Source organism: Embleya sp. NPDC025285 (assembly GCF_055558835.1).
Map to the genome: position 1 here is coordinate 1 of NZ_JBVHLU010000053.1, position 56,903 is coordinate 56,903.

Below are 56,903 nucleotides of genomic sequence, written 5' to 3' on the forward strand. Positions count from 1 at the left end.
CCCTTGCACTCCCAGAAACCACTCCCCCCCCCCCCCCTCACAAGGGGGGGCGGCGGGCGCGATCGTCGGTCCACGGGTCGGCCGGATCAGCCCAGGATCGGGAGCATGATGCGTTCGACGTCGGCGTCGTGGCGGCGGGCCACTTCCTGGCGCTCGGGGCTCACCTCGCCGTAGGTGGTGGTGCGCTGGCGGGCTCGGCGGCCCAGGGAGGCGGCCATCGCCTCGAGTTCGGCGATGGACTTCTTGGAGCCGTTGTCGGCGCCCGCCATCCGGGAGATGGTCTCCTCCATGAGCGTGCCGCCCATGTCGTTCGCGCCGCCTTCGAGCATCAGGTTGGTGCCCTCGACGCCGAGCTTGACCCAGCTCGTCTGGATGTTGTCGATCTTGCCGTGCAGCAGGATCCGGGCCATCGCGTGCACGGCGCGGTTGTCCCGCAGGGTCGGGCCCGGGCGGGCGATGCCGGCCAGGTAGACCGGCGCGTTGGTGTGCACGAACGGCAGCGTGACGAACTCGGTGAAGCCGCCCGTCTCGTCCTGGATCCGGCCGAGCAGGCGCAAGTGGCCCAGCCAGTGCGAGGGGGTGTCCACGTGGCCGTACATCATCGTCGACGAGCTGCGGATACCCAGCTCGTGTGCGGTCTTGACCACCTCGACCCAGGTCGCGGCGGGCAGCTTGCCCTTGGTCAGGATCCAGCGCACGTCGTCGTCGAGGATCTCGGCGGCGGTGCCGGGGATGGTGTCCAGGCCCGCCTCCTTGGCGGCGGTCAGCCAGTCCCGGATGGACATCCCGGTGCGGGTCGCGCCGTTGGCCACCTCCATCGGCGAGAACGCGTGCACGTGCATGTCCGGCACCCGCTTCTTGACCTCGCGCGCGATGTCGAAGTAGGCGGTGCCGGGCAGGTCCGGGTGGATGCCGCCCTGCATGCAGACCTCGGTCGCGCCGACCGCCCACGCCTGTTCGGCCCGCTCGCCCACCTGGTCCAGGGAGAGGGTGTACGCGTCCGCGTCGGTGCGTCGCTGGGCGAACGCGCAGAATCGGCAGCCGGTGTAGCACACGTTGGTGAAGTTGATGTTCCGGTTGACGATGTAGGTGATCTCGTCACCGTTCACCTCGCGACGCAAGTCGTCCGCGATCCGGCCGAGTTCGTCCATCGCGACGCCGTCGCAGTGGAACAGCGCGAGGGCCTGGTCGTCGGTCAGCCGGGTCGGGTCGGCGGCGGCCTGGGAGAGCGCCGCCCGGACCTCCGCGTCGAGCCGGACCACCGATCCGGTGGCGGCGTCGGCGACCTGTTCGCGCAGCGACTCCCAGTCGCCGTACACGTTGTCGAAGTCGTCGCGGCGGTCGCTGGTGCGGCCGACGGTGTCGATGCTCACGTGCAGGTCGGTGCGGCCGGACGCGGCGGCGAAGATGTCCTCGGGTTCCTGCCACGGCAGGCCCTCCGGGCACTTGCCCTCGATCGCGAGCCCGGTCTCCGGGTCGGACAGCGCGCGCACGTGCGGCAACACCCGGGGGTCCACCCACGGCTCGCCGCGCAGGATCACCTCGGGGTAGACGTTGAGCCGCTCGCGCAGCGCAAAACCCGCCTCGGCGGTCCGCTCGGCGAGGAACTCGATCTGCGGCCAGGCGAGTTCGGGGTTGACGTGGTCGGGGGTGAGCGGCGATACGCCGCCCCAGTCGTCGATGCCGGCCGCGATCATCAGCGCGTACTGGTCACCGATCAGGTTCGGCGGGGCCTGAATCCGGACCTTGGGCCCGAGCACGAGCCGGGAGACGGCGATCGCGGCGGCCAGCTCGACCAGGTCGGCGTCCGGCGTCGAGCGCATCGCGGTGTCCGGCTTGGCGCGGAAGTTCTGCAGGATGATCTCCTGGATCGAGCCGTACTGCCGGGCGACCTTGCGCATCGCGAAGATCGACTCGGCCCGCTCGGTCATGTTCTCGCCGATGCCGATCAGCAGACCGGTGGTGAACGGGACGTTCGAGCGCCCGGCGTCCTCCAGCACCCGCAGGCGTACGGCCGGCTCCTTGTCCGGCGAGCCGTGATGCGGGCCGCCGGGCTCGGACCACAGTCGGGTCGCGGTGGTCTCCAGCATCATCCCCATCGACGCGCTGACCGGCTTGAGCCGCTGGAAGTCGGTCCAGGAGAGCACCCCGGGGTTGAGATGCGGCAGCAGGCCGGTCTCCTCCAACACCCGCACCGACATCGCCCGCACGTACGAGAGCGTGTCGTCGTACCCGTGCGCGTCCAGCCACTCGCGCGCCTCGGGCCAGCGGTCCTCGGGCCGGTCCCCCAGCGTGAACAGCGCTTCCTTGCAGCCGAGCGCGGCCCCCTCGCGGGCGATCTTCAGCACCTCGTCGGGGCTGAGGAACATCCCGTGGCCCTCGCGCCGGAGCTTGCCGGGGACGGTGACGAAGGTGCAGTAGTTGCAGCGGTCCCGGCACAACCGGGTCAGCGGGATGAACACTTTTCGGCTGTAGGTGATCATCCCGCCGCGGCCCACCGCCTCCAGCCCGGCATCGCGCACGCGCGCGGCCGACCGGCTCAGGTCCGCCAGGTCCGCGTCGCGCGCGTGCAGGAGCACGGCCGCTTCCGAGACGTCGAGCATGACCCCGTCTCGGGCTCGTCGCAGCGCGCGCCGCATCGAACTCTCGGTGGGACGTCCCTCGTTGGGGGTCGGGGTCATGCGACACCTCGCTGTCGTCGCTGTTGCTCGGGCCTGATCGGCGGGCCGACCGCACCACGTACGCTCCGACCGGCCGACAAACGGGAGCCGACGCGACGCCGTCCCCCGAACAGACCAAGGGTAGGCGTGCTCGATCGAGGGCATCGGGACTCGTGTCGCACGTCACGTGGGTGGTGCGGGCTGCGACGGGTCCGGCCGCCGAACCCCGGACTGTGCCATTCGGGTGACCTTCGATCGACTCGGTCGTTGGACTGTTCGAACCAGACAAGGACCGTGCCGGTGGCCGTGGAGGGTGTCACAATCGGGGCAGGTCGGGGCGACAGGAAGGCGGTGCTACCCATGGCGGCTCTCCCCGCGCAGTCGCACGTCCAGCCCTGGACTGTGGACGAGTGGATCGCTCTCAACGAGGCATCACCGGACGGCAGCCGATACGAGCTCGTCGACGGGAGCGTGCTGATGAGCCCGCCGCCATCCATGCGGCACCAGTTCGCGGGTGACCAACTCCGGATGTTCCTGCACGCTGCGGCACCACCCGACTTCATTGCGGTCACCGCGTCCGGCATCCCGATGGGGAACCAGACCGGCCTGATCCCGGACGTGCTCGTCGTCGATCGTTCCGCGCTCGCCGGCGGGATCAAGATGCCCGATCCGTCGCAGGTCCACCTGGTCGTCGAAATCGTCTCGCCGTCGACGACCACGACCGACCGCACCCTCAAGCCCGCCAAGTACGCCGCTGCCGGCATCCTGCACTTCTGGCGCTTGGAGACGGCACGATTTCGCGGACTCGGACTCGATCGACTACCGGTGCTGTTCACCTACACGCTCGACGCCGAGGGCGAGTATCAACTGACCCGCCGCCTTGCGGCGGGCACCACCACTCGGATCGAGGAATCCTTCCCCGTCGAACTCGATCCCGCCGACCTCGTCGCGTAGACCGCCCTCGCACGATCCGCCTCCACCGGGCATGGAGCGGCGGCGTACGGGAGGACCCCCGCACGCCGCCGAGTTCTCGACGGGTCAGACCGAGACGGTGACCGTGTCCTTGCCGGAGCGCAGCAGTGTGCCGTTGGCGGCGCCGGTGGTCTCGCCGTCGCGGATGGTCTCCACGCCGTTGACCCGGACGCTGACCACGCCGGTCGACTCGCTGGTCAGTCGGGGGCTGTCACCGGGCAGGTCGTGCATCAGCCGGGCCGGGCCGGAGCCGACGGTTGCCGGGTCGAACAGGACCAGGTCGGCGTGGAAGCCCTCGGCGATCCGACCCCGGTCCTTGAGGCCGAACAGCTCGGCGGGCTCTGTGGTGAGCATCTGCACCGCGCGCTCCAGCGAGACCAGCTTGCGGCCGCGCAGCATGTCGCCCAGGAAGCGCGTGGTGTAGGTGGCGCCGCACATCCGGTCCAGGTGCGCGCCGGCGTCCGAACCGCCAAGGATCACGTGCTCGTTGTCCCACACCTGCTGCCGCAGGTCCCATGAGGCCTGGTCGTTGTCGGTGGGCATCGGCCACAACACCGTACGCAGGTCGTCGTTGATGCAGATCTCGACGAGCGTCCAGAAGTCGTCCTGGCCGCGCTCCTTGGCGATGTCCGCGACCACCCGGCCGGACAGGCCCTCGTTCGCCTCGGAGTAGGTGTCGCCGATCACGTAGCGGCCGAAGTCGGCGAGCCGGCGGAAGACGCCCGCCTCGGGGCTGTCCGCGTTGCGCAGCATCTCCGCGCGCACCTCGGGGTCGCGCAGCTTGGCGATCCGCTCAGGCACCGGCAGGGACAGGATCGGGCCCCAGCCCGGGATCAGGTTGAGCGCGCAGTAGGTCAGGAAGGACATGTTCATCGGGACCAGGACCGGCATGGTCAGGATGACGATCCGCCCGCCGGCCTCCTTGGCCTTCTCCGACGCGTAGATCTGGCGCGGCGCGCGGTCGGGCGCGGCGGCGTCGACGGTGAGCACGTTCCAGTTCATCGGCCGGCCGGCCGTGGTGGTCATCTTGACCAGCAGGTCGATTTCCTCATCCGAGAACTTGTCCAGACAGCCGGCGACGATGACCTCGAGCTGAGTGCCCTCGTGCTTGCCGACCTCCTCGCACAGCGCCAGGATCTCGGCCGGCGTCGCGGCTCGCGAGGGAACCGGGTTGCCGTCGCCGTCGGTGTGGTTGGACTGGCCGGTGGAGAAGCCGAGCGCGCCGGCCTCCATCGCCTTGCCCAGTTCGGTCACCATCGCCGCGACCTGCTCGGGCGTGGCCTCCTTGCCGACCGAGTCGGCGCCCATCACGTAGCGGCGGATCGCGCAGTGCCCGGCCATGAAGCCGGCGTTCACCGCGATCTTGCCCTCCAGCTTGTCCAGGTACTGGGCGAAGGTCTCCCAGCTCCAGTCCACGCCGTTCTCCAGCGCGGGCAACGCCATGCCCTCGACCTTGGCCATCATCCGACGGGTGTAGTCGGCGTCCTCGGCCTTGAGCGGCGCGAGCGTGAAGCCGCAGTTGCCGCCGATGATCGTGGTCACGCCGTGGTTCACCGAGGGCGTGGCGTACGGGTCCCAGTGCAACTGGGCGTCGTAGTGGGTGTGCGGGTCGACGAACCCGGGAGCCAGGATCAGACCCTCGGCGTTCTCGGTGCTCGCGGCCTCTTCGGTTATGCCGCCGGCGGGGGTGACCGCGACGATCCGGCCGTCCCTGATGCCCACGTCACCGAGGAAGGACGGCGCGCCCGTCCCGTCGACGACGGTGGCTCCGGTGATGACGTGGTCCAGCATGGCGAAGCTCCTTCTGCCCTCGATGTTGCCCGCGAACGCGGCCGGTCGCATGCCCGCGCATACCCGACCCCGCCCACCCACGAAACTGATGGTACGTCAGATAATCGAGGTCGCCAGGGGCCGGCGCGGGATGAGACGGGGCTCACCACAGTCATGCCTTGGCGGCATATCCCACCGGTGGATCCGCGCGGCTCGCAACGGCCTCCCGCAACCGCTCAGAAGAGCTTCACGCCCGCCATCCACCCGCCGTCGACCACGATGTGGGTGCCCGTCATGTACGAGCTGTCGGCGCTCGTCAGGAACAGCGCGGCGGAGGCGATCTCGTCCGGCTCGCCGATTCGGGCCAGAGGTATGCCGCCGAACACCTCACTCACCGGGTCCGGCTCGCCCGGCGCCGGAGTGGGTGCGGTCAGGCCCTCGATGTCGGCCGGATTGGTCATCGGCGTGCGCACGCCGCCCGGGCAGATCGCGTTCACCCGGATCCGCGGTCCGGCCTCCAGCGCGGCCACCCGGGTCATCGCGAGCACCGCGCCCTTGGTCGAGGCGTACGCGACCAGCCCCTCCATGCCGGCCAGCCCGGCATAGGACGCGATGTTCACGATCGTGCCCGGACCATCCGTCGCGCGGATCGCCGGGAGCGCGGTCTTCATGCCCAGGAACGTGCCGAGCTGGTTCACCTCGACGATCCGCAGGTATGCCGCCCGGGACATCTCCTCGATCGGGTCGAAGGCCAGGATCCCGGCGTTGTTGACCAGCCCGTCGAGCCTGCCGAACGTGTCGACCGCGGTGTGCACCGCGCGCTGCCAGTCGTCCTCGTCCGACACGTCCAGGTGTACGTAGCGGGCCGCGTCGCCGATCTCCTTCGCCGCCGCCTCGCCCGCTTCGTCGAGGATGTCGGCGAGTACGACCCGCGCGCCCTCGGCCGCGAACAGGCGGGCCTCCACCACGCCCTGCCCGCGCGCCGCACCGGTGATCAGGACCACCCTGCCGTCCAGCTTGCCCATACCGAACTTCCTTTCGGAGAACCGAGACTGATGGAACGTCAGAGCATCTGCGCGTCGGGCCGGCGGGACGAGGCCGGCACGCGGGGTCAGGACAGGTGCGGCGCGACCTCGGCGGCGAACCGGGCGATCTGGTCGAGCAACTCGGCCAGGTCCCGGCTGCGGAAGCGCACCTGGATCTGGTTCGCGCCCTGCTCGCCGTACCAGCGCAGCGACTCGGCGAGCTTGTCCGGGCTGCCGGTGAGGGTGTTCGCGCCGACATCCCAGCCGGCTTCGCCCACGTAGAGGAGCTCGGTGATCGCACCGATGTCCAGTCGCTCGTCCGCGCGGCCGAACTCCTCCTGGTAGCGCCGAAGTTCGGCCAGCTGATCGGGGTACGTCGCGCGCGGGCTGCCCTGCGGCAGCCAGCCGTCGCCGTACTTGGCGACCCGCTTGAGCGCGGCGCCGGCCGAGCCGCCGATCCAGATCGGCGGACGCGGGGTCTGCACCGGACGCGGCAGCGCGCCCATGTCGCTGACCTGCCAGCGCTCGCCCGAGAAGGTCACGTACTCGTCCCGCAGCGCGAGGTCGAGCAGTTCCAGTGCCTCGTTGAGCGCCTTGCCCCGGGTCTTGAAGTCCACCCCGAGCATCTCGAACTCGGCCTCGACGTGACCGGCGCCGGCGCCGACGATCGCGCGACCCTTGGAGATCCGGTCCAGCGTCGCGAACGCCTTGGCGGACATCATCGGATGCCGGTAGGCGAGAACCGACACGTGACTGATCAGCCGGATCCGCTCGGTGATGCCCGCGAGCCAGCCGAGCGTGGTCATCGTGTCCCACCACTCGGTGCCCATCGCACCGGCGTGGCTGCGCGGGATCGCGGTGTGGTCGCAGACCGCGATGTACGCGAAGCCGGCCCGATCGCAGGCCTGTGCGATCTCACCCAGCTCGTCCGGCCCCGAGGTCTCCTCCCATGCCTCCGCGTACAGCTTGCTCTGCGACTGGATGGGCAGCTGCATGCCGACGTGCAGGGTGCCCGGGGGCAGGATCGCGGCCATGAAAATGCCTCCGAGGGATCGAGGGAGATCGTTGGACTGTGGCGAACGCGTGTCACATACTCCGATCTAACGGGTCGTCAGACAAGGCCGAAGTACCGCTCCTGGAGGAACCGGACCGTGATCAACACCACCGACCCGAGCATCGACGAGGCCGAGGTGCGGATGCGGCTCGACGTCGAGGAGGACACCGGCATCGCGGTGCTCACGTTGTGTCGACCGGACAAGCTCAACGCGTGGAGCTGGGAGGCGACCCGACAGTTGGGCATCATGGCCGACCGGATCCGCTTCGACGAACGGGTCCGCGTGGTGTTGCTCCGAGCCGAGGGGCGCGCGTTCTGCGCGGGCATCGACGTGACCGCGCCCGGCGGTGCGATCACCGGCCGCTCCGGCGCGGAACGCACCCGCAACTACTACGAGGGCCTGCGCTGGGTGCACGAGCGCTTCCGCACCTTCGCCCGGCTGCCGCAGCCGGTGATCGCCGCCGTCCAGGGCTACTGCCTGGGCTTCGGCTTCGAACTCGCGCTGATGGCGGACATCCGGATCGCGGCCGACGACGCCCGGTTCGCGCTGCCCGAGGCGCAGATCGGTGTCGCGGTGGACGCGGGCGGCGACATCCGCATCGCCCGCGAGGCGGGCGCCGGCTGGGCCAAACTCCTGTCCCTGACCGGCCGCCGCATCGACGCCGCCCTGGCCGAACGCCTGAACCTGGTCCAGGAGGTGGTCCCGGTGGCGGACCTGGACCACACCGCCCGCACCCTGGCCGAAGAGATAGCCGCCAACGCCCCATTGGCCGTCCAGGGCATCAAACGCAGCATCGACACCTTCGCCGACGCCAACCTCGACGCGGCCCTGGGCCTCACGGCCATGTCCGCGGCCCTGACCCTGGTCTCCGAAGACTCGGTAACCGGCTACGCAGCCAAGGCAGCCCGCAAACCAGCCGAATTCGAAGGCAAATAAACCCACCCAAAAACCCCGACCGCCCCCAACCCCAAGCAACCCACCCAACACAGCACAGCCGCCCCGACCCGATCAACTCGACCCGCCCAAGTCGGCCAGACCAGGCAAGCCGGCACAACTCGACCCAACCAAGTCGGCCGGCGCAACTCGACCCGACCAACTCAGCCCAACCAAGTCGGCCGGCGCAACTCGACCCGATCAACTCAGCCGACCCAATCAGCCCGGCCGGCGTTTGAGGCCAAGTAGCCCGGCCGGCGCATGAGGCCAAACAGCCCGGCCGGCGTTTGAGGCCACCTAGGCCGGAGGCCAGGTCACCCCAGCCCGGCCGGCGCTTGAGGCCACCTAGGCCGAAGGCCAGGTCACCCCAGCCCGGCCGGCGCATGAGGCCAAGCAGCCGGCCGGCACATGAGGCCAAACCCCCACCCCCGCGTCAGCGGCGAACCGCCTCCTCCGCAGCCCGCGCCCGAAGCTCGAACTTCAACACCTTCCCGCCCGGATTCCGCGGCAACTCGGTGACGAACTCGACCGCCCGAGGCACCTTGTAGTTCGCCATCTCCTGCCGGCAGAACGCGATGACCTCCTCGGCCGTGACCTCCGCCCCCGGCCGCAGCAGCAGGTACGCCTTACCCACCTCACCCATCCGCGCGTCCGGAACGCCCACCACCGCGGCCTCCGAGATCGCCGGATGCCCCGCGAGCACCGACTCGATCTCCGCCGGGTAGGCGTTGAAGCCGCCGACGATGAACATGTCCTTGATCCGGTCGGTGATCCGCAGGTTGCCGTGCTCGTCCAGCACGCCCACGTCGCCCGTGTGCAGCCAGCCGTCCGCGTCGATCGCCTTGGCGGTCTCCTCCGGGTCCTCGAAGTAGCCCTTCATCACGTTGTAACCGCGCACCCACACCTCGCCGGACTCGCCGACGGCGGTCGGCTTCCCGTCCGCGTCCACGGTGACCACCTCGACCCCGGGGATGGCCCGCCCGGACGTGGACGAGATGACCTCGGCCGAGTCGCCCTGCCGGCACATGGTGGCCGTACCGCACGACTCGGTCAGCCCGTACGCGGTGAGCACCGAGTCGAAGCCCAGTTCCTCGGCCATCCGGGTGACCAGGGACAGCGGCACCGCCGCCGCGCCGGTGACCGCCAGACGCAGCGAGGACAGGTCGTACTTGCCCGTCCCCTCGCGCGCCACCGCGTCCAGGAGCGACGTGTAGATCGTCGGCGCGCCCGGCAGCACGGTGACCTTCTCCTGCTGGATCACCGCCATCGTGGCGTCCAGGTCGAAGACCGCCTGCGGAAGCATCGTGGCGCCCTTGATCAGGCTCGCGATGATCCCGGCCTTGTACCCGAAGGTGTGGAAGAACGGGCTGACGATGAGATACCGGTCGCCCTCGGTGACACCGACCACCGACGCCCACGTGTCGAACACGCGCAGCGTCTGCGCCTGGGTGGTCATCACACCCTTGGGCTGCCCGGTGGTGCCGGAGGTGAAGATGATGTCGCCGATGTCGTCCGCGCCGACGCTCGCCTTGCGGGCGTCCACCTCGGCGGCGGTGATCCGCTCGCCGCCGGCCAGGAAGTCCGCCCACGCGACGCAGTCGTCCGGCGCGGTGTCCGCGAGCACGACCACCCGGCTCAGCTCGGGCAGGTCCGCGAAGGCCCGGCCCTCGGCCGCGCCGCCGGCCGCCTGACGGAGCATCCCGACGTAGGACGAGCCGAGGAAGGTGCCCGAGACGAACAGCAGCTTGGCGTGCGTCTTGGCCAGCACGAACTTGGCCTCGGCACCCTTGTACCGGGTGTTCATCGGCACCACGACCGCGCCCGCGGTCAACGCGCCGAGCGCGGACACGATCCAGTCCAGCGAGTTCGGCGCCCAGATGCCGACCCGGTCGCCCTTGTCCACGCCCGCCGCGACGACCGCCGCCGCGGCACGCCGGACGCGGTCCCGCAGTTCGACGTAGTCGACCCGTACATTGCCGTCCACCACGGCCTCACGGTCACCGAAGCGGTCCGCCGCGCTGTCCACGAGGGCAGGGATGCTCCCCCACTCAAGGTCCCCTTGCATGATCGCTCCCGGTGAGGCCAGAGGTTGATTGAACCTGACGGTACGTCAGATCATGGCGGCGAGGGAAGCGGCATCACGGCGATCGAGACGCAGACCACCGCGACGTGGTGGTCACCGATGATTGAGGGCTGAGGCATGCGCAAGTTCGAGACGCTGGGCTACGAGCAGGAGAACGGCGTCGCGTGGGTGACGTTGAACCGCCCGGACCGGCACAACGCGTTCGACGTCACGATGATCGACGAGCTGCACACCGTGTGGCGTGAGCTGCGCCACGACGACGACGTGCGCTGCGTGGTGCTCACCGGCGCGGGCGACAAGGCGTTCTGTACCGGCATCGACCGGGGCGTGGACATCCCACAGCCGTCGTCGCCGTACATGATGGACGACCCGATGCTCAGGATCGGGCCGAAGTTCTCCGACCTGTGGAAGCCGGTCATCATCGCGGTCAACGGGATGGCCTGCGGCGGCGCGTTCTACCTGCTCGGCGAGTGCGAGTTCGTGATCGCGGCGGAGGAGGCGACCTTCTTCGACCCGCACACCACGTACGGCATGGTCTCCGGATTCGAGTCCATGCACCTGGCCCAGCGCATGCCGCTGGGCGAGGTCATGCGACTCACCCTGCTGGGCAACGCGGAGCGGATGAGCGCCAAACGCGCCTATGAGACCGGGCTGGTGTCGCAGGTGGTGCCCGCCGCCGAGCTCCTGGACACCGCGCGCTGGGCCGCCGAGACGATCGCCTCCTACCCGCCGCACGGCGTACAGGGCTCGGTCCGCTCGATCTGGGCCGCCCGCGACCTGACCCGCGCACAAGCGCTCACCATGGCCCCGCACATGATCGAACTGGGCAACCTGGACTGGTCCGAGCAGGCCGGCCTGTTCCAGACCCGGAGCAAGGAGTACCGGATCCGCTAAGGGCGTGCCGAGGCCCCCCGACCCGCTCGCGCGGATCGGGGGCTCGGCCGGACGACGGCCGCCCTGTTGCGTCGTCGGGCTGTGGGGCTCGAAGGGCCGGGGTGCTCGAAAGGCCGGGGCCGGAAGGCCGCGGGTCGGAAGGTCGTGCGGCTCAGAAGGTGGGCGTGGTCGGGGCCGGTGACGCCCCCAGCAGGTCCGTCGCGACCCGGTCGCGGTGTGCGCCCGTGTCGCCCCACGCGCTGCACAGGGCCCACGCGCGCTTCATGAAGAGCTGGAGGTCGTGCTCCTCGGTGTAGCCGATCGCGCCGTGCACCTGGAGGCAGTTGCGGGCCGCGAGGTCGGCCGCCTCGCTCGCGTAGATCTTCGCCATCGACACGTCGCGGTCCGCCGAGGGCAGGTCGCGAGCGAGCGAGTAGGCCGCGCGCAGCACCACCGGGCGGGCGAACTCCAGCCTGATCAGCACGTTGGCCAGGTGGTGCTGGACCGACTGGTGGGTGCCGATCAGCACGCCGCGCTGGACCCGCTGCTTGGCGTAGTCCACCGTCATGTCCAGCATCCGTCGGGTCAGGCCGAGCAGTTGTGCCGCCGCGCCGAGCGCACCGCGGTTCGCCGCACGGGCCAGCGCCCGGTGGGCATCGGAGGCCACCAGAGTCTGGTCGGTCGGCCGGAAACCGACGGTGTGGAGCTTGCGGCTGCGGTCGACCGAGCGTTGTGCGGTGAGCTCGCAATCGCTCGGCTCGACCACGTGCAGCTCGCCGTTGTCCAGCCCGATCACCAGCAGGTCGGCCGCCGCCGCCTCGACCGCGAGCCGCTGCCCCGGCAGCAGCACCGACGCGGTGGCCTGCCCGGCGGCGATCTTCGCCAACCATCCGGCGTCGGGGGCGAACTCGGCGAGCAGGCCGACCGCGACCGCCGATTCGAGCAGCGGTTCGGGTAGCGCCGCGTAGCCGGTCTCGACCAGCACGGCGGCGAGTTCCTCGTCGCCCATGCCCAGGCCGTCGTACTCCTCGGGGACCACGATGCCGGTCACGCCGACCTTGGCGAGTTCGGCCCAGCGCTCGGAGATCGCGCTGTCGGCGTCCCACGCGGCGCGTACGTGTGCGGTGGTGCACCGGTCGGCGAGGAATTCGCGGACCGTGTCGCGGAACAGTTCCTGGTCTTCGGTGTATGCGAGGCGCATCGTCGGAATCCTTCTACTTCGCTCGGGGCAGGCCGAGGATGCGTTCGGCGATCGTGTTCCGCTGGATCTCGTTGGTGCCGGCGTAGATCGGCCCGCCGAGCGCGAACAGGAAGCCGTCCAACCAGCCGCCGTCGCCGTCGTCCAGTTCGCCCGCCTCGCCGAGCAGGCGCAGCGCGGTCGCGTGCAGCTCGACGTCCATCTCGGACCAGAAGACCTTGTTGATCGAGGAGTCCGCGCCGATCGCGCCGCCCGCCTGAAGCTTGGTGACGGTGCCGAAGGTGAACAGCCGGTACGCCTCGGCGTCCATCCACGCGCGCACCACCGCGTCCCGCTCGGCCGGGCGCGGGTCCCGCCGGTACAGGTCCAGCAGCCGGTTCGCCGGTGCCACGAAGCGGCCCGGGCTGCGCAGGTTGAGCCCGCGCTCGCTGCCGGTGGTGGCGATCATGATCTTCCAGCCCTCGTTCACCCCGCCGAGCACGTCTGCGTCGGGCACGAAGACGTTGTCCAGGAAGACCTCGGCGAAGCCGGGCTCCCCGTCCAGTTGCGGGATCGGCCGCACGGTCACGCCCTCGGCGGCGAGGTCGACCATGAAGTAGGTCAGGCCGCGGTGGCGCTGCGCGTCGGGATCGGTGCGGAACAGGCCGAACAGGCGGTGTCCGTAGGTGCCCCGCGAGCTCCAGATCTTCTGCCCGTTCAGCAGCCACCCGCCGCGCTCGTCGTCCCGGTCGGCGCGCGAGCGCACGTTGGCCAGGTCGGAGCCGGCCTCCGGCTCGGACCAGCCCTGGACCCAGATCTCCTCACCGGAGGCCATCTTCGGCAGGTAGCGGTCCTGCTGCTCCTTGCTGCCGAACTCGAAGACGGTCGGCGCGAACAGGAAGATGCCGTTCTGGCTGACCCGGCCGGGGGCGCCCGCGCGGTAGTACTCCTCCTCGAAGATCAGCCATTCGGTCAGGCCGGCCTCGCGCCCGCCGTACTCCTTCGGCCAGGACACCACCGCCCAGCGCGCGTCGAAGAGCTTGCGCTCCCACGCCTGGTGGGCCGTGAAGCCCTCCCGCGTGTCCATCGACGGCAGTGGCTCGGCGGGCACGTTGGCGGCCAGCCATGCGCGCACCTCCCGGCGGAACTCCTGCTCCTGCTCGGTGAATTCGAGATCCACTGGGCGACTCCCTCGACGGGTGTGAGACCGAGGACACACAGGTCGAAACCCGGTCGGACACGGGTAGCATAACTGACGGGTCGTCAGGTTAGCTGTTGCACGCGGTGTGGCGACACCGTAAGCGGCGTGCGATCGGACACGCGGGCGGGCTTTTCGGCCCACCGGAGTGCGAGCGCGAATCGCCGGCCGAACACACGAGGATCAAGGGGGCCCCAGTGGCCGAGGCATACATCGTCGACGCGGTCCGTACGCCGGTCGGCCGCAAGAAGGGCAGCCTGGCCGGGGTGCACCCGGCCGACCTGGGCGCGCACGCGATCAAGGCGCTGGTCGAGCGCAGCGGGATCGACCCGGACGTGGTCGAGGACGTGGTGTTCGGCTGTGTCGACACGATCGGCCCGCAGGCGGGCGACATCGCGCGCACCGCGTGGCTCGCGGCGGGCTACAGCGAGGCGGTGCCCGGGGTCACCATCGACCGGCAGTGCGGCTCCTCGCAGCAGGCGATCCACTTCGCGGCCCAGGGTGTGATGTCCGGGACGCAGGACGTGGTGATCGCCGGTGGCGTGCAGAACATGAACCAGATCCCGATCGGCTCGGCGATGACCTCGGCCGTGCCGCTCGGCTTCTCGGACCCGTTCTCCGGTTCCAAGGGCTGGGTGGCGCGCTACGGCGACGAGCCGGTGGACCAGTTTTACGGCGCCGAGCTGATCGCGAAGCGGTGGGACATCTCTCGCGAGGAAATGGAGCGCTTCGCGCTCGCGTCGCACGAGCGCGCCCTGCACGCGATCGACAGCGGCTTCTTCGAGCGCGAGATCGCGCCGATCGACGTGGACGGCACGCTGGTCTCGGTCGACGAGCCGCCGCGCCGGGGCACCACCTTGGAGAAGATGGCGGAGCTGAAGGTGCTGATGGAGGGCGGCCGGATGACCGCCGCCGTCGCGTCGCAGATCTCCGACGGTGCGGCGGCACTGCTGATCGTCTCCGAGGGCGCGCTGAAGCGGTACGGTCTCACCCCGCGCGCCCGGGTCCACCACATGAGCGTGCGCGGCGCGTCCCCGATCGAGATGCTCTCCGCGCCCATCCCGGCCACCGAGTACGCGTTCGCCAAGTCCGGCCTGGGCATCGACGACATCGACGCGGTCGAGATCAACGAGGCGTTCGCCCCGGTCGTGCTGTCCTGGATGAAGGACATCAAGGCCCCGCACGAGAAGGTCAACCCCAACGGCGGCGCCATCGCCCTGGGCCACCCGCTCGGCGCCACCGGCGCCCGCCTGATGACCACGCTCCTGCACCACCTGGAGCGCACCGGCGGCCGCTACGGCCTGCAGACCATGTGCGAGGGCGGCGGCCAGGCCAACGCCATGATCATCGAACGCCTGGGCTGACCCGGCGTCGGCTCGCGCGACACGCGAAGCGTGGGCTCGCGCGACACGCGAAACGCCGAAGGGCGCGAGCACCGGGTTCGGTGCTCGCGCCCTTCGGCGTTCGTGGGGTCGCGCCGGATCAGATCTGCCGCTGGTACACGTGCGGCTCGTACTCGGCCGGGTGCTGCGGCGCCGCGTGCTGCGGGGCATGGACCCGGGGGATGCGGCTGGGCCACCAGTTGGCCCGGCCCAGCAGGGTCATCAGCGAGGGCAGGATCACGATGCGGACCACGATCGCGTCGATCAGGACCGCGGCGGCCAGGCCGATGCCCATCTGCTTCATGTCCAGCATGCTCAGCGTGCCGAAGACCACGAACACCGAGACCATCACGATCGCCGCGCTGGTGATCACGCCGGCCGAGCTGGTGATGCCCCTCTCGACCGCGGCCTTGGTGGACATGCCCTGCATGGCCGCCTCACGGATCCGGCTGACCACGAAGACGTGGTAGTCCATCGACAGGCCGAACAGCACCACGAACAGGAACAACGGCAGCCAGGAGATGATCGCGCCGCTGGAGTTGAAGTCCAGGATCCCCTCGGCCCAGGTGTGCTGGAAGACCACGACCAGGAAGCCGAACGAGGCCAGCGCGGAGAGCAGGTTGATCCCGATCGCGGTGAGCGCCACGACCACCGAGCGGAACGTCACCGACATCATCACGAAGGTCAGCAGCAGCACGAACGCGATCACCAACGGCAGCTTGTCCTGCACGTGGTCGGCGAAGTCCTTGTTCGCGGCCGTCTCGCCGGAGACCGCGAACTCCGCGCCGGAAACCTTGCCGACGGTGTTCGGCAGCACGCTCTCGCGCAGTTGCTTCAGCGCCGCCTTGGCCTGCGTCGAGCTGGAGATGTGCGGCACGGTCACGTCCACCTTGAACGCGCGCCCGTCCTTCGAGACCAGCACCTCGACCGGGTCCTGGGTGAACAGCGGGTTGTTCCGGGTCTGCGCGACCGCCCGGTCCAGCGCGGCGCGGGTCTCCTTCTCCTTGCCGACCGGAGCCAGCGCGACCAGGTTGTACGGGCTGTGCTTGCTCGGGTACGCCTCGGTCATTCGGTCGTAGGTCTGCATCGTGGCCATCGAGCGCGGGAAGTCGTCGCTGGAGGTGTTCTGCAGCTTCATCCCGAAGGCCGGCAGGGCCAGCGCGCCCAGGGCGATCACCGACACCGCGAGGGTGATGGCGGGGTGGTTCAGCGCGGGGCGCAGCAGCGCCTTCCACACGCGCGGCTCGCGGTCCTCACGGGCGGTCAGCCGCCACAGGATCGGGATCCGCGGCCGGTCGATCCGGTTGCCCAGCTTGGCCAGCAGCGCGGGCAGCACGGTGAGCGAACCGATCATGGCGACCGCGACCACGATGATCCCGCCGGTGGCCAGGCTGGAGAAGACCGCGTCGTCGGCGATGTACATGCCGGCCATCGAGACGGCCACCGCGATCGCGGAGACCACCACGGCGTGCCCGGAGGTGGCGGCGGCGATCTCGATCGCGTCGATCCGGCCGCGGCCCTTGGCCCGCTCCTCCCGCTCACGCTTGACGTAGAAGAGCGAGTAGTCGACGCCGACCGCCATGCCCATCATCATGATCACGCTGGAGACGGTGCCCGAGTCGGGGAAGACCGAGGAGGCGAGGCCGTACAGGCCGATCGAGGCGCCGACCGCGGAGATGGCCAGCAGCACCGGCACCGCGGCGGCGATCATCGCGCCGAACGCGACCATCAGGATGACCAGCGTCACCGGCAGGCTGAACAGTTCGGCCTGGCCGAGGTCCTTGCCGATCTGGTCCTGGATGCCCTTGCCGATCGACGCGTCGCCGATCTCCTCGACCCGCAGGTCCGGGTGCGCCTTCTGGACGCTCGCGGTCGCCTTGAGCAACGGGTCGATGTGGTCCTGGGCCTTGTCCGCCGACCCCTTCATGGTGAGCGGGACCAGCAGCGCGCGCCCGTTCTCGGCCGGGATCGGCGCGGCGACGTCGGCGACCTCGGGCAGCGCCCGCAGCTTCGCGGTGACCTCGGCGGCGACCTTGTCGGCCGCGGCCCGGTCCAGCGTGCCGTTCTTCGCGGTGATCAGCACATTCTCGCTCGCGGCGGCGTCGAGGCCGTACTGCCGGGAGATCTCGTCGGCCCGGCCGGACTGGCCGTTGCCCATGTCCGCGTCGGTGGTCTTCTCGGTACCCGCCATGCCCCCGACGACCAGGCAGATGGCGACGAATGCGATCCACATGGTGATCGCCCGCCACGGGTGGGTGGCGCTCCATCGTGCGACGCGAACGGTCGCCGGCTGCTTGGCCATTGTCAGGTCCCCTCGTGTTCCACTGCGTGTCCCGCTGACAGTTCGAGTCTGTCGGCGGGACGCTCGCGGAACACTGCGCCGGGGCCCCGATCCGGGGTGGGTCCAGACCCACCCCCGGGTGGGCGCGGACACCGTGCGAATACGACGCCGGCACCGCCCGGGTGGGGCGATGCCGGCGTTCGCGGGAGGGCGGTCAGACCCGGGTGGACTCCAGGTCGTGCAGGATCCCGCTCGCCTGCTCGACGATCCGGGTGATCAGTTCGGCGCACGAGGGCAGGTCCTCGATCACGCCGACCACCTGGCCCGAGGCCATCACGCCCAGGTCCGGACGGCCGTCCACCATCGCGGCCTTGAGCAACATCGGCGTGTTCGCCGCCATCAACACCTGCGGCCAGCTCAGCCCTTGCGACTTCTTCATCGCCAGGCCCTCGCGAACCATGTCGGTGAGCCTGGTCCCGCTGAGCTTTTGGAAGCGCACCGCGTTGGCGATCGAGCGCGGATAGCGGGCGAGCACCGAGCGCTGTTCGAGCCGCTTGACGAAGTCGGTCGCCAGCACCCGGTGCGGGACGCCGTCGACCTCCTTGGACACGATCGTGCCGTTGACGTCGGTGGCCAGGTAGACGTCCTTGACCGCGTGCCCCACCGGGCTGTCCGAGGTGAGCAGGAAGCGGGTGCCCATCGCGATCGCGTCCGCGCCGTACGCCAGGGCGGCGACCAGGCCGCGCCCGTCGAAGAAGCCGCCCGCCGCGATCACGGTGACGTCGCTGCCCCGCAGGACGTCGGTGACCTGCGGCAACAGCAGCGTGGTCGGGATCGAGCCGGTGTGCCCGCCGCCCTCGCCGCCCTGCACGATCACGCCGTCGACGCCCCATTCGGCGACCTTCTGCGCGTGCCGCTTGGCGCCGATCGAGGGCACCACCAGCATGCCCAGATCGTGCGCCCGCTTGATCAGGTCCTTCTTCGGGGCCTGTGCGAACGAGGCGACCTTGACGCCCTCACGGCCCATCAGGTCGATCCGCTCGGCCGCGTCCGGCGCGTCCGCGCGCAGGTTGACCGCGAACGACTTCGCGGTGCTCTTCTTGACCGCCGCGATCGCCGCGACCAGTTCCTCGTAGGTCATCGTGGCCGACGCCAGGATGCCCAACCCGCCCGCCTCGGCGGTGGCCGCGACCAGTTGCGGGTAGGACACGTACCCCATGCCGGTCTGCACGATGGGGAAGTCGACGCCGAACTTCTCGGTGAACGCGTTGCGCAACGCCGGGTGCGGGCCGGCCGCGGCGCTCACGCCGGCACCTCGCGCGTCCGCATCCCGCGCGGGTCGAGCACGTCTCGCACGATCCGCAGTTCCTCGTTCGTGGGCACCCGCGAGGTGGGCACCTCGCTCGGGATCACCAACTCGAAGCCGGTCGCCTCGACGACCTCATCGACGCTGACGCCGGGGTGCACCGAGCGCAGCCGCATGACCTTCGCGTCGGTCTCGAAGTCGAGCACGCACAGGTTCGTGACGACCCGTCGGACCTCGTGGAAGCGCCCGGCGGAGCCCACCTCGGCGGCCCGGTCGTAGCCGACGCAGGAGACCATGTCCACCTTCGGCGTGAGCACGCGCGCCGAGTGCTTGGGGATCCAGTAGCTGGTGGTGTGGTTGATCGTGTTGCCCGGCCCGCCGCGCGACCCGAGCACCTGGCGCTTGGGCTTGGCCCAGTCGCCGATCGCGGAGATGTTGGCGTTTCCGTGCCGGTCGATCTGCACCGGGCCCATCATCACGTGCCGCCGACCCGAGGCGAGCACGTCCAGCACCTGGCGGTAGGGAATCCAGCCGACGACGGCGAACTCGTCCGGCGTGGCGCCCAGTCGGGCGTCGCCCTCGAAGAAGTACGACTCGCCGTTGGAGAGCATCAGGTCCGGCTCGAACGTCGCGCGGGCCAACCGGGCGCCGATCGTGGGCACGGCGCCCATCGGGCTGCCGATGATCTCGCCGTCGCCGCGGAAGCAGTCCGCGACGGCCGCGACGCACACGTCGGCCCGGGTGGCCTCGGTCAGGGTCTCGGTGCTCACTTGGCCGTCTCCTTCTTGAACTCCGCGACGGCGGCCTGATATGCCGCTTCGTTCTCCACCTCGAGGAATCGCCGCTCGAACGCGGCCCACGCCTCCGGGTCGGCGGCAGCGGTGACGTAGGCCTTCTGGAACGCCTCGTCCCGGCCGTACTCCGGCGGACACTCGGTGAAGTGCGCGCCGTTCGGCGCCTCGACCACACCGTGCGTCATGTAGCGGTGCACGGTCAGCGTGTGCACACAGCCGGCCGCCTTGAGCAGCTCCTCGCTGGGCACCACGCGCTCGGCCGAGACGTACGCCTTGTCGGCCGCGAGGCAGAACAGGTCGTCCATGAACTGGTCGGGGCCGGTCAGCGCGGCGTTGCCGCGCTCGTCGGCGACGTTCGCGTGGATCAGCGCGACGTCCAGGTTCAGCGCGGGCATCGCGACCAACGTCTCGTCGCCGTACGGCGATTCGATCGTCCTCAGGTGCGGCGAGACCTTCAGGATGTCCGAGCCCAGGCCCGCCCGGGTGGGCAGGAACGGCAGCCGCTGGGCAGCGGCGCGCAGGCCGGTGAGGAACATGCCCTCGTCGTATTCGACCGCTTCGACCAGGCCGTTCTCCCGGACGTGGCGGAAGTTGGGCTCCAGCGGGATCGAGTCGAGCGACACGAACGCGTAGACGAGCTTGCTCGCCTTGCCCGCGCGGGCCAGCAGGCCCACGTCGGGACCGCCGTAGGAGACGACGGTCAGGTCCTTGAGGTCGGACCGCAGGATGGCCCGGACCAGGGCCATCGGCTTGCGCCGCGAGCCCCAGCCGCCGATGCCGACGGTCATCCCGTCGGAGAGCTGTGCGACGACCTGATCGGGCGTCATGCGCTTGTCAGCCATGGATGGTTGCTCCCGTATCTACTTCGAGGTGTCCGCTTCGCGACCCTCGGTACCGTGCTCACCCGGGGGACGACCCCCGGACCCCCGGCAAGGGCTCGTGGCGGTCACTTGGGGGTATCGGCTTCGCGACCCTCGGTACTGTGCTCGCCCGGGGGACGACCCCCGGACCCCCGGCAAGGGCTCGTGGCGGTCACTTGGAGGTATCGGCTTCGCGACCCTCGGTGAAGGCGTCGCGCAGTTCGTCCGACACACCGGTCAGGTTCAGTTCGAACGTGAAGCCCTGCTCGTAGCGGTACGAGCGCTTGACGTCGACCGGGTCGATGCCGTTCAGCGACGCCTTCGCGGCGCGGATGACGGTCGGGCTCTTCGCGGCGATGGCCCGAGCCACCTCGAACGCGGTCTCGACCAGCTTGTCCCGGTCGACCAGCTTGTAGATCGAGCCGTACGCGTGCAGTTCCGCCGCGGGGGCGTTCTCGGACGTGTACACCATCTGTCGCATCCGGTGCTGCGGGACCAGACGGGCCAGGTGGGTGGCCGCGCCGAGCGCGCCCCGGTCCACCTCGGGCAGGCCGAAGAACGCGTCGTGCGACGCGACGATGATGTCCGCGTTGCCGACCAGCCCGATCCCGCCGCCCACGCAGAAGCCGTGCACCGCCGCGATCACGGGCACCTCGCAGTCGTACACGGCCGCGAACGCGTCGAAGCAGCCCTTGTTGGCCGCGACCAGCGCGTCGAAGCCCTCGGTGTTCGACATTTCCTTGATGTCGACGCCGGCGTTGAAGCCGCGCCCTTCGGCCCGGAGCACCACGGCCCGGACCTGCGGGTCGCGGCTCGCGTCGCGGAGTCGGTCCGCGAGCTCGAACCAGCCGGCGACGGTGAGCGCGTTGACGGGGGGTGCGTCCAGCACCACCTCGGCGATGCCCTCACGCACCTCGTAACGGATAGCCATGGCAACCAGATCCATTCGGCCGCGTGTGTCGGATCGGCTGATCACGTACCCGTGTACCGGCGGGTGCGGCCGACGCGGCCGTCCGGTCGTGAGAGGCACATCACCACCCGATCTGACTGATCGTCAGATTTCTGCCACCATAGTTGACCCCGAGCGACCCACGCCAGACGGACCGAGCGTGGCGCCCACGACACCGCAGCCCGTCAGGAGCAGGCCATGACGTCCTCCCCCAACCCGCTCGACATGAGCGGACGCGTCGTTCTCGTCACCGGTGGCGGCAAGGGGATCGGACGGGGCATCAGCGAGCGCTTCCTGGCCGCCGGCGCCGACGTCGTGGTCTGCTCGCGACGCGAACCGGAGACCCTGCCCGGCTCCGGCGGACGCACCGCCGCGTACACCCCCGCCGACGTGCGCGACCCCGACACGGCCTTCGCCGCAGTGCAGTTCGTCGAGGAGCGCTTCGGTCGACTGGATGTGCTGGTGAACAACGCGGGTGGCGCGCCGCAGACCGACGCGGCCACCGCGTCGCCCCGGTTCTCCAAGGCGATCATCGAGCTGAATCTGCTCGGTCCGCTCTATTTCGCCCAAGCAGCCCACCGCTTGATGCACCGTCAAGAAACCGGCGGGGTGATCGTGAACATCTCCAGCGTGAGCGGCGTGCGTCCTTCACCGGGCACCGCGGCCTACGGCGCGGCGAAGGCCGGGATGAATTCGCTCACCCGCTCGCTCGCCGTCGAGTGGGCTCCCAAGATCCGAATCAACTCGGTGATCGTGGGCCTGGTCCGGACCGAACAGGCCCACCTGCACTACGGGGACGAGGCGGGCGTGCAGCGCGTCGCGGACACGATTCCGCTCGGTCGGATGGCGGATCCGTCGGACGTCGCGGACGTTTGTCTGTTCCTCGCGTCGCCGATGTCACGGTACGTCAGCGGAGCCGAACTGCTCATGCACGGCGGCGGGGAAATGCCCGCTTTCCTCCGTGCGGCGGACAGCGAAACCGATCATGCGCCCGTAAACTGACGGCATGACAGGACAAGTTCGCACCGTCGACGGCCGCGTCGCCGGGCGACGCGGACAGGCGACGCGGCAAAAGCTGCTCGACTGCCTCCGCGAGATGCTCGACACGTCTCCGTACCGGGACGTCAAGGTCATCGACGTCGCCCGTATGGCAGGCACCTCTCCCGCCACCTTCTACCAGTACTTTCAGGACGTCGAGAGTGCGATCCTCGAGATCGCGAACGACATGGCCAAGGACGGCCAGCGTCTGAAGACTCTCGCCGAGGACCAGAACTGGGCCGGCAAGGGCGGCTTCGCCGCCGCCGAGGCCCTGGCCGACGGATTCCTCGACTTCTGGCGGGACTACGAGCCGATCCTTCGCGTCGTCGACCTGGCCTCGGCCGAGGGCGACAAGCGCTTCTACAAGGTGCGCCAGAAGATCCTGACGGCGGTCACCGGTTCGCTGACCGAGGCCATCGAGAACATGCAGGCCAAGGGCAAGGTCGGCGACGACGTGCACCCGAACGCCATGGCGGGCACCCTCGTCGCGATGCTCGCGGCGGTGGCCGGGCACCAGAAGGGCTTCGAATCCTGGAACATCAAGATGAAGGACGTCCGTCCGGCGCTGTCCACGCTGGTCTACATGGGCGTCACGGGGAAGAAGCCCCCGACGCGTTAAGCCTGTCGGCGAGCGGGAGCCCGACGAACGCCCCGGCCTTCGGCCGTGTTGCCCTCAAACGCCGGACGGGCTGATTATCAGCCCGTCCGGCGTTCGGGTACACATGTCAAGCCCGTCCGGCGTTTGCGGACACCAGGCCGCAGGCCGGCCCGCGCCTAGATTCCCGCGAGTTCCGCGATCCGCTCCCGCTGCGCGCCCCGGTCACCGAACAGGTGCGCGGACGTGATGGCCCGCTTCAGGTACAGGTGGCAGTCGTACTCCCAGGTGAAGCCGACGCCGCCGTGCAGTTGGATCATCTCCTCGGCGACATGCCGGTACGCGGCGGTCGCCGTCGTCATCGCCAGCGGTGCCATCACCGACAGTTCGCCGGGCGACGCGAGCCCCGCCGCCTCCGCCTCGCAGGCCGCCCACGCCGCGTAGTACAGCGCCGAACGGGCCGTCTCCACCTCGACGTACAGGTCCGCGCAGCGGTGCTTGATCGCCTGGAACGAGCCGATCGGCCGGCCGAACTGCACGCGCCCCTTGGTGTACTCGACGGTCGCCTCCAGGCAGCGCGCGGCGCCACCGACCGCCTCGGCCGCCACCGCGATCTCGGCGAGCGCCAGCACCCGCTCCAGCGCCGCGTCGGCCCCGGGAGTGCCCAGCAGCCGGGCGGGGGTGTCCACGAAGGTCAGCCGGGCCTGCTTGCGGGTCTGGTCCAGGGTCGGCAGCGCCGCCCGGGTCAGCCCCGCGGCGTCCCTGTCCACGGTGAACAGCGCGAGGTCGCCGCCCTGGTTCGGAGCGCCCCCGCCCTCGACCCGTGCCACCACCACGATCAGATCCGCGATCAGCCCGTCGATCACGTGCGTCTTGACGCCGTCCAGGCGCCACCCGTCACCGTCCGCCCGCGCGACCGTCTCCACCGCGCGTACATCCCGCCGCCCCGGCTCGGCCAGCGCCAGCGCGCCGAGCGTGACGCCCGCCGCGATCCCCGGCAGGTACTCCGCCCGCGCGGCCTCGTCGCCCGCGTGCGTGAGTGCGTACGCCGTCAGCACCGACGACGCCAGGAACGGTGAGGGGAAAAGCGAGCGGCCCATCTCCTCCAGGGCCACCACCAACTCGGTGAAGCCGAAGCCGACCCCGCCGTACTCCTCCGGAATCGCGAGACCGGCCAACCCGGTCTGTTCGCACACGCGCCGCCACACCGTGGCGTCGTAGCCCGTCTCGGTGGCCATCACGGCCCGCACCGCGGGCGAGTCGCTGTGCTTGTCGAACACGTCCCGGAGTGCTCTGCGGATCTCCTGCTGCTCATCGCTGAACTCGACGTCCACGTACCGCAACTCCTTGGCACTCATGTCGTGCGGGTCGGGACGGTTGCCCGGCCCGAGTTCCGGTCGGCTCCATTGACGATCCGGCAGCCCGCGAGCACCAGTATCTGACACACCGTCATACCTTTAGAACATTGCTTTCGTCACACCTCTGAAACGTCGCGTTACCCCGGGCGTCTCGTGTTGTGTGGCATACACCATCCCCACGCCGACTACTTCGCGCGCAGGCCGAAGGGACCCGTTGTGACCGTTCTCGCCCAGGTGCTTCACGAGGCCGCCCGACGCTTTCCCGAGCGGCGGGCCCTCGTGCACGGCGGAAGCGGGTTCACCTACGCGGGGCTGGACGCGGTGACCGACCAGGTCGCCGCCGGACTGGCCCGGCGCGGCGTGCGGCCGGGTCACCTGGTCGCGCTCGTGCTCCCGTCCGGGCTCGAGTACGTGGTCGCCTACACGGCGCTGGCCCGACTCGGCGCGATCACCACCGGGGTGGGACCGCGCTACACCCCCGCCGAGCGCGCCGCGATCCTGGAGCGGGCCGCGCCGGACCTGGTGCTGGTCACCGAGGACCTGGCCGAGGGCGTCCCGGCCGGCCCCGAACTCGTCCGCTGCGTACCGGCGGCCGACGCGCACGGTGTCTGGGCCGACCTTCGGCTCGACGAGATCCCGCCCGCGCCGCCGGTGACCGGGGACCGGGAGCCGGACCTGCCCGAGACGGTCGTGTTCACCTCGGGCACCACGGGCACGCCCAAGGGCGCGCTGTTCACCTCCCGCCAGATCGCCGCGATCACCGCGATGGACACCGGCGACCGCTGGGGCGAGGGCGGCCCGCAACTGGTCGCCACCGGCCTGCCGCACGTCGGCTTCATGACCAAGTTGGCCGGCTACCTCAAGATGGGCGCGACCCTGCACCTGCTCGGCCGCTGGCGGGCCCAGGACGCGTTGCGCCTGGTCGCCAGGGAAAAGATCCCCTACCTCGGCGGCGTGGCCGCGCAGGTCTCCCTCCTGCTCGGCCGTCCCGAGTTCGACCGCTACGACCTCACCCACGTACGCGGTCTGATCGTCGGCGGCGGGCCGTCCCCCGCCCCGCTCGTGCACGAGGCCCGGACCCGGTTCGGGGCGGGCTACTCGATTCGCTACTCGTCCACCGAATCCGGCGGGCTCGGCACGCTCACCGCGTTCGACGCCCCCGACTCCGAGGCGTTGTTCACGGTCGGCCGCCCCCGACCGGGCACCGAGTTGGAGATCCGCGACCCGCGGACCGGCACCGTCCTGCCGGCCGGCGAGGAGGGACAGATCTGCCTGCGCTCGCCCGCCGTGATGGCGGGCTACTGGCGCGACCCGCGGGCGAGCGCCGCCGCCCTCGACGGCGACGGTCGGCTGCGGACCGGCGATCTCGGCCGGATCGACGAGGCCGACTGCCTGCGGATCACCGGGCGGATGACCGAGATGTACATCCGCGGCGGATACAACGTGTATCCGCAGGAGGTGGAGGCGGTACTGCTCGACCATCCCGACGTGGCCTCCGTGGCGGTGGTGCCGCGGCCCAGTCGGGTGATGGGCGAGATCGGCGTCGCGGTCGTGGTGTCACGTGCCGCATCCGAGCCGTCACTGGCCGCGTTGCGAGAGTTCGCGGCCTCACGATTGTCCGCCCACAAGCTCCCCGAGGCGATCCGCATCGTGCCGGCACTGCCACTGACCGGGATGGACAAAGTGGACCGCAGATCCCTGACGGAACGCGAGAAGTCCTTCGGGGACGTTTAGTAACCGCGCGATGACCAGCAGATATCCGCAACATGTTTGACCAAGTCAGCAAATGTCCAGGTGATCGGACAGATGCGTCGGGACCGGGCCGGTGAGACAGTGGACAGCCCTGACGTCCCATCAGCAAGCTAACTGACTAACCGTCAGCTCGATTCCAGTGTCGATCGGATCTGGCGGCGACGAAAGATCAAAAAGGGACGGGCGCGATGATGCTTCACGACAGCAGAGGACACCACTTCCCGGGGCACACTCGAACCAGCGTCACCGTGAACGCGGATCCGTCGGCCGAACTCGACGTGACCGGCCGACCACTCGCGCTCCGCCCCGCAGACCTGGACCGCTTCTTCCGACCACGCACGGTGGCGGTGATCGGCGCCTCGGACACCGAGGGCCGGCCCGGTGCCCGGATCACCGCGCAACTGACCGCGTGGGCCGACCGGGTGGGCGCACGATTGTTCCCGGTGAACCCCAAGCACGAGCGCATCGCCGGCCGACCGTGCCACGCGGACATCTCGGCCGTCCCCGAACCGGTCGATCTGGCCGTCGTTTTGGTCGGCGACCCAGCCGAGGTACTCGAGCAACTGGCGGGCGCCGGCGTGGGATTCGCGGTCGTGTTCGCGTCCGGCTTCGCCGAGGCGGGTGCCGCCGGGGCCGAGGCGCAGGCCAGGCTCGCCCAGCTCACCTCGGGCGGCTCGCTGCGCCTGTTGGGGCCGAACACCAACCTCAACGCGTTCGAGGAGTTCCGCACCGACCTGGAGGGTCCCTCGATCGCGCTGATCACCCAGAGCGGCCACCAGGGCCGACCGGTCTTCGCGGCGCAGGACATCGGCATCCGGGTGTCCCACTGGGCCCCGGTCGGCAACGAGGCCGACCTGGAGATCGCGGACTTCATCCGGCACTTCTCCGACCAGGAGGAGGTAGGCGTGATAGCCGCGTACGTCGAGGGGTTCAAGGACGGCCGCACCTTCGCGCTGGCGGCCGACCACGCGGCCCGTCAGGGCGTACCGGTGGTGGTGGTCAAGGTCGGACGGACCGAGACCGGCGCGCGGATGGCCCAGTCGCACACCGGCAAGCTGACCGGCGGCGACCGCACCGCCTCGGCGGTGTTCCGGCAGTACGGGGTCACCCGGGTCGACGGCCTCGACGAGTTGATCGACACGTCCCAACTCTTCGCGCGCACCCGGACCCCGCTCGCGCAGGGGGTCTGCGTGTACTCGATCTCCGGCGGCACCGGCGCGCACATGGCCGACCTCGCCGCCGCCGAGGGCCTGTCGGTGCCTCGGCTGGACCGCTCCACGCAGGAACGGCTGCACGCGTGGATCCCGCCGTACCTGACCGTGTCCAACCCCGTGGACAACGGCGGGCACCCGGCGGGCGACGAGCGTGGCCGCAAGATCATCGACACGATCCTGGCCGACCCCTCGATCGGCGTGCTGGTGTGTCCGATCACCGGCGCGTTCCCGCCGATGAGCGACCGCCTCGCACAGGACCTCGTGGACGCGGCGGAGGCGACCGACAAGGTGGTCTGCGTGGTCTGGGGTTCGCCGGTGGCCGACGAGGACGCCTACCGCGAGATCCTGCTCAAGTCGAACAAGGTGGTGGTCTTCCGCACCTTCGGCAACTGTGTGCGGGCGTTGCGCGCCTACTTCGACTACCACCGCTTCCGCACCCAGTACTCGTCGCCGTTCGAGGACGTTCCGCGCACCGCGTCGCCGGCCGCCGCGAAGGCCAAGCGGCTGCTGTCGTCCGGCAAGCCGCTGTCCGAGCACTCGGCGAAGCAGTTGTTGCGCACGTACGGGATCCGGGTGCCGCGCGAACAACTCGTCACCTCGGCCGCCGCCGCGGTGCGCGCGGCCGGGCTGATCGGCTACCCCGTGGTGATGAAGGCGTGCGGCCCGCAGTTGCCGCACAAGAGCGACCTGGGCCTGGTCAAGCTGAGCCTGCGCTCGGCGAGCCAGGTGCGGGACGCGTACCGCGAGATCACCGACGCGGCCAAGGAGGCGGGCACGGGCCGCCTCGAAGGCGTCCTGGTCTGCCAGCAGGTCGACCGGGGTGTCGAGATGGTCGTCGGCATCTCGCACGACGACCTGTTCGGCCCGACCGTCTCGGTCGGGTTGGGCGGCATCTTCGTCGAGGTCTTCGACGACATCGCAATCGGCGTGCCGCCCTTCGGCGCCTACGAGGTCAAGCGCATGCTCGGTGAACTACGCGGCCTCAAGTGTCTCCAGGGCATGCGCGGCCAGCCCCCCGCCGATCTGGACGCACTCGTCGACGTGGTCATGCGGGTACAGCGCATGGCGCTCGAACTGGGCGGCGAACTCGCCGAGTTGGACATCAACCCGCTGATGGTGATGCCCAGGGGCGGCGGCACGGTCGCCTTGGACGCCCTCGCGGTGGCCCGCTAGGACCCTGCGGGCCGGGCTTTGCGACGCGGCGCCCCCGCGCCCGAGGGTCGGCCTCAAACGCCGGACGGGCTGTTCAGCCCGTCCGGCGTTTGGGGCCGACCCAATCCGACCAACGCTCAACGCCGGACGAAAACCCTTCAGCCCGGCCGGCGCTTGAGGCAAAAAACCACCAAGGAGCCAACGCACACATGACCACCGACACCGACCAGGACCTCTTGCACCGCGTCAGCGAGGGCGTCCTCTGGCTCACCCTCAACCGCCCCGCCGCCAGCAACTCCCTCACCTGGGCCCAACGCGAACTCCTGATCGACCTCCTCGCCGAGGCATCCGCGACCGAGACGGTCCGGGCAGTGGTCCTCACCGCCGCGGGCCCCAAGCACTTCTGTACCGGCATGGACCTGCGCAGCTCCCCAGGCACCAAGTCCCTGCTCGCGGCGGCCGCCGAGGGCGCCGAGGGCGCCGAACCCGACGACGCCCCCAAGCCCCCCGCCCGCCCCACCGGCTATGCCACCCGGATGATGAAGACCGGCGTACAGCGGCTGACCAACGCCGTCCTGGACTGCGAGAAGCCGGTGATCGCGGCGGTCAACGGCACCACCGCCGGCTACGGAATGAGCCTGGCGCTCGCGTGCGACCTGGTGATCGCCGCCGACACCGCCCGCTTCATCCAGATCTTCACCCGTCGCGGCCTGGTGCCGGACGGCGGCAGCGCGTACCTGCTGCCGCGCCTGGTCGGCCCGCAGAAGGCCAAGGAGCTGATGTTCTTCGGCGACGACCTGCCCGCCGCCGAGGCGCTCCGGATCGGCGTGGTGAACAAGGTGGTCGCCGCCGACGAGCTTCAGGCCGTGGCCAAGGAATGGGCCGAGCGGCTGGCCACCGGACCGACCCGGGCGTACGCGTTCACCAAGCAGCTGGTCAACCGTTCGCTGGAGAGCGACCGCGTGGCGGCCTTCGACGAGGAGGCGCGGATCGTCGAGCTGAACATGACCTCGCGTGACGCCAACGAGGGGGTCGCGTCGCTGATGGAGCGCCGCAAGCCGGAGTACTACGGCTGGTAGCCGCGCTCCCGACGGTCGGACGGCGGGCCCCGCTGTGGGGCCCGCGGCGGCCCGCCGAGCGCCCGCCGTTCGGTCGTTGTTCGAGCGTTGTGCCTTACGCCACAAGGCAACTGACGAGTCGTCAGATGTGACGAAGGACCCCCTCTCCTTTGATTGACGCAAGGAAATCGGGTGACGTAGCGTCACAGACCCGACGCCCCAAGACACCTGCGAGGAAGTCCACCATGGGCCAGATCGACGCAGCGAGCACGAAGCCGGCGGATCCCGCGGCCATCGCCCTGCCGGAGGGTGAGGGCATCGTCGAGGCCGCCACCTTCCGGCACGTCCTCGGCCACTTCGCCAGCGGCGTCACGGTGATCACCGCGCTCGACGGCGACACCCCGGTCGGCTTCGCCTGCCAGTCGTTCGCATCGCTCTCGCTGGACCCGCCGCTGGTGACCTTCTTCGTGGCGAAGACCTCCACCACGTGGCCGCGGATCCGACCGGGCGGCCGGTTCTGCGTGAACGTGCTCGCCGAGGACCAGGAGCAGCTCTGCCGCGGCTTCGCGGTCAGCGGCGCGGACAAGTTCGCCGGCGTCGCGCACAGCCCCGCGCCGACCGGCTCGCCGAAGCTGGACGACGTGCTCGCGTGGATCGACTGCACGCTGGAGAGCGTGGTCGACGGCGGCGACCACGAGATCGTGATCGGCCGGGTCCAGGCCCTGGACGCGCCGCGGATGGAGTGCGCCCCGCTGCTGTTCTACAAGGGCCGGTTCGGCCACCCCAGCAACAACGGGTAGCCCCGATCCGGACCCGGGCGCCGGGCCGCGGATCCGGATCGGTACACGCGTACCCGCTCAGTGCGCGCCGGCTCCGGTCAGCGCCCTGACCTCGAGTTCGGCGAACTTGCGGTCGTCGTCGTCATCGCGACGGCGCCGCGCGGACATCGCGCCGATCGCGGCACACGCGAAGCCGACCGGGATGGAGATGATCCCCGGGTTCTCCAGCGGAATCGGCGCCGGGGTCGTACAGCTGAACAACGCCGTCGCGTTGCCCACGTCCTTGCGATCCTTCGAGACGTCGCAGTCGGCCGCCTGCTTCGCGGTGAGCTGCTTGATCGCCGGCTTGGTGTCGGAAGCCCCACCCCAGCAGATCGGCGACAGCGCCACCACCAGGACCGAGGTGACCAGGCCGCCGTAGATGCCGAACACCGCGCCGCGCGTGTTGAAGTTCTTCCAGAACAGCGAGAACACGATCGCGGGCAGGTTGGCGGACGCCGCGATGGCGAACGCGAGCGCGACCAGGAACGCCACGTTCAACTCGCGGGCGAACACCGACAGCACGATCGCCGCCGTACCGATCACGAAGGCCGCGATCCGCGCGACCTTGACCTCCTCGGCGTCGGTGGTACGGCCCTTGCGGAACACATTCGCGTACAGGTCGTGCGCGAACGACGAGGACGAGGCCAGCGTCAGGCCGGCCACCACGGCGAGGATGGTCGCGAACGCCACTGCGGCGATGAAGGCGAGCATCAGCGCGCCGCCGGTGGTACCCGCGCCACCGCCCAGTTCCTCGGCCAGCCGGGTCGCGGCCGTATTGCCGCTCGGGTCGGCCTTCTTGATCTCCTTGCTGCCGATCAGGGCGGCCGCGCCGAAGCCCAGGATCAGCGTCATCAGGTAGAACACCCCGATGATGCCGATCGCCCAGGTCACCGAGCGGCGCGCCACGCGCGCGTTGGGCACGGTGTAGAAGCGCACCAGGATGTGCGGCAGGCCGGCCGTACCGAGCACCAGCGCGAGTCCGAGCGAGATCAGGTCGATCTTCGACCAGCCGTCCGTGGCACCGTACTTGAGCCCCGGCTGTAGGAACGACTCACCCGAACCGGACTTGCTCGCCGCCGTGCCGAGCAGGTCGGCGACGTTGAAGTCGAACTTCGCCAACACCCAGACGCACATCACGAACGCGCCCACCATGAGCAGCAGGGCCTTGACGATCTGCACCCAGGAGGTGCCCTTCATGCCGCCGACGGTGACGTAGACGATCATCAGCGCGCCCACCGCGGCGATGACCGAGATCTGCGCGGCGTCGCTCTTGACGTCGAGCAGGAGCGAGACCACCGACGCCGCGCCGACCATCTGGGCCAGCAGGTAGAAGATCGACACGACGATCGTGGACACGCTGGCGGCCATCCGGACCGGGCGTTCGCGCATGCGGTTGGCGAGTACGTCCGCCATCGTGTACCGGCCGGAGTTGCGCATCGGCTCGGCGACCAGGAGCAGCGCCACCAACCACGCGACCAGGAAACCGATCGAATACAGGAAACCGTCGTAGCCGGACAGCGCCAGGATGCCCGCGATGCCGAGGAAGGACGCGGCCGACATGTAGTCGCCGCCGATCGCCAGTCCGTTCTGGAGCGAGGTGAACGAGCGGCCACCGGCGTAGAAGTCGGCCGCCGTACGGTTCCGGCGACTCGCCCAGAAGGTGATGCCGAGCGTGACCGCGACCAGCACGGCGAACATCGCGAAGGTCCAGCCTCGGTTGCTGGACTCCGCGGCGAGTTCGAGAGAAAGATTCACGCTTCGAGTTCCTCTCGCAGTTCGGTGGCGACGGGGTCGAGTCGGGTGCGCGCGAATCGCGAATAGGCCCAGGCGATCAGGAACGTCGAGACGAACTGGAGCAGGCCGAACACGAGAGCGACATTGATGTGGTCGATCGGTTCCTTGGCCATGAAGTCACGCGCGTAGGCGGACATGACCACGTACAACAGGAACCACGCGAGGAACGCGGCGGTGACCGGGAAGATGAAGGACCGCTGGCGCTTCTTGAGCGCCCCGAATCTCGGATCCTGCTCCATTTCCAGATATCCGGTGCGGTCGTCCACGTACGGGGTGCGCTGGCCCGGAACGGACGCCTTGCCGGCGGCCGATGCCGCCCTCTTCTCGGTCGCCGGATCGGACTCGGGGGGACGATCGTGCGTGTCATCGTGCGGAGTCGGCATGGGGCGGTAGGGCTCCTCTCCAGCGGACACCCCGCGCGTGGCCCGAGGCGCCGATCGGGTACCTGACCGCGGTCCGTGGGACCTGGGGCCGCAGCGGAGCGAGTTTAGAGGCGCCGCCGGGACGCGCGGAACCTATCCGATCAACTGAAAGCGGGACTGACTGGTTACGCGGATAACTCACGAATTCCTACCGCCCACGGAATTGACCGAAATTGCCCGCGAGTTCACCGCGACCGACCGAACCACCGTCAAGTTCGCCCGAATTGGTCCGGGGCGACCAGCCATCGCCACATCCGAAACAACCCGATCACCGACACTTCGAGCCGGGCGGGTACCTCGCTCCGAATCCGTTATCAAGATCGAAATGTTGTCGATTCGCGCTCGGGAAGGGCGACTTCGGCGCTACGGTCGCCCCTCGAAGCCCCGCTCAGCCGGCGAGTCTCAGCCCCACCACCACCGACTTGCCACACCCGTGGCGCGGCACCACGGCCCAGGCGGCGGTGAGCGCGCTCACCAGGAGGAGCCCTCGCCCTCCGCATTCCTTCGGTCCGGGCGAGGCGAGTGCGGGCAGGGCCGCGCCGGGGTCGGAGACGGCGAGCCAGCAGTAGCCGTCGGCGGGCCAGAGCACGAGTTCGATCGGGCACCCATCGGCAGGACAAGTGCCTTACAGCAGTGCGTTGGTGACGAGCTCGGACGTCACCAACACGAGCTCGTCGGCGAGTTCGGGGCGACAACCGCGCGGCACGGCGCCCATCACGGCACGCCGGGCGCGCCGCACGGAGGTGGGATCGGCGGGAAAGCTCCAGTGCGACGGGATGACCGGGATCGCGGGGGCGGTGGGGATGGCGGGCGCCGGTTCACCGGCGGGGCAGAGGGATCCGGGCATGGGCAACTCCTGGGCAGCACGGGCTGGATGGGCGCTTACGCGGTGAACGCGTCGCGCTACGGCGCCGGTGGCCTACCTCCCCGAGCGCGAACACACCCGTCCCGAAACAGGCGGGCATGCTCGCGCGGTGCACTTCCGGCATCGCTTTGCGTAGGTGATGCGATACCGAACGTAGAACATGGCGGGGCAAATTTGCCATGCGATCGGAACTACTGAGCCGCCTCTTGGTGCGTGCGCACGGTTGGGCGGCAGACTGCCTTTGACGGCGGGCGAAAGGAACCGGCATGACCCCCAGGACGGTGCTTACCGAACGACAAAGGCGCTTGGGGAGTGAACTGCGGCGGATCCGAACCTCGGCAGGCATGTCCGCCGAGTACGCGGCAGGGCTGCTGGGCGTGGACCGGGGCAAGATCTCCAACATGGAGTCGGGCTCGCGTTCGATCAGTACCGACCGGCTGCGCACGTTGGTATGCAGCTGCGAGTGCACCGACGAGCGGTACATCGAGGCGTTGATCGACATGGCACAGCCGGACATCAAGGGTTGGTGGAACCGCTACCGGGGGACATTGCCCCAAGGTCTCCTGGACATCGCCGAGTTGGAAGCTTCCGTGATCGGGATGCGAGTGGCGAACACCGTGCACATCCCCGGACTGCTCCAGACGTCAGACCACGCCCTCGCGGTCTTCCGGGTAGCCGTGCCCACGCTCCCGGACCACGAAGTCGGGCTCCGACTCGCCCATCGCGCAGAACGGCAAAAGGTCCTCGTCCAAGACGATCCGCCCACGTACCGAGCCGTCATCCACGAAGCAGCACTTCGGATGCAGTTCGGCGGCAGAGCAGTCGCGCGGGCCCAACTGGAACACCTGATCGGCATGTCCGAGCGACCGAACGTCACACTGCTGGTCCTCCCCTACGAAGCAGGAGCCTTTCCCGGCGCGGGTCAAAGCGTCCTCTACGCCGAGGGTCCGGTGCCGCTACTCGACACCGTTCAGGTCGACAGCTCGCACGGGCCTGCGTTCATGTGGGCCGAGAACCAGTTGGCAAAGTACCGAGCACAACTGAACTGGATGGAAGACCTGGCCCTGCCCACCGATCAGTCCTGCGATTTCATCCACCGAATCGCCCGCCACCTGTGAGGAAAACTCCTATGCACGCCATCACTTGGGAAGACCCCTTCTGCGCCGAGGGCAACTCGTGCTTTCGCCTCGGTACAGACGCGAACGGCAACGGATACATCGCGGTCGCGGGACATGAAGACGCTTGCGTCAAGGACTCCCTCGAAGCCCTCCGCACCCTCATCCGAGACATCAAGGCGGGCAAGGCCGACCACCTGCTCTAGGCCCAGGCGTCCGCCAGTGAGTCACGAGAGGTCGCCCACACCATCGCTCGCCAACTCTGAAGGAGTTTCGATGCAGGACATCGCATGGGAAGCCCCATTCTGCGGTGAGGGCAACAACTGCTTCCGCCTGGGCACCGACGTCGAAGGGAACGCCTACATCGCCGTCGCCGGACACGAGGACGAGTACGTCACCGACACCATGGACGCCCTCCGCACCCTCATCCGCGACATCAAAGCCGGCAAAGCCGACCACCTGCTGTAACCCACCGGGCAGACGGGTATCACCCATCACGGCAGCTGTCGCGACCTCGCGACGCCAACCCGTTCGCGCACACCGTCACTTCAGGAACGCCCATGCCTGACATCACCTGGGACGAACCCTTCTGCCAGGACTCCGGAAACTGCTTCCGGCTCGGCACCGACGCGGACGGCAACGGCTACATCGCCGTCGCCGGACACGAAGACGAATACGTCACCGACACCATGGACGCCCTCCGCACCCTCATCCGCGACATCAAAGCCGGCAAGGCCGACCACCTGCTCACCAGGCGCGCCTGGGAGTCATGCGATGACGTTGGGTCGCATGTTGATAGCTGAACGTGATTGACGCCCGTGCGTGTCGCCCGTACGTTGCGAGAAGCCACACTCACCGCGACGACCCCGGACGGGAACGTCGTCACCGCGAGAGGAACCGGCATGGGAACCCACGGCGGTCCACCGGCAGACGACGAGCGACCCATCAACCCCAAGGACCGTAAGCCCTCGAACCCCACCCCGGACAGCCCCCCGCAGCCCGGCGGCGGCGATCATCGCAAAGACAGCAAATGACGGCGCCGATCGCCGAACGCCTCGTCTTGGCCGGGACCATGCCGCCCGGCTGGGAAAGGGCGTTCGTCACCGTCCGGCGCGCGGACTTCGTCCCGACTCGTGTCTGGCCCTTTCGCAACGGCAGCTTCGAACGAGCCATCGACCGCGACCGCGACCCGGATGCCTGGCTCGCCGCCGTCGAGGACGACATCCCGCTCGTGACCCAGTGGGACGACGGCGCCCACACCCGCGACGAACCCGGTGAACTCGCCACCTCGTCCGCATCCGCGCCGACCGTCGTCGCCCTCGAACTCGCCACGCTCGACCTGGCCGACGGCATGCGCGTGCTCGAAATCGGCACCGGGACCGGCTGGACGGCCGCGCTCCTGGCCGCACGTGGCGCCGACGTCACCACCGTCGAAGTCGACCCCGACCTCGCCGCCCAAGCCCGAGCCGCGATCGACCGGACCGGCTACGCCACGAATGTCACCGTCGTCACCGGCGACGGAGCGCTCGGCCACATCCCACACGCGCCGTACGATCGTGTCCACGTCACCGCAGGCGTCCGCAACATCCCGGCCGCGTGGATCGAGCAGGCCGCGCCCGGCGCCGTCCTCGTGATGCCCTGGGGCACCGACTACAACCCCCATGACCAGGTCGTCCACCTGACCGTCACCGGCAACCAGGCCGGCGGCCCGTTCCGGGGCGGGCTGTCGTTCATGAAACTGCGCTCCCAGCGCGCCGAGTTCCCGGACGTCGACTGGCCGGCCACCTGGAAACGCACCGCCCGCGCCTCCACCCCGGCCCTGGCGATCGCCGACGTCGCCGGCGCCACACACCGAGCCGCCGAGTTCGTCACCGGCCTCATGGTCCCCGACTGCATGCCCGATATCTGGGATGACCGCCGCCTGTACCTCTACGGCTGGGACGACAGCGGCGAACCATCCCTCGCCGAGGCGGTATTCCCCGAGGACGGCCCTCCGGTCGTCCACCAGGCCGGACCGCGCAATCTGTGGACCGAGGTTGAAGCGGCGCACGCCTGGTGGACCGCCGCCGGCCAACCGGAAGCCGACCGATTCGGCCTCACCGTCGCCGTGGACCGAAACGGCCGTGTGGAGCAACGCCCCTGGTACGAGACGCCCGCGCGGGAACTGCCCATCCGCCCGTCTTCCCCAAGTCGGAAACGGCGCGGTACGCCTCTCGGTTGAGAAGCGCGCCGCGCCGGAAAGCCGGACCGACGAGCGTCAGAAGACGAAGACGCCTCGGGCGACCTTGCCCGCCTCGGCGTCCTCGACCGCGTGGTGGAAGTCGTCCAGGGCGTAGGTCTGGGTGACCAGTTCGTCGAGGCGCAGGGCGCCGGTCTTGTACAGGTCCGCGTAGCGCGCGATGTCGTACTGCGGGCGCGAGGAGCCGTAGCGGCAGCCCATGATCGACTTGTCCAGGAACATCGAGGACACGTGGAAGGACGCCTCGGCGTCCGACGGCGCGACGCCCAGGATGATCGCCTGGCCGGCTCGCCCGAGCATGTCGATCGCGTTGCGGATCACCCCGACGTGCCCGACGCACTCGAACGCGTGGTCCACACCGCCCGGAACCAGCTCCTGGACCGCCTTGACCGAGTCCTCGACCGCGCGCGCGTCCACGAAGTCGGTCGCGCCGAACTCGCGCGCCACCGCCTCCTTCGCCGGGTTCGCGTCCACGGCCACGATCCGTACCGCGCCCGCGAGCTTCGCGCCCTGGATCACGTTCAGGCCGATGCCGCCCGTGCCGATCACCGCGACGGTGTCGCCGGGCTGCACCTTCGCCCGGTTCAGCACCGCCCCCACGCCGGTCAGCACGCCGCAGCCGATCAGCGCGGCGGACGCGAGCGGGATGTCCTTGGGGATCTTGACCGCCTGGACACCCTTGACCACGATCTGCTCGGCGAACACCGACAGGCCCGCGAAGTTGTAGACCGGCTTGCCGCCGCGCGTGAACGGCTGGTTGAGCTGGCCGAAGCTCTTGGCACACATGGTCGGCCGACCCCGGTCGCACTCACGGCACGCGCCGCACGAGGCCAGCGTGGACAGCGCCACGTGGTCGCCGGGCTTGACGTGCGTGACCAACTCGCCGACCGCCTCCACGACGCCCGCGCCCTCGTGCCCGAGCACGACCGGGGGCGGGAAGGGGATGGTGCCGTTGATCACCGAGATGTCGCTGTGGCACAGACCGGCCGCACCGATCTTCACCAGGACCTCGTTGGCCCCGGGTGCGCGCACCTCGAGGTCGTCGACGATCGAGGCTTCCTTGCCGTCGAAAAGAACGCCCTTCACCGGTTCCTCCTCCATCGGAAATGGGCTGACGAGCCGGGGCGCTCGACGGCTTACCGGCCGGACCGGCTCCGGAGCTTCAAGCGCGCACGCGTACCCGCGCGGCACTCTAGCCCGGAACTGATGAGCAGTCAGCCGGTTGTGACAGTCCTCTCGTCACACCGCGACACCACCTCTGAGCAGCCCGTCGATCACACACGTGTCGCATCGACGTACGGTTCATCACCCGTGCCACAGCGGCCACTTCACACACCGCGCGGCGCCCCCGCCGCGTCCAGGATCCGGTGCATGGCCTCGACCGGGAGAGCGGGATTGCGCGCCGCGTAAGGCCCGAGTTCGGCATCGTCCAAGAGCGCGAGCAGCCGATCCACCGGCACTGCCGGATGCCTGGCGAGCGCGGTTCGCACACACCGCTCCGGATCGGCAAGCAGCCCGAGCACCACATCCGCCGGCGCGTCCGGATCGCGCAGCACAAGCTCGCGCATGCCCGGATCCGGATCGCCCGCGAACCGTGCGAGCCCGTGGGTCGGGAAACCCGCGCGGTAGATCAGCCGACTCCGCCCGCAACCGCGGAAGTCCCGATACGCCCGTAACAGCAACTCCGGCCCGACGCCCGCCTGGTGACGACAGGTCAGCACCCGCACCCCGAGAACTCGTCGGCCCCCGTCACGTGCCGCCCCCGCTCGGAATGTCCACGAGACCCAGGATCCACGGCTTCACCGCGCCGGAAAGGCGGAACCCGTCGGCCACCACGGACCCGCCCGAGTCGGCTCGTCCGCCTCAAGCGGTGTGCGGCGTGAAGACGACGGTCGAGGTGTCCCCGTCCAGGGCGATGTTCAACGACGCGTCGAGCGCCTTCGCCAGGCGGGCGAGCAGCGGGAGGGTCGGTATCGTGCCGCCGAGTTCGATCTTGAAGATCTCCGGCTGCGTCATCTCCGCCCGCTTGCCGAGTTCGCTCTGCGAGATGCCCAGTGCGGTACGCCGCTCATAAACCGCCAAGCCGAGAACCGAGGCCATGCGGATCTCCACATGAATGGCCTGGGCCTCGGGCGATTCGGTGCCGACGGCCACAAGCCGCCAGTCCCGGGTGAGCTTCCAGCGCGTATGGCTCATCAGGATTGTCCCTTCGCGCAAGGATCATCCCCATACACAAGTGTATGGCCGGGCATCCGGGACGCGGCGGCCTCGGATGGTGCGCGGGCCAGGGAGCTGTCGACCCCTGCGGGTGGCGCGCTGCACCCGAGCCCGGTGGGGCGCATGGTGCCGATGGGGCGCACAGGCGGGTGCGCGGACGAATCGTGATCGGGGAAGGGAAATCGGTGCCCACAGGATATTGACGCCTCGTCCGACACTGATCACCCTGAGTGTGGCGGTCGTTCGCGAGGGGACGACGAGGCGCCCGGGACGTGCCCTGGGTTTCCTCGACGAAGTGGGACCGCCATCGTTCCGGGCCTCGTCGCGGTGCCCGGAACGCATGCGGGCCCCGGGACAGGTCGATCCTGTCCGGGGCCCGCACGCCGTCCGGTCTACGCGTGTTCGAGGTCCGCGCCGGTCCGGCCGACCCCGGTCCGGCCGGCGCCGGACCAGCCGACCCGGCAACTCGGCGACCCGGCGACAGCCGAAGCCGGTCGAATCATCCCGTCCTACTTGATCGCCACCGGGTTCACCGGCGTGCCGACGCCGCCCACGAAGGGTTCCGGCGAGGCCTCCAGGAAGAACTCGTACACGCCGTCCGCCGCGCAGTCCTCGGACAGCTCCTCCAGGTTCCAGTTCTGCCCCTGGAGCATGCCCATCTCCACCAGGTGCAGCGCGTGCACCGCCATGAAGCAATCCTCGATCTCCGGCGGGAAGACCTCGAAGGTCACGGTGTCGTTGGCCACCGCCGCCACGTCGCGCGCGTGGAACCACTCGGGCGTGCGCACGGACAGGCCCGGGCCGTAGAAGTACATGTCCTTCTCGCCCGCGAAGTACTGCCGGATCTGCCCCGTGCGCACCAGCACGATGTCACCCGCCCGGACCCGCACGTTGCCGAACTCCTCGGCCGCCTCCAGGTCGGCGGGGGTCACCGCGTACTCCGGCGGCAGGATGTCCAGACCCTTGGCCCGCGCCACGTCGAGCAGCACGCCGCGCGAGACCAGCGTCTTGACGTTGTGGATGCCGAGCTTGCGCGCGCCCTCCTCCGCCGTGACCGTCTCCTTGGCCGAGTGGCCGTTGTAGAGCCGGTCGTCGTAGGTCGCGTGGGTCAGCCCGTCCCAGTGCGTACCCGCCTGGATGCCCATCACCACCGAGTCGTCGCTGGTGGCCACCGTGCCGGGGCCGAAGACCTCGTGGTTGACCAGGAACGTGGTGCGCTTGGGGTTGTCCCGGCCCGGGATCATCCCGTTCTGGATGCCGTCCTCGCGCAGTTCCACGGCCAGCGAGAAGCGCTTGCCGGTGCGCACACAACCCGCCGCGGCCTTGACCACGTCGTCCGTGATCAGGTTGATCGTCCCGATCTCGTCCTCCCGGCCCCATCGGCCCCAGTTGTTCACACGAGCGGCGAGTTCATGAAACTCGGGGGGCAGCGACATAGGGGAGCCTCCTCCAGGCGGTGGTGACACGTGCCGATGGGCACGAATACCGACAGGCGCACTCTCGGAATCCGACGACCGCGCTGTCAAGTGCGTGTGTGGTGCTGCGTCGTGCTGTGTGCTGCGGCACTCTATCCAGGAAAACTAACGGATCGTCAGATAATGTCGGGAGGGCGTTCTCACAGGCTGCGCACCTTGCGTCCGCAAGGCTGCCGGACCTGTGCGGGCGGTCGAAGCGGTCCAGACCGCGGCGGCCGCGCAGCGCGCCACGACCGACCCCACCTGGGCCTCGGCCCTCGACTTCCGGGGCCTACTGGCGAGGCCACCGACTAGGAGCGGACAACACATGGGTGACTTCCTCACGGGCAAGGTAATCGCGGTCACCGGCGCCGGCCGGGGCATCGGCCGGGCCGTCGCACTCGCCGCCGCCGCGCACGGCGCCAAGGTGGTCGTGAACGACTATGGCGTCGCGATGGACGGCAGCGCGCCGACCAGCGAGGTCGCCGACGCCGTGGTGAAGGAGATCGAGGCGCTCGGCGGCGAGGCCGTCGCGGTCGCCGACTCCGTGGCCACGATGGAGGGCGGCGCCCGGATCGTGAACGCCGGCGTCGAGAAGTGGGGCCGGATCGACGGCGTCGTCACCGTCGCGGGCAACCTGCGCGAGCGCATGTTGTTCAACATGACCGAGGACGAGTGGGACAGCGTCATCGCCACCCACCTCAAGGGCACCTTCACCGTCGTGCAGGCCGCGTCCAAGGTGATGAAGACCCAGGGCTTCGGCTCGATCGTCGGCTTCACCTCCGGCGTGTACGCGCTCGGCTCGGTCGCCCAGGCGAACTACGCCGCGGCCAAGGGCGGCATCGTCTCGTTCGTGCGCTCCGCCGCGCTGGGCCTGAACAAGTACGGCGTCAACGCCAACTGCGTCGCGCCGGTGGCCCGGACCCGGATGTCCGAGGGTGTCCCGCAGACGCTCAAGGAGATCGGTGACCCCGAGGACGTCGCGGAGCTGGTGGTCTTCCTGCTCTCCGACCACGCCAAGAACATCACCGGTCAGGTGTACACGACCGCCGGCCCCAAGATCGCGCTGTGGGACCAGCCGCACGAGATCAAGACGATGTACGCGGCCGACCGCTGGACGGCCGAGGAGATCGCCGAGAAGCTGCCCACCCAGATCGGCCAGGACCCGATGCCGGTACTCGCGCAGCTCAAGGAGTACGCGGCCGCCGCGGCCAAGAAGAAGGCCGCCGAGGCAGCTGCCGCCGCCGGCAACTGACCCAGCCCTCGGCAGGCGGTGCGCGCGGGGTTCGAAGTCGCGAACGGCGAACCCCGCGCGCCGCCGTCCGTGCACCCCCCGCGAGATTGGACAGGCTGTGGATTTCCGGTACAGCGCCGAGGACGAGGAGTTCCGGGCCGAGGTCCGCGAGTGGCTCCGGGAGAACCTCTCCGGTGAGTTCGCCGCGGCCGTCGGTACCGGCGGTCCCGGCAGCGAGCACGAGCACTTCGAGATCCGCCGCGCCTGGGAGCTGCGCCTGGGCGAGGGCGGCTGGATCGGCCTGGACTGGCCCAGGCGATACGGGGGCCGCGAGGCGTCCTTGATGCAGCAGGTGATCTTCGGCGAGGAGTACGCCCGCGCCCAGGCGCCCGGCCGGGTCAACCACATGGGCGAGAACCTGCTCGGCCCCACCGTGCTCGCGTTCGGCACCGAGGAGCAGAAGGCCCGCTTCCTGCCCGCCATCGCGCGCGGTGAGGAGTTGTGGTGCCAGGGCTACTCGGAGCCGGGCGCCGGCTCCGACCTGGCCAACCTGCGCACCACCGCGACCGTCGACCCCGAGTCCGGCGACTGGCTGATCACCGGCCAGAAGGTGTGGACCTCGCTCGCGCACGAGGCGAACTGGTGCTTCGTGCTGGCCCGCACCGATCCCGCGTCGCAGCGGCACAAGGGCATCACGTTCCTGCTCGCGCCGATGGACCAGCCGGGCATCGAGATCCGCCCGATCGTCCAGTTGACCGGCACCAGCGAGTTCAACGAGGTGTTCTTCGACAAGGCCCGCGCGCGGGCCGAGCACGTGGTCGGCGAGGTCGGCGCGGGCTGGGGCGTGGCGATGGGCCTGCTCGCGTTCGAGCGCGGGGTCTCCACGCTGGCCCAGCAGATCGGCTTCGAGATCGAGCTGGACAAGGTGGTCGCCGAGGCGAAGGCCAACGGCGCGATCGAGGACCCGGTACTGCGCGACCGACTGCTGCAGAGCTGGATCGACCTCAAGGTGCTGCGCTGCAACGCGCTGCGCACGCTCGGCTCGCCCGATCCCGGCGCGGCCTCGGTGGCCAAGCTGGTGTGGGCGGGGTGGCATCAGCGGCTCGGCGCGCTCGCGATGGACGTGGCCGGCGCCGAGGCCACCCTGGCCGCCGGGGCCCCGTACGAACTGTCCGCCGCGCAACGCCTGTTCCTGTTCACCAAGTCCGACACCATCTACGGCGGGTCGAACGAGGTGCAGCGCAACATCATCGCCGAGCGTGTCCTCGGCATGCCCCGTGAACCGCGAGGAGACGCCAAGTGAGCCCCACCCCCGCCCCCGCCTATGTCGAGGGCCACGGCCTGTTGGCCGGCAAGACCGTCCTGATCACCGCCGCGGCCGGCACCGGGATCGGCTTCGCCGCGGCCAAGCGCGCCGCGGAGGAGGGCGCCGTGATCGCGATCAGCGACAAGCACGAGCGCCGCCTCGGCGAGGCCGCGGACGAACTCGCCAAGCTGATCGGATCCCGCCCGCTCGCCGTCCCGTGCGACGTCACGGTCGAGGACGAGGTGCAGCACCTGATCGACACGGCCGCGCGCGAACTCGGCGGCATAGACGTGCTGATCAACAACGCCGGGCTCGGCGGCGAGGCCAACCTCGTCGACATGACCGACGCGCAGTGGGACCTGGTGATGAACGTGACGCTGAACGGCACGTTCCGCTGCACCCGGGCGGCGCTGCGGCACATGCAGCCGCGCGGCAAGGGTGTGATCGTCAACAACGCCTCCGTGCTCGGCTGGCGTGCGCAGAAGGGTCAGGCGCACTACGCCGCGGCCAAGGCCGGTGTGATGGCGCTGACCCGCTGCTCCGCCGTGGAGGCGGCCGAGTTCGGCGTACGGGTCAACGCGGTCGCGCCGAGCATCGCGATGCACGCGTTCCTGGCCAAGGCCTCGTCCGAGGAACTGCTCGACGAGCTGTCCTCGCGCGAGGCGTTCGGACGCGCGGCCGAGCCGTGGGAGGTCGCGAACGTGATGGTCTTCCTCGCGTCGGACTACTCGTCGTACATGACCGGCGAGGTCGTCTCGGTCAGCTCACAACGCGCCTGACGGCACGTCACTCCGGCGGGCCTGACGGCACGTCACCGCAACGCACCCGACGGCACGTCGCCTGGTCGCGCGCGGCGACCCATCGCGCCGCGCGCCGGCCGCCCCGCCTCTGACGTGTCGTCAAGAACGGCGCCTGGGCCCGGGTATCAGTCCCCGCAGGGACCGACCCGGGCTTTCGCGCGCGCCGGCCCACTCCGGCCCGCGGCTGCCGCGCGCCAGGAAGTCGATGATGTCGGGGAGCAGTTCACTGACTCGGTACGGCGGCCCTTCGGCATCGCCGCCATCGGGGTCCGGGCGGTCCGCGTCGTCCGGCTCGCGTGCCGACCACTCGAACCCACACCACGGGTGATCACGACCACATTGCGGGCAAGCTTTTCCGCTCATGTCCACCCACGATAGGTGGTCGATCGCGGACGCGCCGTAACTTTTCCGGACTTGTCCAGAACCGGTTCGTCGGTCGCGCCCCGGCCGTGCCCGGCGCGCACGCGGGAGCGAGACGGGGCCCACACATCTATTGCCGACCGCCACTCGAAATGAACCGGGGCCGGTGTTACTTTGATCTGACTATCCGTCAGGTTCTGTGCCGGCTGCCTCACCTGCACGTACACAGGTGAGGCTGCCGGCATGGGCGCGCCCCGAAAGGCGACCCGTGGACTTCGACTTCTCCCCCGACCAGACCGCGTTCAGCGAGACGGTCGAGCGGTTTCTCGACGCCAATCCCGACCCTGAAGTGTTCGATGTCACCCGGGAGAACATGGCCCAGGTCGTCGACACCCCCGCACGCCGCGCGTACATGCGCAAGATGGCCGACCAAGGCTGGCTCGGCATCACCTGGCCCGAGGAATGGGGTGGCCAGGACGGCGACGGGGTCTACGAATACCTGCTCAACGAAGCCCTCGCCGGGCGCGGCGGACCGCAGATCGGCAAGGGCGTCGGCATCATCGGCAAAACCCTGCTGGCGCACGGCAGCGACAAGCTCAAGGCCGAGTTCCTGCCGAAGATCCTCAACAACGAGGTCGAGTTCGCGGTCGGCTACAGCGAGCCCGAGGCGGGCTCCGACGCCGCCTCGATGAAGCTGCGCGCGGTCCGCGACGGCGCGGGCTGGCGGCTCAACGGCCAGAAGACCTGGACCACCTCGGCGCACTTCGCCGAGTGGTACTGGGTCGGCGCGCGCACCGACCCCGACGCGCCCAAGCACCACGGCATCACACTGTTCCTGGTGCCGATGGACCACCCGGGCATCACCGTCCGGGGCATCTGGACGATGGGCGACGAGCGCACCAACGACGTCTTCTTCGACGACGTGTGGGTCTCCGACGAGTATGTGGTCGGCGAGCTGAACAAAGGCTTCCAGTACATCTCCCAGGCGCTCGACCTGGAACGCTTCACGATGTTCTCGTTCGCTCCGATCCAGCAGCGCCTGAACGTGCTCACCGAGTACGTCAAGGAGGCCACCCGCGACGACGAGCCGCTGCGCGAGGACCCGATCGTGCGCAAGCAGTTGGCCACGCTGGTCACCGAGGCCGCCGTCGCGCGCCTGCTCGGACTGCGCGTGGTCGCCGCCGCGGCCGGTGGCGGAAAACCGCCCACGGTCGAGGCGTCCGGCTACAAGCTGTACGCCACCGAGCTGTCCAAGCGGCTCGCGAACGCGTCGATGGACATCGCCTCGCCGGGCACCCAGTTGCGGGTGGGCACCGAGGACGCGCCGATGACCGGTCGCGCCGACTCGACCTACCGCTACACCGTGCTCGACACCATCGGCGGCGGCACCTCCGAGGTGCAGAAGAACATCATCGCCCGCCGCGGTCTCGGCCTTCCCAAGAACTTCTGACGGGGCCGCGGTCATGTCCGGAGAGTTCCTGGAAGGCGTCACGGTGTTGGATCTCGCGAGCGTGGGCCCCGCTGCCCGCGCCTCGCGCTGGTTGGCGGACTACGGGGCCGAGGTGATCAAGGTCGGCCCGGTCCCGGCCAAGAGCGGCGTGCAGATCGCGCCGCCCTACTACTCGTACAGCGCGCATCGGCGGATGAAGCGCGTGCTGGTCGACATGAAGGCGCCCGAGGGTCGTGAGGCGTTCCTGACCCTGGTCGAGGGCGCCGACGTGGTGATCGAGAGCTTCCGCCCGGGTGTGGTGGACCGCCTGGGCATCGGCCCGGACGCGGCCGCGGCGCGCAACCCGCGGATCGTCTACTGCTCGACGTCCGGCTTCGGTCAGGCCGGCCCGCACGCGCAACAGGCCGGGCACGACCTGAACTACCTGGGTGTGGGCGGCTTCCTGCACATGTCCGGGCCCGGCGCGGACGGCGGTCCGCCGATCCCGGGCGCGACCGTGGCGGACAGCGCGGGCGGTGGCATGCACGCGGTGATCGCGATCATGGGCGCGCTGTTCCGCCGGCAGCGCACCGGCGAGGGCGCCCGGCTGGACGTCTCGGTGGCCGACGGCATGCTCGCGCTGATGGCGCTGGGCGTGGACGAGTACCTGGCCACCGGCGTCGAACCCGAGCCCAGGCACGGCATCCTGACCGGCCGCTACGCGTGCTACGACACCTACCGCGCGCGAGACGGCAAGTGGCTCGCGGTGGCCGCGATCGAGGGTCGCTTCTGGGCGAACCTGTGCCGGCTGACCGGGCTGGACAAGTGGGCCCCGCGCCAGCTCGACGACGACGCGCAGGACGCGATCCGGGCCGATCTGGCGGCGGCCTTCGCCACTCGCGACCGGGACGACTGGGTGGCCGAGCTGGCCCCCGCCGACACCTGTGTGTCGGCGGTGCTGTCCGTACCGGAACTGCTGGAGGACCCGCAGTACCTGGCGCGCGACGCGTTCACCACCGCCAAGCACCCGGTCCAGGGCGAGTTCCGCCAGGTGGGCCCGGTGCTGGCCGGCCAGCAGGCACCCGCGGACCCGTACCCGGTCCGGGAATCGGGGATCACCGACACCGACGAGCTGCTCGCCTCGGCCGGGCTCAGCCCGGACCGCATCGCCGAGCTTCGCGCTTCAGGAGTGGTCGCATGACGGCACAAGACACCGCGCTGCCCGAGGACGTGGCGGCGCTCATCGGCAAGGTCCAGTACGAGAAGCGGGGTGACTTCCCCGCCGAGCGCGGCTACATCTGGACCTCGTGCGCGTCCGTGCAGAACGGCAACCCGCTGTTCTGGGACGAGGCGGTCGCCAAGGAGTTGACCGGGGGCCCGATCGCCCCGCTGAGCCTGCTGTCCGCGTGGGCCCGCCCGCACTACTGGGCGCCCGGCGCGGAGGGCGAGCAACTCTCCCTCCAGGTGCACTTCGACCTCAAGATCCGCTTCGAACTGCCCGAGGCGATCATGACCGACAACACCAACGTCTTCTACGAACCGGTGCGCCTGGGCGACATCGTGACGTCGCATCAGGTGCTCCGCTCGGTCAGCCCGGAGAAGCGCACCAAGCTCGGGATCGGCCGCTTCTGGGTGATCGACGTCGAGTACCACAACCAGGACGGCGCCCTGCTCGGCACCGAGTCCTACACCGGCTACGGCTACCGGCGGGAGGCCACCGGATGAGCGACCTGACCCTGGACCAGTTGGCCAAGGGCGACGCGCTGCCCACGTTCGGCGTCGACGTCACCGCGACCACGGTCATCCTGGGCGCGCTGGCCAGCCGCGACTGGCGGCCGATGCACCACGACTACAAGTTCGCGGTGGAGCGCCAGGGCGTGCAGGACATCTTCCTGAACACCCCGAACCAGGCCGCCTGGTTCGAGCGCTACCTCAACGACTGGACCGGCCCCAAGGGCCGGATCGGCCGGATGGTGTTCCGGATGACCAAGCCGGTCTTCCCCGGCGACCACATGCTGCTCACCGGCACGGTGGACGACGTCTCGGTGGACGAGGCCGGCTGCGGTTGGGTCCGCGCCGAGATCTCGCTGACCGTGGACGGCGCGCCCCGCACCACGGCCACCGCGCGAATCGCGTTGCCCACCACCCCCGACGACAACCCGTGGGACCGGCGCGGCGAGCGCTGGAAGCCCTAGAGGAGACGCGCGATGGACCTCGATTTCACCCAGGAACAGGACATCCTCCGGGAGACCGTGCGCGGCCTGACGGCCCGTCACGCCGACCTCTCCGTCGTTCGCGAGTTGGAGAACGACCCGGTCGGCTACCCCAAGGACTTCTGGAAGAAGCTCGGCGAGTCCGGCCTGACCGGCCTGACGCTGCCCGAGAAGTGGGGCGGGTCGGAGATGACCACGCTCGACGCGGCCGTGGTCTACGAGGAGTTCGGGCGTTCGCTGGCGCCGACTCCGCACTTCGTCAGCTCGGTCCTGGTCGGCGGCGTGCTCGCCGCGGCCGGTTCCGACGAGCAGCGGCAGAAGTACCTGCCGGGCATCGCGGCCGGCACCACCATCGCGAGCGTCGCGTGGCTGGAGCCGGACCGCGGCTACGGCGGCAAGGGCGTGGCGCTGGCGGCCCGCGCGGACGGCGACGGCCACGTGTTGTCCGGTACGAAGCGGCACGTCGCGTACGCGTCGTCGGCCGACGTGCTGCTCGTGCTCGCCCGGACCGGCACCGCGGGCACCCCGGGCGACCCCGCCCAGGGCGTATCGCTGTTCCTGGTCGACCCGAAGGCGGCCGGGGTCACCCTGACCCAGCAGACCACGATCGCCTCGGACACCCAGTACCGGGTCGACCTGACGGACACGCGCGGCGAGTTGGTCGGCGCGGTCGGAGCCGGCTGGCCGGTCTGGTCGGACGTGCTGCACGACGGCCTGATCCTGCTCGCGGCCCAGGCCGTCGGCGGCGCCAAGCGCGCCCTGGAGATCACCGTCGAATACGCCAAGCACCGCAAGCAGTTCGACAAGCCGCTCGGCGCGTTCCAGGCCATCGCGCACAACCTGGCCGACGCCTCGACCGCCGTGGACGGCGCCGAGACCCTGGTCTGGGAGGCCGCCTGGTCCCGGGACAAGGGTCGCGACACCGCGCGCCTGGCCCCGATGGCCAAGCTCTTCGCCGCCCGCACCTACCGCGAGGTCACCGACCTGGCGGTACACGTACACGGCGGCATGGGCTTCACCCTGGAATGCGACGTACAGCTCTACTTCCGCCGGGCCAAGTCCCTCCAACTCAACTGGTGGGACGACCGCTACCTGGAAGACCTGATCGCGGCGGACGTCCTCGACAAGGGCTGACCCCGACACACGCCACACACCACGAAGGCGGCTCCGACTCCGGTCGGGTCCGCCTTCGTGGTGTGTGGGGTGTGAGTGGATCGAGGCAACCGTGGACCGGTCGGCTCCGGGGCGGGCGATCGCGCGTCCGCCCCGGAGGAGTCGTCGCCTTGGGCGACGGCTCGGCTTCCCGCCGCCAGTCACCCGAAAGTGGGGTTTCGGGGTATTCATCCGAGTGCGTGGGCTCATCGTCGTCACCCTGGCGCCATGGGCAACTCTCGGTTCGCGGCGCGGTGTCTGCTGGTGGCGTGCGGATGCCTGCCGGTCCTGGCCGCCGCCGGTGATGCGTTCGCCGACGAACGCATCACCGTGAACGTGCAGACCCGCCCCGACCCCGCCGCCACAGGCCGACCGTCCGGACCCGTGAGCCCACGTACGGAGGTGCACGCCGGCCGCGTACACGTCGTGTATCAACCCGGCGTGCTGACCGCCGTCCGGATCGGCGACGACGTCTCGGTGACCGTGCGTCCCGGATGCGGCTGCTCGGCCCGGCCCACCACGACACCCTCCGCCACCTCGTCGCACCGCCCGCCGGCGACCGAGCCGGCCCTACCGCCCACCCGCAAGCCGGCATCACCCGCGCCCCCGGCCACCACCGGGCAGGCACCCTCCGGGACCCGACCGCCGCCCGCCGCGCCCATGCGTCGCCCGTACGCCTCCTCCGCTGTGGACGCACTGCCCGAACCACCGGGCATCACCGCGCCCGTCGCCGAACCACCCTCCACCCGGCGGCCGTTGCGCACCACCACCGTGCCGCCCGAGGACGAGGCGTCACCCCCGGGATTCACCGACGGGATCACGCCGGTCCTGGTCGTGTCGATCATCCCCGCCGCGCTGGCGGCGCTGCTTCCGAGCCCGGCCCGACGAGGAGTACGGACGTGATCATCTGGATCCTCGGCGCCCTTCTCGGCGCCGGCATCGCCGCGACGGCCGTCATCCTGATGAGCCGCACCGAACGTGCCAAGGACAGCGGCTTCGACGGCCAGCTGCTGTCCTTCTGCGGCGGAGCCGTCCTGTCCTCCTTCGTCCTGCTGACCAGCTTCCAGATCGTCGGAGCATGGGAACTCCAGTCCACGGTCCGCCAACACGCGAGCGACGAGGCCCGCGTGCTGACCAAGACCTACGCGGCGGCCGGCCAACTTCCGCCGCAGGACCGGGACTTCGTGCGCACCGGGCTACGCGACTACACCCGCACGGTGATCGACAAGGAATGGTCGGCGATGGCCGACAAGCACGAAACCCCGCTCGCATGGCGCCAACTCGACCGGATCGCGGCCCGCGTCGGCACAGTCTCGGAGACGGCGCACGATCGGGCCGTCGACACCCAGGCGGCCGTGGCAGACCTGTACGTCAAGCGCCACGTTCGCCTCGCCGACCCGGCCTCCACCACACCGATCGTGCTACCGGTGGCCATGATCGTCGCCGGTATCTTCGCCATCGTCTTCCCGGCGCTCGTCGTCCCGACCGCAGACCGCCGCCACGTCATCGCCCTGGCCTTCGTGGGCACGATCGTCGCCTTCGGAATCCTGCTCGTCCTCCAACTGCGAAACCCCTACACCGACCCCCTCGCCGTACACCCGACCGCCTTCCGCGCAGCCCTCACCCGCTACACCCAACTGGGATGACGAGGGCGGCCCAACCGGTCCGCCCAACGCCCCCTTCCGCCCCCATGCACCTCTACCGGGAGTCGCCCAGCACCCGCTCGAACACCCGGCGGGTGGAGTCGTCCCGATCCGGGATCGCGAACACGACCCGTTCGAAGACCCCCGCGAACCCGCCGCGCAGGTGCCCCGCGAACGCCGCCGCGACCTCCGCCGGTTCGTTGCCGAACACGCCGCACCCCCACGCACCCAGCACGAGACGGGATTCACCGTGATGGGCCGCGACGGCGAGCACACCGCGTGCCCGGTTCGCCGGCACGCCCGCGGTCCTGCCGACCGCGCTGGGCCGATCCCGTTCGATCGCCCCCCGATTCGGCGCGGCCGACGTCAGAAAGGCCACCCGCAAGGGCACGGGCAACCACGACCCATCGTCCCGGCGAAACACCGGAACCCCCGGCGTATGCACGACCCGATCGCTGTAGAACGGGTCGCGATCGTTCCGGTGCGCCTCGTAGAACTCGGGACACCGGATCAACGCGTCGTACAGGCCACTCGACCGGGCCAGGCTCTCCTCCTGCGCCTGCGCCCCACGTTCGACTCCCCCACCCGGATTCCGCGCCGACGCGAAGTTCAGCGCCGCGACCGGTCCGCTCCCGCCCAGCCTTTCCACGGCCTCCAGCGTGGTCTCCCGCACCACCTCGATTCGGGTGTCCCCCGAGCCCCGGGGAAAGCCCAGGCCACGAAGCTCCTGGGGTCCGAAGAGCCGAATCCCCCGACCCATCTCATCGAGCCCGGCCGCTAGATCCACCCGACCCCCGCCATACGCGTACCAGCCCTGATCCAAGGCCGCCCGCGTCTCCCGCCACCTTTCCCGCAACGCCGCACGCACCACTTACCGAACCCCCACCCTTCGCCACCCCACGCCCTCGCCACCGCTCCGCTCCCGCCTACCCGACCGAACCGGGCACAGGATGTCGGGTCCGGCATACGCGAGGCTTCCTACCGTGGTCGGTGCAAGGGAAGGAGTCCACAGTGCTGGAGCGCCTGAATCAGGCCCTGGATCACATCGAGTCGCGGCTCGACCGGGAGATCGACGTCGCCGAGGCGGCACGCATCGCGACGACGTCGGAGTACCACTTCCGACGGATGTTCTCCGCGTTGGCCGGGATGCCGCTGTCGGAGTACATCCGGCGCCGCCGGCTCACGCTGGCGGGCGCCGAGGTGCTCTCCGGCGAGCGAACGCTGCTGGAGGTCGCGGTACGCCACGGCTACTCCTCGGGCGAGGCGTTCGCCCGGGCGTTCCGCGCGATGCACGGTGTGGGTCCCGGCGAGGCCCGCCGTACCGGTGCGGTGTTGAGCTCGCAGCAGCGGATGTCCTTCCGTCTCGTCATCGAGGGGAGCAGCAGCATGCGATACCGCATCGTCCACAAGGACGCGTTTCAGGTGGTCGGCAGGAAGGCCCGCGTCCCACTCGTCCATGTCGGGGTGAACCCGGCGATCGCCGAGTTCGTCCGAGGCATCGACCAGGAGACGACCCGGCGGATCAAGGATCTGTCCGACCAGGAGCCGGAAGGACTCGTCGCGGTCACCGACGACCTCGCGCCCGACCGCGCCGAGGGAACCGAACTCGACTACTACCACGGCGTGGTGACGCACGCTCAGGCGCCGGCCGACCTGGACGCCCTCGCCGTGCCGGCCGGGATGTGGGCGGTCTTCGAACACTCGGGCCAATTCCCGGAATCGCTCCAGTTCCTGTGGCGCGAAGTGTTCACCGATTGGTTCCCGTCCAACCCGTACCGGACCAGGCCGGGTCCGGAAATCCTCCGCGTCCGCCCCTCCTCCGACGGCACCCGTGCCGACGCGACCCTATGGATCCCCGTGGAGCCCGCCGCGGCCTGACCCGAGTTCCGTCGGTTGTGTCCGGATCAGAGTCCACGACTCGGCCCTTCATGACGACGCGTCAGACACCATAGCCGCCGTCCACATCCAGCTTCTGGCCGCTGATGAAGCCGGCCCGGTCGGAGGCCAGGAAGCAGACCGCCTCGGCGATGTCCCGGGCCGCGCCGAACCGCCGCAGCGGGATGTTGGCGCGCGCGACGTCCAACGCGCGCTCGTCGAGGTCGCCGCTGTCGATCAGCCGCGCCGCCATGCCGTCGGTGAGCATCCCGGGGCCGACACTGTTCGCGCGCACCCCGAACCGGCCCTCCTCGGCGGCGATGCCGCGCACGATCGCCTCGACCGCGCTCTTGGTGCACGACGACAGGCCGTCCCGGACCGGGAATCGGCTCGTGGCGGCGGTGGTGACCGCGACCAGGCTGCCATTGCCGGCGGCGCGCAGGTACGGCAGCGAGGGATGGACCAGGTTGAAGAACGCGGCGGCGTCGCCGTCGAGTTGCTCGCGATACTGCGCCGGCGTGACCCGACTCAGGTGCAACATCGGTACGTGTGGGCCGGCCGCGTACACCACCGTGTGCACGCCGCCGAACTCCGCCGCCGCCTCCGCCACGAAGCGCGCCACGGCGTCCGCGTCGGTGAGATCGACCTGCCACGCGCGGGCCCGTCGACCGTGCTCGACGCGGGCCTCCTCGGCGACGGCCTCGGTCCCTGCGGCGCCGTTGCGATAGGTGACGGCCAGGTCCGCCCCGCGCTCGGCGAACATCCGACAGATCGCCGCACCGATCCCGCCTCCGGCACCGACCACCACGACCGCGCCGGCCCGCTTCCCGAAGTCGCGCTCCATGACTGGCTCCCTGCTGCACGCGAATCTGACGACCTGTCAGGAATATCCCCAGTCCGGGAAACTGTCAATGGATCCCACCCCTGACCAGCCAAAACACCCGAACCGATGGACCGACGACACGCCAATTCCACAGCCTGCCCCGACCTCGACCCCGAATCCGGCCCCAGCACCGCCCCCAGCACTGGCACCGCCCCCGAACAGGAGTGACCCATACGGCGATTCCCCAGGTCACGGGGGTGCCGACGGCCGGAAACGCCACTGCCATACTGAACCGGCCTGCCCACCCCCTGCCACTTCTCGCGGAGGTCTCCCACCTTGGTACGTGTTCGCCCGCGTCGTCCGACGGGTCTGCTCGTGATCGCCCTGTTGTCGACGGCAACGGCATGCGGGGGACCGGCCGAGGAACTCGCGAGGGCTTCCTCCACGAACAAGTCGTCCACAACGCCCCCGGCCTCGTCCGCGCCTTCGAACACATCCCCAAGAGCACCCGGCGCCGCCTCCCCACTGACGACGGCCGAACTCAAGCGCGCGCTCCTCAAGAAGACCGACATGCCCGAGGGCTGGGAATCGATCGTCGACACCGACCGAGGTGGCGACGACTCGCAAACGGAATCGAACTCGGCCGACTGTGATCGACTGACGAGAATGGCCAATCCGATATCCGGTGCCTACCCCGTCCTGGCGGCGGCGTCGATCACGGCTCGGGATCCGGCACCCGGGGGCAAGGCGTACGCGCTTCTCGGCGCCGGCTTGACGTCCCTGTCGGTCGATGACGCCAAAAGGCTCATCCCCGTAACCCGAGAGCTGATTCCGCGATGTGGGGATCGGCGGTTGACGACGGACGAGCTCTCCGGGCAGTTCACGACCCGGGAAATCCGGTGGGACAAGCTCGGTGACGAAACCTTGGCCGCCGAATTCGTGACGCGAGTCGACAACGGACAGGCTTGGGTGCACTCGATCGTCCTGGTACGCGTCGGCAGCACCGTGATTCGGGTGGTGCGGGTCAATCTCAACGGTGCCACACCGCAACACCCCGACGAGGCGCTGGTCCGAAAGCAGGTCGAACAGGTCGTCTCGGCCATACGCGGAACCGGCTGACGCACCGGGCCCGGGCCCCGACGGTGGGCGGGCTCACATCCCGACCGGATCCGCCTTCGGCCGACGAACTCGAGAGCCACACCCTTCGGCTGAGTCGACCCGGCTTCCTGGGGGCGCCGGCCCCGGGGCAACGGGGCCGGATGGCGCGTACCGGCGCCCACCGGTCGACTCCGACCGCGCGACCACGACCGCACCGCGCGCTGCCACTCCTCCGAAATCCGGGCCAATGCGCCAAAACTGAAGTCCCCCGCCCCACCCGACACACAAGGCGACCCCACCCAACCAACCAACACCGCCCAGCCAACATCAGCCCGGCCGGCGCTTGAGGCCAACCCTGCCCGACCCGCGCATGAGGCCAACCAACCCCAAATCCCACCCCGCGCCCACCGGCTAGAGCATCCCCGCCAACGCCTCTTCGTTCTCCTCCGCCCCACCGAATTGCGTCGCATGCACCCACGCCCGCTTCAGATACAGGTGCACGTCCACCTCCCAGGTGAACCCCATCCCGCCATACACCTGCGTGGCGTCCTTCCCATTCCGCGTCGCCGCGTCGTCCCCCATCACCTTCGCCGTGAGTACCGCGACCTCCGGATCGCCCACCGCCGGATCATCCAGCGTCACGGCCGCCGCATACACCGCGGCCCGCGCGATCTCGGTCCGCACCAGCATGTCCGCGCACAGGTGCTTGACCGCCTGGAAGCTGCCGATCACCCGCCCGAACTGCTCCCGCTCCTTGGCATACTGCGTGGCCAACTCGGTGAGCCGCCCCGCGATCCCGAGCTGAAGCGCCGCCGTGAGCACCGCTCCGATTCGGCGCCACTGCTCAGCAACGAGAGCATCGGCCACCAACTCGCCCACCGGCAGCTCGTCCACCGAGGTCACCGGCGTGAACGGATCCACCGGATGCGCGACCCGCTCACCGCGCACATGCTTCGGGTCGACCAGCCGAATGCCCTCATCGGTGAGCACCAACAAACAGTCCAACGCGTCCAGATGCTCGACCAGCAAGGGCCACGAGTCGCCCTCGATCAAACCGACCACCGCATCCCCCGAGGCCGCGTCCGTCCCCAGGTCCCCGGGCAGCGAGGCCGCCAGATGCGTGGCCACCAACGGCCCGGGCAACAACACCCGACCCGCCTCCTCGTACACCAGCGCGGCCTCGGCCACCCCCAGCCCGACGCCGCCCGCCTCCTCCGCGATCCGCAGCGAGAAGAAGCCGGTCTCGGCAAGTTCCCGCCACAGCGCGCGGTCCACCATCCCGGGCACCGGCGCGGTGTCGACCAGCTTCCGCATGCGCTCCCGGTCGAACCGACCCTCGCAGAACTCCCGCACCCCGGACCGCAGATCGCGCTGGTCCTCACTCAGCTGGAAATCCATGTCCGATCACCGTTCCTTGCTCAGCCGAAAGTCCATGCCCGACCGTTCCGTGCCCAGCCGGAAATCCACCCCATTGCGCAGCCGGCAACCCACGCCCGGTCGCCCCTCCACGCTCGGCCGGAAATCCCCGTCCGGTCGCCCCTCGACGCCCAGCCGGCAACCCACGCCCGATCACCGTTCCTTCGGCAGGCCGAGGATGCGCTCGCCCACGATGTTGCGCTGAATCTGCGACGTACCCGCCGCGATCGTGTACGACAGCGACGACAGCCGCTCGTCCATCAGCGTGCCGCCGGGCAGCCCCGCGACGTCGTCCACGGCCAGGGCCGCCCGACCCAGCAGCCGATGCGCCAGGTCGTACACCTTCTGCTTCGTCTCGGAGAACCGCAGCTTGAACACCGAACCGCCGACCCCGGGCACGCCGGAGCGCTGCGCCTCGGACACGTTCCACTTGGTCAACGCCCACAGCGCTTCGAACTCCGCCGTCAGGTGCCCCAGTTCGCGCCGCAACGCGAGATCGTCCCAAGCACTTGCCTGACGTCGCGTCACCTTCTTGGCCAGTGCCGCGAGTTCGCGCAACAGGCGCTGGCAGGCCACCACTTCGCTGACGAACGCGGTACCGCGCTCGAACGACAGGGTGACCATGGTGACCCGCCAGCCGTCGTTCTCCTCGCCGACCCGGTTGGCCACCGGCACGCGTACGTCGTCGAAGAACACCTCGGCGAACTCCGACGTGCCCATCACCGTCTCCAGCGGACGGATGGTGATGCCCGGCGTGTCCATCGGCACGATCAGCCAGGTGATCCCCTTGTGCTTCGGCGCGTCCGGGTCGGTACGTACCAACATCTCGCAGTAGTCGGCCACTTCGGCGTGCGAGGTCCAGATCTTCGAGCCGTTGACGACGTAGTCGTCGCCGTCCCGGACGGCCCGGGTACGCAGCGACGCCAGGTCGCTGCCCGCGCCCGGTTCGGAGAAGCCCTGGCACCACACGTCGTCGCCGCGCAGGATCCCCGGGAGGTAGCGGCGACGCTGTTCCTCGGTGCCGGCCGCGTCGATGGTCGGGCCCGCGTGCAGCAGGCCGACGAAGTTGGCGCCCACGTACGGCGCGCCCGCCCGCTCGGTCTCCTCCAGGAAGATCAGGTGTTCGGTCGGCGTGGCACCCT

Annotated in this window: 51 protein-coding genes and 1 pseudogene (1 of these 52 running past the window's edge); 27 read left to right on the forward strand and 25 right to left on the reverse strand. The window is 69.9% G+C overall.

Translation table 11 applies throughout. The annotated features are described in order from the left end of the window. Nucleotides 1-86: 86 nt before the first annotated feature. On the reverse strand, nt 87-2,681 hold the full coding sequence (locus ACZ4FV_RS30230) for a bifunctional FO biosynthesis protein CofGH (RefSeq protein ID WP_395867011.1): 2,595 nt from the start codon (nt 2,679-2,681) through the stop codon (nt 87-89). 339 nt (nt 2,682-3,020) lie between these two features. Between ACZ4FV_RS30230 and ACZ4FV_RS30235 the strand changes: the two genes are divergently transcribed. After that, nucleotides 3,021-3,614 (forward strand): Uma2 family endonuclease, encoded by a 594-nt coding sequence (locus ACZ4FV_RS30235; protein WP_402234606.1) that lies wholly within the window; start codon nt 3,021-3,023, stop codon nt 3,612-3,614. Between the two features lie 84 nt (nt 3,615-3,698). On the opposite strand, the gene ACZ4FV_RS30240 is transcribed toward ACZ4FV_RS30235, so the two are convergent. The 3 genes from ACZ4FV_RS30240 to ACZ4FV_RS30250 all read right to left on the reverse strand — a co-directional run bounded on the left by ACZ4FV_RS30240 (nt 3,699) and on the right by ACZ4FV_RS30250 (nt 7,461). Next, nucleotides 3,699-5,423: an N-acyl-D-amino-acid deacylase family protein gene (locus ACZ4FV_RS30240; protein WP_402234621.1), complete on the reverse strand. Its 1,725-nt coding sequence runs from the start codon at nt 5,421-5,423 to the stop codon at nt 3,699-3,701. Between the two features lie 215 nt (nt 5,424-5,638). Next, the gene (locus ACZ4FV_RS30245) at nt 5,639-6,427 is read right to left on the reverse strand and encodes a glucose 1-dehydrogenase (RefSeq protein WP_395867009.1); all 789 of its coding nucleotides are present in this window, start codon (nt 6,425-6,427) and stop codon (nt 5,639-5,641) included. 86 nt (nt 6,428-6,513) lie between these two features. After that, nucleotides 6,514-7,461, reverse strand: a complete 948-nt coding sequence (locus ACZ4FV_RS30250; RefSeq protein ID WP_395867007.1) for a TIGR03619 family F420-dependent LLM class oxidoreductase — start codon at nt 7,459-7,461, stop codon at nt 6,514-6,516. Nucleotides 7,462-7,578: 117 nt separating this feature from the next. On the opposite strand from ACZ4FV_RS30250, the gene ACZ4FV_RS30255 reads away from it, so the two are divergent. After that, nucleotides 7,579-8,418, forward strand: coding sequence for an enoyl-CoA hydratase/isomerase family protein (locus ACZ4FV_RS30255; RefSeq protein ID WP_395867006.1), 840 nt, complete (start codon nt 7,579-7,581; stop codon nt 8,416-8,418). A gap of 430 nt (nt 8,419-8,848) precedes the next feature. Here the strand turns inward: ACZ4FV_RS30255 and ACZ4FV_RS30260 are convergent, their stop codons facing one another. Continuing rightward, nucleotides 8,849-10,480 carry a FadD3 family acyl-CoA ligase gene (locus tag ACZ4FV_RS30260; protein ID WP_395867004.1) on the reverse strand — a complete coding sequence of 544 codons (1,632 nt, stop codon included), beginning with the start codon at nt 10,478-10,480 and terminating at the stop codon, nt 8,849-8,851. A 135-nt stretch (nt 10,481-10,615) separates the two neighbouring features. On the opposite strand from ACZ4FV_RS30260, the gene ACZ4FV_RS30265 reads away from it, so the two are divergent. Next, nucleotides 10,616-11,392, forward strand: a complete 777-nt coding sequence (locus tag ACZ4FV_RS30265) for an enoyl-CoA hydratase/isomerase family protein (protein WP_395867002.1) — start codon at nt 10,616-10,618, stop codon at nt 11,390-11,392. A 151-nt stretch (nt 11,393-11,543) separates the two neighbouring features. Here the strand turns inward: ACZ4FV_RS30265 and ACZ4FV_RS30270 are convergent, their stop codons facing one another. Together ACZ4FV_RS30270 and ACZ4FV_RS30275 are read right to left on the reverse strand one after the other, a co-directional pair. Next, complete coding sequence (locus ACZ4FV_RS30270) at nt 11,544-12,572, reverse strand: acyl-CoA dehydrogenase family protein (protein ID WP_465323773.1); 1,029 nt, start codon at nt 12,570-12,572, stop codon at nt 11,544-11,546. A gap of 13 nt (nt 12,573-12,585) precedes the next feature. Next, entirely contained in the window at nt 12,586-13,728 is a 1,143-nt protein-coding gene (locus tag ACZ4FV_RS30275) for an acyl-CoA dehydrogenase family protein (RefSeq protein WP_395866999.1), read from the reverse strand. Between the two features lie 215 nt (nt 13,729-13,943). Between ACZ4FV_RS30275 and ACZ4FV_RS30280 the strand changes: the two genes are divergently transcribed. Beyond that, nucleotides 13,944-15,110 carry an acetyl-CoA C-acetyltransferase gene (locus tag ACZ4FV_RS30280; RefSeq protein ID WP_395866997.1) on the forward strand — a complete coding sequence of 389 codons (1,167 nt, stop codon included), beginning with the start codon at nt 13,944-13,946 and terminating at the stop codon, nt 15,108-15,110. Nucleotides 15,111-15,228: 118 nt separating this feature from the next. Here ACZ4FV_RS30280 and ACZ4FV_RS30285 read toward each other — a convergent pair whose 3' ends face one another. The 5 genes from ACZ4FV_RS30285 to ACZ4FV_RS30305 form a co-directional block, all read right to left on the reverse strand. Further along, on the reverse strand, nt 15,229-17,430 hold the full coding sequence (locus tag ACZ4FV_RS30285) for an MMPL family transporter (RefSeq protein WP_465323774.1): 2,202 nt from the start codon (nt 17,428-17,430) through the stop codon (nt 15,229-15,231). Between the two features lie 193 nt (nt 17,431-17,623). Continuing rightward, complete coding sequence (locus ACZ4FV_RS30290) at nt 17,624-18,715, reverse strand: NAD(P)H-dependent flavin oxidoreductase (RefSeq protein ID WP_395866993.1); 1,092 nt, start codon at nt 18,713-18,715, stop codon at nt 17,624-17,626. Further along, complete coding sequence (locus ACZ4FV_RS30295; protein ID WP_395866991.1) at nt 18,712-19,485, reverse strand: CoA-transferase subunit beta; 774 nt, start codon at nt 19,483-19,485, stop codon at nt 18,712-18,714. Before ACZ4FV_RS30295 ends, ACZ4FV_RS30290 begins: the two co-directional genes overlap by 4 nt. Next, nucleotides 19,482-20,351: a CoA transferase subunit A gene (locus ACZ4FV_RS30300; protein WP_395866989.1), complete on the reverse strand. Its 870-nt coding sequence runs from the start codon at nt 20,349-20,351 to the stop codon at nt 19,482-19,484. Before ACZ4FV_RS30300 ends, ACZ4FV_RS30295 begins: the two co-directional genes overlap by 4 nt. Nucleotides 20,352-20,541: 190 nt before the next feature. Then, nucleotides 20,542-21,300 carry an enoyl-CoA hydratase family protein gene (locus tag ACZ4FV_RS30305; RefSeq protein WP_355533169.1) on the reverse strand — a complete coding sequence of 253 codons (759 nt, stop codon included), beginning with the start codon at nt 21,298-21,300 and terminating at the stop codon, nt 20,542-20,544. Between the two features lie 216 nt (nt 21,301-21,516). On the opposite strand from ACZ4FV_RS30305, the gene ACZ4FV_RS30310 reads away from it, so the two are divergent. Together ACZ4FV_RS30310 and ACZ4FV_RS30315 are read left to right on the forward strand one after the other, a co-directional pair. After that, the gene (locus tag ACZ4FV_RS30310; protein ID WP_395866987.1) at nt 21,517-22,320 is read left to right on the forward strand and encodes an SDR family oxidoreductase; all 804 of its coding nucleotides are present in this window, start codon (nt 21,517-21,519) and stop codon (nt 22,318-22,320) included. Nucleotides 22,321-22,324: 4 nt separating this feature from the next. Continuing rightward, nucleotides 22,325-22,975: a TetR/AcrR family transcriptional regulator gene (locus tag ACZ4FV_RS30315; protein WP_395866986.1), complete on the forward strand. Its 651-nt coding sequence runs from the start codon at nt 22,325-22,327 to the stop codon at nt 22,973-22,975. Nucleotides 22,976-23,130: 155 nt separating this feature from the next. Here the strand turns inward: ACZ4FV_RS30315 and ACZ4FV_RS30320 are convergent, their stop codons facing one another. Then, nucleotides 23,131-24,396, reverse strand: a complete 1,266-nt coding sequence (locus tag ACZ4FV_RS30320) for an acyl-CoA dehydrogenase family protein (RefSeq protein ID WP_465323775.1) — start codon at nt 24,394-24,396, stop codon at nt 23,131-23,133. Nucleotides 24,397-24,525: 129 nt separating this feature from the next. On the opposite strand from ACZ4FV_RS30320, the gene ACZ4FV_RS30325 reads away from it, so the two are divergent. The 4 genes from ACZ4FV_RS30325 to ACZ4FV_RS30340 all read left to right on the forward strand — a co-directional run bounded on the left by ACZ4FV_RS30325 (nt 24,526) and on the right by ACZ4FV_RS30340 (nt 30,285). Beyond that, entirely contained in the window at nt 24,526-26,043 is a 1,518-nt protein-coding gene (locus ACZ4FV_RS30325) for a class I adenylate-forming enzyme family protein (RefSeq protein WP_465323776.1), read from the forward strand. A 209-nt stretch (nt 26,044-26,252) separates the two neighbouring features. Then, nucleotides 26,253-28,448: an acetate--CoA ligase family protein gene (locus ACZ4FV_RS30330; RefSeq protein WP_395867040.1), complete on the forward strand. Its 2,196-nt coding sequence runs from the start codon at nt 26,253-26,255 to the stop codon at nt 28,446-28,448. A gap of 188 nt (nt 28,449-28,636) precedes the next feature. Beyond that, a complete protein-coding gene (locus ACZ4FV_RS30335; protein ID WP_402234593.1) occupies nt 28,637-29,506 on the forward strand; it encodes an enoyl-CoA hydratase/isomerase family protein in 870 nt (289 codons plus the stop codon). Nucleotides 29,507-29,730: 224 nt separating this feature from the next. Beyond that, on the forward strand, nt 29,731-30,285 hold the full coding sequence (locus ACZ4FV_RS30340) for a flavin reductase family protein (protein WP_395866978.1): 555 nt from the start codon (nt 29,731-29,733) through the stop codon (nt 30,283-30,285). Between the two features lie 57 nt (nt 30,286-30,342). Here the strand turns inward: ACZ4FV_RS30340 and ACZ4FV_RS30345 are convergent, their stop codons facing one another. The 4 genes from ACZ4FV_RS30345 to ACZ4FV_RS30360 form a co-directional block, all read right to left on the reverse strand. Next, a complete protein-coding gene (locus ACZ4FV_RS30345; protein ID WP_395867038.1) occupies nt 30,343-32,004 on the reverse strand; it encodes a solute symporter family protein in 1,662 nt (553 codons plus the stop codon). Between the two features lie 53 nt (nt 32,005-32,057). Beyond that, nucleotides 32,058-32,483: a DUF485 domain-containing protein gene (locus ACZ4FV_RS30350; RefSeq protein WP_395866976.1), complete on the reverse strand. Its 426-nt coding sequence runs from the start codon at nt 32,481-32,483 to the stop codon at nt 32,058-32,060. Nucleotides 32,484-32,910: 427 nt separating this feature from the next. Continuing rightward, nucleotides 32,911-33,111, reverse strand: a complete 201-nt coding sequence (locus tag ACZ4FV_RS30355) for an ATP-binding protein (protein WP_465323777.1) — start codon at nt 33,109-33,111, stop codon at nt 32,911-32,913. 36 nt (nt 33,112-33,147) lie between these two features. Then, nucleotides 33,148-33,369 (reverse strand): ATP-binding protein, encoded by a 222-nt coding sequence (locus tag ACZ4FV_RS30360; protein ID WP_465323778.1) that lies wholly within the window; start codon nt 33,367-33,369, stop codon nt 33,148-33,150. A 284-nt stretch (nt 33,370-33,653) separates the two neighbouring features. Here ACZ4FV_RS30360 and ACZ4FV_RS30365 point away from each other — a divergent pair, with 284 nt between their 5' ends. The 5 genes and pseudogenes from ACZ4FV_RS30365 to ACZ4FV_RS30385 all read left to right on the forward strand — a co-directional run bounded on the left by ACZ4FV_RS30365 (nt 33,654) and on the right by ACZ4FV_RS30385 (nt 36,723). Continuing rightward, nucleotides 33,654-34,505, forward strand: a complete 852-nt coding sequence (locus ACZ4FV_RS30365) for a helix-turn-helix domain-containing protein (protein WP_395866972.1) — start codon at nt 33,654-33,656, stop codon at nt 34,503-34,505. A gap of 11 nt (nt 34,506-34,516) precedes the next feature. Then, nucleotides 34,517-34,708: a hypothetical protein gene (locus ACZ4FV_RS30370; RefSeq protein ID WP_395866970.1), complete on the forward strand. Its 192-nt coding sequence runs from the start codon at nt 34,517-34,519 to the stop codon at nt 34,706-34,708. Nucleotides 34,709-34,778: 70 nt separating this feature from the next. Continuing rightward, nucleotides 34,779-34,970: a hypothetical protein gene (locus tag ACZ4FV_RS30375; RefSeq protein WP_395866968.1), complete on the forward strand. Its 192-nt coding sequence runs from the start codon at nt 34,779-34,781 to the stop codon at nt 34,968-34,970. Nucleotides 34,971-35,062: 92 nt separating this feature from the next. Beyond that, a pseudogene (locus ACZ4FV_RS30380) lies at nt 35,063-35,251 on the forward strand (hypothetical protein); the annotation flags it as partial. Between the two features lie 281 nt (nt 35,252-35,532). After that, entirely contained in the window at nt 35,533-36,723 is a 1,191-nt protein-coding gene (locus ACZ4FV_RS30385) for a methyltransferase domain-containing protein (RefSeq protein ID WP_395866966.1), read from the forward strand. Between the two features lie 36 nt (nt 36,724-36,759). Here ACZ4FV_RS30385 and ACZ4FV_RS30390 read toward each other — a convergent pair whose 3' ends face one another. From ACZ4FV_RS30390 to ACZ4FV_RS30405, 4 genes are all read right to left on the reverse strand, one after another. Beyond that, complete coding sequence (locus ACZ4FV_RS30390) at nt 36,760-37,827, reverse strand: Zn-dependent alcohol dehydrogenase (RefSeq protein WP_402234589.1); 1,068 nt, start codon at nt 37,825-37,827, stop codon at nt 36,760-36,762. A gap of 242 nt (nt 37,828-38,069) precedes the next feature. Beyond that, nucleotides 38,070-38,468 (reverse strand): hypothetical protein, encoded by a 399-nt coding sequence (locus ACZ4FV_RS30395; protein ID WP_465323779.1) that lies wholly within the window; start codon nt 38,466-38,468, stop codon nt 38,070-38,072. Between the two features lie 136 nt (nt 38,469-38,604). Next, complete coding sequence (locus tag ACZ4FV_RS30400) at nt 38,605-38,937, reverse strand: helix-turn-helix transcriptional regulator (protein WP_465323780.1); 333 nt, start codon at nt 38,935-38,937, stop codon at nt 38,605-38,607. A 530-nt stretch (nt 38,938-39,467) separates the two neighbouring features. Continuing rightward, nucleotides 39,468-40,394 carry a cyclase family protein gene (locus ACZ4FV_RS30405; RefSeq protein WP_395866958.1) on the reverse strand — a complete coding sequence of 309 codons (927 nt, stop codon included), beginning with the start codon at nt 40,392-40,394 and terminating at the stop codon, nt 39,468-39,470. A 346-nt stretch (nt 40,395-40,740) separates the two neighbouring features. On the opposite strand from ACZ4FV_RS30405, the gene ACZ4FV_RS30410 reads away from it, so the two are divergent. The 10 genes from ACZ4FV_RS30410 to ACZ4FV_RS30455 all read left to right on the forward strand — a co-directional run bounded on the left by ACZ4FV_RS30410 (nt 40,741) and on the right by ACZ4FV_RS30455 (nt 50,552). After that, nucleotides 40,741-41,667 (forward strand): SDR family oxidoreductase, encoded by a 927-nt coding sequence (locus ACZ4FV_RS30410; protein ID WP_395866956.1) that lies wholly within the window; start codon nt 40,741-40,743, stop codon nt 41,665-41,667. A 97-nt stretch (nt 41,668-41,764) separates the two neighbouring features. Beyond that, complete coding sequence (locus ACZ4FV_RS30415) at nt 41,765-42,949, forward strand: acyl-CoA dehydrogenase family protein (RefSeq protein ID WP_402234584.1); 1,185 nt, start codon at nt 41,765-41,767, stop codon at nt 42,947-42,949. After that, nucleotides 42,946-43,731: an SDR family oxidoreductase gene (locus ACZ4FV_RS30420; RefSeq protein WP_402234582.1), complete on the forward strand. Its 786-nt coding sequence runs from the start codon at nt 42,946-42,948 to the stop codon at nt 43,729-43,731. The genes ACZ4FV_RS30415 and ACZ4FV_RS30420 overlap by 4 nt, the downstream gene beginning before the upstream one ends. A 649-nt stretch (nt 43,732-44,380) precedes the next feature. Continuing rightward, a complete protein-coding gene (locus ACZ4FV_RS30425) occupies nt 44,381-45,562 on the forward strand; it encodes an acyl-CoA dehydrogenase family protein (RefSeq protein ID WP_395866951.1) in 1,182 nt (393 codons plus the stop codon). Between the two features lie 13 nt (nt 45,563-45,575). Further along, a complete protein-coding gene (locus tag ACZ4FV_RS30430; RefSeq protein ID WP_402234580.1) occupies nt 45,576-46,742 on the forward strand; it encodes a CaiB/BaiF CoA transferase family protein in 1,167 nt (388 codons plus the stop codon). Beyond that, nucleotides 46,739-47,266, forward strand: a complete 528-nt coding sequence (locus ACZ4FV_RS30435; RefSeq protein ID WP_395866947.1) for an FAS1-like dehydratase domain-containing protein — start codon at nt 46,739-46,741, stop codon at nt 47,264-47,266. The genes ACZ4FV_RS30430 and ACZ4FV_RS30435 overlap by 4 nt, the downstream gene beginning before the upstream one ends. After that, nucleotides 47,263-47,736, forward strand: a complete 474-nt coding sequence (locus ACZ4FV_RS30440; RefSeq protein ID WP_406297268.1) for a hotdog family protein — start codon at nt 47,263-47,265, stop codon at nt 47,734-47,736. Before ACZ4FV_RS30435 ends, ACZ4FV_RS30440 begins: the two co-directional genes overlap by 4 nt. A 12-nt stretch (nt 47,737-47,748) precedes the next feature. Next, nucleotides 47,749-48,888, forward strand: a complete 1,140-nt coding sequence (locus tag ACZ4FV_RS30445; protein WP_465323781.1) for an acyl-CoA dehydrogenase family protein — start codon at nt 47,749-47,751, stop codon at nt 48,886-48,888. Nucleotides 48,889-49,134: 246 nt separating this feature from the next. Further along, nucleotides 49,135-49,809, forward strand: a complete 675-nt coding sequence (locus ACZ4FV_RS30450; protein ID WP_402234577.1) for a hypothetical protein — start codon at nt 49,135-49,137, stop codon at nt 49,807-49,809. Next, the gene (locus ACZ4FV_RS30455; protein WP_395866939.1) at nt 49,806-50,552 is read left to right on the forward strand and encodes a bestrophin-like domain; all 747 of its coding nucleotides are present in this window, start codon (nt 49,806-49,808) and stop codon (nt 50,550-50,552) included. Before ACZ4FV_RS30450 ends, ACZ4FV_RS30455 begins: the two co-directional genes overlap by 4 nt. Nucleotides 50,553-50,604: 52 nt before the next feature. Here the strand turns inward: ACZ4FV_RS30455 and ACZ4FV_RS30460 are convergent, their stop codons facing one another. Further along, nucleotides 50,605-51,420, reverse strand: coding sequence for a TIGR02452 family protein (locus ACZ4FV_RS30460; RefSeq protein ID WP_465323782.1), 816 nt, complete (start codon nt 51,418-51,420; stop codon nt 50,605-50,607). Between the two features lie 140 nt (nt 51,421-51,560). Here ACZ4FV_RS30460 and ACZ4FV_RS30465 point away from each other — a divergent pair, with 140 nt between their 5' ends. Next, nucleotides 51,561-52,427, forward strand: coding sequence for an AraC family transcriptional regulator (locus tag ACZ4FV_RS30465; RefSeq protein WP_395866935.1), 867 nt, complete (start codon nt 51,561-51,563; stop codon nt 52,425-52,427). Nucleotides 52,428-52,488: 61 nt separating this feature from the next. On the opposite strand, the gene ACZ4FV_RS30470 is transcribed toward ACZ4FV_RS30465, so the two are convergent. Then, nucleotides 52,489-53,268 (reverse strand): SDR family NAD(P)-dependent oxidoreductase, encoded by a 780-nt coding sequence (locus ACZ4FV_RS30470; protein WP_395866933.1) that lies wholly within the window; start codon nt 53,266-53,268, stop codon nt 52,489-52,491. 831 nt (nt 53,269-54,099) lie between these two features. Between ACZ4FV_RS30470 and ACZ4FV_RS30475 the strand changes: the two genes are divergently transcribed. Beyond that, entirely contained in the window at nt 54,100-54,366 is a 267-nt protein-coding gene (locus ACZ4FV_RS30475; protein WP_395866931.1) for a hypothetical protein, read from the forward strand. 390 nt (nt 54,367-54,756) lie between these two features. Here ACZ4FV_RS30475 and ACZ4FV_RS30480 read toward each other — a convergent pair whose 3' ends face one another. Continuing rightward, nucleotides 54,757-55,743, reverse strand: a complete 987-nt coding sequence (locus tag ACZ4FV_RS30480; RefSeq protein ID WP_395866929.1) for an acyl-CoA dehydrogenase family protein — start codon at nt 55,741-55,743, stop codon at nt 54,757-54,759. Between the two features lie 171 nt (nt 55,744-55,914). Continuing rightward, nucleotides 55,915-56,903, reverse strand: the 3' portion of a protein-coding gene (locus tag ACZ4FV_RS30485) for an acyl-CoA dehydrogenase (protein ID WP_395866927.1). Its footprint extends 199 nt past the window's final position; only the last 989 of its 1,188 coding nucleotides appear in the window; the start codon falls outside the window, past its right edge; it ends in the stop codon at nt 55,915-55,917.

Bases quoted from the DNA above. Each gene is read 5' to 3' on its own strand.
- ACZ4FV_RS30230 (WP_395867011.1), bottom strand. From the start codon at position 2,681: ATGACCCCGACCCCCAACGAGGGACGTCCCACCGAGAGTTCGATGCGG.
- ACZ4FV_RS30235 (WP_402234606.1), top strand. From the start codon at position 3,021: ATGGCGGCTCTCCCCGCGCAGTCGCACGTCCAGCCCTGGACTGTGGAC.
- ACZ4FV_RS30240 (WP_402234621.1), bottom strand. From the start codon at position 5,423: ATGCTGGACCACGTCATCACCGGAGCCACCGTCGTCGACGGGACGGGC.
- ACZ4FV_RS30245 (WP_395867009.1), bottom strand. From the start codon at position 6,427: ATGGGCAAGCTGGACGGCAGGGTGGTCCTGATCACCGGTGCGGCGCGC.
- ACZ4FV_RS30250 (WP_395867007.1), bottom strand. From the start codon at position 7,461: ATGGCCGCGATCCTGCCCCCGGGCACCCTGCACGTCGGCATGCAGCTG.
- ACZ4FV_RS30260 (WP_395867004.1), bottom strand. From the start codon at position 10,480: ATGCAAGGGGACCTTGAGTGGGGGAGCATCCCTGCCCTCGTGGACAGC.
- ACZ4FV_RS30265 (WP_395867002.1), top strand. From the start codon at position 10,616: ATGCGCAAGTTCGAGACGCTGGGCTACGAGCAGGAGAACGGCGTCGCG.
- ACZ4FV_RS30270 (WP_465323773.1), bottom strand. From the start codon at position 12,572: ATGCGCCTCGCATACACCGAAGACCAGGAACTGTTCCGCGACACGGTC.
- ACZ4FV_RS30285 (WP_465323774.1), bottom strand. From the start codon at position 17,430: ATGGCCAAGCAGCCGGCGACCGTTCGCGTCGCACGATGGAGCGCCACC.
- ACZ4FV_RS30300 (WP_395866989.1), bottom strand. From the start codon at position 20,351: ATGGCTGACAAGCGCATGACGCCCGATCAGGTCGTCGCACAGCTCTCC.
- ACZ4FV_RS30305 (WP_355533169.1), bottom strand. From the start codon at position 21,300: ATGGCTATCCGTTACGAGGTGCGTGAGGGCATCGCCGAGGTGGTGCTG.
- ACZ4FV_RS30310 (WP_395866987.1), top strand. From the start codon at position 21,517: ATGACGTCCTCCCCCAACCCGCTCGACATGAGCGGACGCGTCGTTCTC.
- ACZ4FV_RS30315 (WP_395866986.1), top strand. From the start codon at position 22,325: ATGACAGGACAAGTTCGCACCGTCGACGGCCGCGTCGCCGGGCGACGC.
- ACZ4FV_RS30330 (WP_395867040.1), top strand. From the start codon at position 26,253: ATGCTTCACGACAGCAGAGGACACCACTTCCCGGGGCACACTCGAACC.
- ACZ4FV_RS30335 (WP_402234593.1), top strand. From the start codon at position 28,637: ATGACCACCGACACCGACCAGGACCTCTTGCACCGCGTCAGCGAGGGC.
- ACZ4FV_RS30340 (WP_395866978.1), top strand. From the start codon at position 29,731: ATGGGCCAGATCGACGCAGCGAGCACGAAGCCGGCGGATCCCGCGGCC.
- ACZ4FV_RS30345 (WP_395867038.1), bottom strand. From the start codon at position 32,004: ATGTTCGCCGTGCTGGTCGCGGTCACGCTCGGCATCACCTTCTGGGCG.
- ACZ4FV_RS30350 (WP_395866976.1), bottom strand. From the start codon at position 32,483: ATGCCGACTCCGCACGATGACACGCACGATCGTCCCCCCGAGTCCGAT.
- ACZ4FV_RS30360 (WP_465323778.1), bottom strand. From the start codon at position 33,369: ATGCCCGGATCCCTCTGCCCCGCCGGTGAACCGGCGCCCGCCATCCCC.
- ACZ4FV_RS30365 (WP_395866972.1), top strand. From the start codon at position 33,654: ATGACCCCCAGGACGGTGCTTACCGAACGACAAAGGCGCTTGGGGAGT.
- ACZ4FV_RS30370 (WP_395866970.1), top strand. From the start codon at position 34,517: ATGCACGCCATCACTTGGGAAGACCCCTTCTGCGCCGAGGGCAACTCG.
- ACZ4FV_RS30375 (WP_395866968.1), top strand. From the start codon at position 34,779: ATGCAGGACATCGCATGGGAAGCCCCATTCTGCGGTGAGGGCAACAAC.
- ACZ4FV_RS30385 (WP_395866966.1), top strand. From the start codon at position 35,533: ATGACGGCGCCGATCGCCGAACGCCTCGTCTTGGCCGGGACCATGCCG.
- ACZ4FV_RS30400 (WP_465323780.1), bottom strand. From the start codon at position 38,937: ATGAGCCATACGCGCTGGAAGCTCACCCGGGACTGGCGGCTTGTGGCC.
- ACZ4FV_RS30405 (WP_395866958.1), bottom strand. From the start codon at position 40,394: ATGTCGCTGCCCCCCGAGTTTCATGAACTCGCCGCTCGTGTGAACAAC.
- ACZ4FV_RS30410 (WP_395866956.1), top strand. From the start codon at position 40,741: ATGGGTGACTTCCTCACGGGCAAGGTAATCGCGGTCACCGGCGCCGGC.
- ACZ4FV_RS30430 (WP_402234580.1), top strand. From the start codon at position 45,576: ATGTCCGGAGAGTTCCTGGAAGGCGTCACGGTGTTGGATCTCGCGAGC.
- ACZ4FV_RS30435 (WP_395866947.1), top strand. From the start codon at position 46,739: ATGACGGCACAAGACACCGCGCTGCCCGAGGACGTGGCGGCGCTCATC.
- ACZ4FV_RS30440 (WP_406297268.1), top strand. From the start codon at position 47,263: ATGAGCGACCTGACCCTGGACCAGTTGGCCAAGGGCGACGCGCTGCCC.
- ACZ4FV_RS30445 (WP_465323781.1), top strand. From the start codon at position 47,749: ATGGACCTCGATTTCACCCAGGAACAGGACATCCTCCGGGAGACCGTG.
- ACZ4FV_RS30450 (WP_402234577.1), top strand. From the start codon at position 49,135: ATGGGCAACTCTCGGTTCGCGGCGCGGTGTCTGCTGGTGGCGTGCGGA.
- ACZ4FV_RS30470 (WP_395866933.1), bottom strand. From the start codon at position 53,268: ATGGAGCGCGACTTCGGGAAGCGGGCCGGCGCGGTCGTGGTGGTCGGT.
- ACZ4FV_RS30480 (WP_395866929.1), bottom strand. From the start codon at position 55,743: ATGGATTTCCAGCTGAGTGAGGACCAGCGCGATCTGCGGTCCGGGGTG.